The following is a 57,671-nucleotide window of genomic DNA, read 5'->3' on the forward strand; positions in this document are numbered from 1 at the left end:
TCAAGCGAATTGATAGGGTCTTCACGGCAGAAAATCGATGCTTCAAGCATAGGTAACGCAACATAGCCTGTGATCGCAACGTCCCAGTCTGAGAACTCTTCTGCGTAAATTTTCTTTACTTCTGGTAGCGCAGCATTCAGTTCTTCAACAGAACCAATCGTGCCCTGCACCATTACAGTACTCAAGCTTTCCGCATCACGGCCTAAATAGTTAGCCCATGCCAAACTCATATCCACAGCGCCACGCGGCAGAAAACGCAGCACATCGGTATTTTTCAAACCTAAAGAACCACCGCTGAATACTTTTATATCAATTTCACCATTGGTTTTGGCTTTCACATCAGCAGCAAACTGCTCCAGTTCTTTCGTCTCCGGGCGTGTTTCAGGCAGGAAATTATTGAAGCGCCACTGTTGCGCATGAGCAGCAGACATTGACAGCAAGCTAGCGCTTACTCCGCCGAGAATAAGTTTGGTTAGAGATTTCACTTAGAAGAATTCCGTGTTGTTATTTTTTGAAATTCGATTATAAAGCATTCTATCAATTACAAAAACTGCAATTGGTTATATTCTATAACTGCTGTAAATCACAAAGTTTGATCGCGGTGATCAGTTCCACTCCCAAAGTTAGTCATCAATAGTCAAAGCTAACCCGTCCAGTACTTTCAAAAGCCTCTGACGGATTGCTCTTTCTTTGTCCGTACCCACTGTAGAAGTGTGTTGATCAACACAAATCAATTGCTGTTCTCGTTCAAGATGAGTTCGACCAAACACACAGAAAATCTGGCTAAGTAACAGCATGGATCTTGCCATCAGCGCTTCACTTTCCTCGTTCGAGATTATTGTTTTAACATTAAAACCCAGAGAACTCAGGATGTCATTAAAGTGTCTGCTGTAACCTGAGTCAGTGACATCAAATGTGATCGGAAGACAATCATTTTCATCACTTCGCCAAATATATGGAGGATGCTTCAGCGTCCCGAAACCCAAAACGACAGTGCACTCGGAGTAATGTAACTCTAGCCGTCTGTCCCAGATATCACTGGCTTTGCCTGCATCAATTGATAACTCACATTTACCATCAGTCGTAACAATTTTCCCGCTAGCAAATATATGAGTTTCCGCTCCGGTTGAGCGCTGCAAATCGAGGGTATTCACACATTCCGCTCTGACTTCCGTGAGTTCGATTTGGCTGCTAAGCAAATCCATTTTTTGCAGATATCTGATTAGCCCGGCTATCGCATGAATACCCATATCAAACCCGAATCCTCCCCCGCCACTTACATCTAAGTTCAGCAGCCTTCTTTCATTGAGGTAGTCGATTCGATTTTCAAAACGATATTCATCAAGATCCTGATGAATCGTCATGGGATTATCGGTAGAGATAGCGACGATCTTATCAGGCAGTCCTAGCGATTTATATCTTTCTGTTGAGAAAAAGTAGTCAAAGACGGGAGAAACAATAACTGTATCGATGAAGTAAAACTTTGCTCCTTTGCGCTTTAATTGGGGAACAAGATCATTAAAACCTGCATCGATTTCGTTAAGTGAAAATGACGGCTTTTCAATAACAAAAAGGGCATGGCACTGCTTGATAGCGCAATGAAAATCTTCAAGGATGGATAGGTGAGTTCCCACGGGAGTCAGTATCATCACACATACTACGGAATGATTTTTCGACTGGGACAAGTAATCACTAAAAGAGGCGTATTGCTTTGAGTACGGAAAATTGTAATAAGAACTGGATTCTGCGGTAGATACAGCAACACGTGGGTCAATCGCGACGATAGCAAACTGCTCTTTCAACTGCTTGAGTAACCCTTCATACAAGCGTGCAACCGAGGAGGCAGGGTTCCCTAACCCACCAAATACCAACACATCTTGTTGATTCATCCCCCACTCCCAATAGGCGACTGCTATACTCCTCATTAATTTAGACGGGAGGAGAGTAACGTTCAACTGTTCTGAAGCTGCTCCATCTATTCTAAACAAGTTAGAGCGATGGTGCAGAACCCTGAGCTTACACAACGGCAACCAAGGGCTACTGCTTGTTTACATCGCTTCTTTTACATCCATTTACACTGACACTCATAGGCAAAGTCACTTAGTGAGTCTTTACGCCGTTTTTAATACACGTTCTTCTTTTTTCTTCACAGCAGGTTCAGCGTCTTTACTTTTCGGGTTGATTGCAACTATCTCTTCCTTCGGGAGCTCTGCCGTTTCACCAAAGAATTTACCACCGGGTTCGATACTCAGGTTCTGACTGAATATTTTGCCTTTGACTTGACCCTTCGACAATATCTGGATGTGTTCCGCGTGGCAGACTCCTTCAATAGTACCATTCACGATCAGTTTCTTAGCAAATGTCTCCCCCTTAACATAACCAGATTCGGATATTACTAAAGCCCCTTCAACATTAAGCTGCCCATCGACTTTCCCATCAACTTGAATGTCGTTTTCTAATTTGAGTTTTCCGCTAACAGCGCAGCCTTTGGCGATGAGAGTTGCAGCTGCTGAGCGACTCTTTGTTCCACGGTTTCGACTAAAGATTCCCATCGTATTCCTCGTTCTTTCTTAAATATTTCTTCAAATTCATTCACTCCCCAATCAACAAACGGCTGGGGATCTAGTGCTCGTCCGACAAAGCGAATTTCATAATGCAAGTGCGGACCAGACGACAAACCACTGTTTCCAGAAACTGCAATCAAGTCACCTTTACGAACAAACTGCCCGCTGCGAACTTCAAATTTTTTCAAGTGTGAGTAAGAGCTGGAAAACCCAAATGAGTGTTGCAGTCTTAAAAAGTTGCCGGAGCCCTGGTTACTTTTCCGGGTTACCTCTACAACACCGTCTGCTGGTGCATATACTTTCGTCCCTGTATTCACGGCAAAATCAAGCCCACGGTGCATCTTATAAGATTTAGTCACCGGATGTTTACGCTTTCCAAATCCCGATGATCTACGCGCTTTACCAACCGGAGAACCACTAGGAATTTGGGTCAGCATCGTCGCACGGACACTGGAGTGAATAGCTGCCGTATCAAGCCTGGAATCTAGATCTTCGCTGGTGCCTAACTCAGCAACTCCTAGCACTTTCTCAAGATCAGCCAACCGGTCTGAGACCGTTGATATACGATCCTCGCGTTCAGAGAGATCTTGTTCGAGGTTTTGTTTCAGCTCTCGCAAACTCGATAACTGACCAACTAAAGATTTTGATTCCGTCGCTAACTCTGCTTGTTTTTCTTTCTCGTAATCCACCACTTTGTAGAGGTAGTTTATTTCCACGATTGTTCCCAATATCACAACCGCGGTGATTAATAATAAGCTTCTCAGACTACGCCTCATCAACTTGCTCACCTGCCAGTGTGATGAGCCGTTAATAGTCGAAATGGATATAGTGAGTTGGTCTTTCATAATTCCTGTGCCTATTCCAATATTTTGGAGCTTGTGTCATGGCATCGTTAATAGGAGAACAATTTACGAAATACGAATGTTAGATACCAGTGAGAAAAAACAACTACGTGATGTGGTGTCAAAAAATCGCGAAGAAACTGTGCATCGTAACGAATACATAAAAACTCGAATAAAAGAGTGTTCGATAAAATTAACAAAGGGATAAAGATTAACGGTTGGCTAGTGGTTACGTAACGAACACTTCGCTGACCTTCATCGCTATCAATACCCTTATTTTTGTCTCGCTCTCTATGAGTAAACTAGCGTCCATTCATAGAGAGGCTCTTAATCGCTAAACGGCTTAGTTAGAGATAAAAATAAAATAGCTTTATTTGAGATCTGATGTTAATCGTAAAACAATACATCAAGGCACAAATAAAGCTAATGACGATTATCTCTCTAGCAAAGTAAATGCTTAAGGTTAAGTCTATCAACTATTCATAACTACAAACCACCAGTTTCCCGGCATCTATATATTCAACCACTTCTGGACGATAAGTTGTGGGTACGTTTACAGCAACCGGTTCTAAAGTGTCAGGGTCGATACCAACTTGACTACCGTATTTTAAATAAAGGCTTTGAAAGTCCATTTGTGCTTCTGATTGATAGGTTTCTAGCATTCCTAAAGTTAACCCTTTATCTGAACAATATTCAGCCGCCTCTGTTGGCGTGAAAGTATGATAGCCTAACTCTAATTGCAGATCAGTGTCGTGACTATATATTCCAGTAGGTGAGAAATACACCAAACGATTACTGTCTGCTTTTAAACCATATTCAGGCGTAATTTGAACTAACTTGTTTGCCTGACGCGACCAAGGTGCTTGTTGTCCTGATGCCAAAAAGGCCATGTCTCCCGCATAATCAGGTCTTTCTATGCGAATGATTAGTTGATCTTTGTCTTCAGATTTTTGTTCACTGAATGGTAAGATTTTAATTGATATATCTTGATCAAAATATAGAGCTTGTCCATCAGCAAAGGTCGAGTTAGCGGTTAAATCTTTAACAATACCAGATTGCTTGACTTGAATATGGCTTATGTTGATGGAATCAGGGAGTACAAGTAAAAATTGATCAATATATTCATCTTCATTTAAAGATTCTGAATCGTTGGTATAAAAACTAAAGTGTAAATCTAAATAATCAATATCTACGTCAATAACATCTAAAGCAACCGTTGCGCTTGTCATAGAATTAATCAACGCCTGATCGTTATAAAAATTTTCTAAAAAACCTTCTTTAGTATACTCAGTTAACAGCTCCGGCAGACCATAAGTCATCCCAGCATAGTGACCGAAACCATGGTTATGCATTTTTTCATGAAATAGGCACTCCCGGGATATTGATCACCTTCTTCATACAAAGCGTAGTCTTGTAACGCTACCCAGCCATCTCCCACTGTTGCGAGCCCAGTTGAGCTTGCATTACTAGTTAACATACGGTGTTTTGAGGTAGGTTTATGTGTCAACATCGACAAGAATTTTGTATTAAGTGGGCTATTATCATCACCGCTTCTAGTATGATCATGTAAAGTACAGTTAACTTCATCATGTGCATATTCAACTAATGAACGAGTTGTACCATAGTTAGTAATAAACTCAGCGAAGCGAACATTAAAACCAAGATCGTTAATGGCATTTTTTAATCCGCGCATCTCTTGTTCGTATCTTTGAGCTTGCGCTTCTGTTGGCATGGAGTAATTTTCATTGGTGCCGTTAGAGTACGAGTTAACGTAGTATTTAAAAAATGGTTGTTGCTCAATATATTGGATACTATCAATTTCAAGTTCTGAACCGGATAGGCTAAATGTATATTCTTGAAAAGGTTCAACTAAAATATCTAAAGAATAAAATTCGTCATTAATTGATAGTGTCGGGTTGTTTAAATATCGTGGAGTATGATTAATTACTTGGATTGAATTAGAATCTTCTAAGTAGTTAGCTGTTATATTATCAAGATCAAACGCGTCACTATATTGGCGTTCGATATCTGATGTTTTTGTAAGCCTGTTAGATGAAAAGATGTAAGAACTTATATCTGTGTTATCTATTAATTCATCATTTTTATCTACGGATGCATTGCTTGAGCTATCATCGTTACATCCAGATAAAATCAATACTGGCAATAATATGTGGTTTGCTTTCATTATGTTGAGTCTTATGTTTATAATTTAAATAAAATTATAATATCGATTAATATGTCCAAATAACCTCACGCCTTGAAGTTCTTTGGGTATATTTTTGTTATTTAATTTTATATCAGTGTCAGTTGTTATAAAACAATCCATCTGTAGGAAAAGTCTCTAAAACCTAGAGATAAATCAAAAGAATCCGCATAATGTGGCTTATACCCAAGTGACCTTAAGAAGCTCGGTTCAGTGAGAATGGTTTGGAAAGATTATGCTATTCCGTTGGTCATCGGTCTTGAACTTGTACTAGGCTCTGTTGACTTTTTACGGTTAAATTTTGTTCGGGTGGGGACGACTATACCCAAATAACTTCTAGATGCTAGGTTCAGCGAGAATGACTTGGTTCACAGACGCGGCAACGATTTGAAGATCTAGTGGTTCTAAATCAAAAATCTTTAACAAAGAGTAAAGGCTTTTAGCAAGGAGGCCTAACTCACCCCCTTCGGGCAGTGTTTGTGGCTCCCTTCTATGTGTTATCAGCCTATCACCTAAAGTAACTACATTTCAAAGCCTCTACCTTATATAAAGAATTCACAAACTGCTGCAAAAATCAGCTCGAAAGGCCAATCGGCCTTAGCAAGTCATCTTAAAATGCTTGTGAAGACTCGAACCGATCATGTCCTGTAAAGCACCTTCACCACATGCCAGCCAAATTTGGTTTTTACCAGATGTGGAGTCAGTACTTCACCGGAAAAACAAACTTTATCGAATTGCGGCACCATCTGACCTCTGCGGAATTCACCCAAATCTCCACCTTTCTTACCAGACGGGCACGTTGAGTATTTTTTTGCGAGCGTCTGGAATTTAGCCCCTTTTTTAAGTTGCTTGATAATGTCTTCTGCCTGCTCTTTGTGTTTCACAAGAATGTGCAATGCGGCTGCTGTATTGGCCATGTGTCTGTCTCTCACTGTAGTGGTCGCGCAATTTTAACGAATACACTCACACACGCCAAACATTTATCTCGTCGCTGCTCCTTTAGGAAGATAAGTGCATAGGAGACTTCACCAGCGTTTAGACTGTTGTGGATTGTATAATGCTTAACCATCACTACCTGCTTAACTCGTTAAATACCCTAAGATTGTCTAAAAATTTCACTTTTGTGCATGGGGTAGTTGAAGCTTAGGGTTTATACGATTAGATTAGACACCAAAGTGTTACTCATAAGGTTATTTCATGGCAAAAGTGGTTAGTAAAGCGAATCAATCTCAGGGCATGTTGGTATTCAAGCTCACCCTGCAACAACACTTCGCAATAGGTACGCTTAAAGTCCGTGAAATTGTGCCTTACATGCCAACGACCAAGATCCCTTACTCGCATCACCACGTTATTGGCACCGTGACAATCCGTGATTTAACCGTTCCTGTGATTGATATGTCTGCAGCGGTAGGATTCCGCCCAATTGCACCTGAAGAATATCAAAGCTGTTACCTGATCGTGACTGACTGTTTGCGAACAGTGGTAGCGTTCATGGTGCGCAGTATTGAAAAGATCATCGACTGTGACTGGAAATCCATAGAATCGCCTCCTGCCAGCTCCGGTAAAAATGTCTTTGTAACAGGTATTACCCGCTATGAAGATAAGATGGTACAGCTGCTGGATGTAGAGTTATTGCTGTCTAAAATTTACCCGCAGTATGAGAACTCAAAAATTCCAATGCTGACCGATCTCGATCGTGAGCGCTTAAAAGCCCTGAGTATTCTGCTTGTCGACGATTCATCCATAGCACGTAAACAGCTCAGTGACGCGTTAGACAGCATTAATATTCCTTACCAGATTTGTAACAATGGTTCTGATGCGTTGCAATTGATGAAAAAGAACGCAGAAGAGCTGCGCCCTATTGATCTTTTGGTTAGTGATATTGAAATGCCGGGATTAGATGGTTACGAGTTAGCCTTTGAAGTACAAAACGACCCGGCGCTAAACCACTCATACCGAATTTTGCATACTTCCCTGTCTAGTGAGATCTGCGTTGATCGCGCGCATCAGGTAGGCGCACACGAGGCTTTGGAAAAATTCAACGCCGGAGAATTAATTGAGGCTATGTTACGTGGTGCAAAAGAGATCGAAGCAAAAGCAATGGCCTCCTAACAGCGACTAATCCTGGCGCAGCATTCTCTGTGCGCGTCTAGTATGATAAGAAAAAAGGGAGTCAGCCTGACTGAACTCCCTAATTTAATACCGTGAACCCACTTAATTAAGCGTTTTCAATTTTTTTGTGACCTTCCTGAAGGTGAACAAAATCAACAAGGTCATCACCAGATACCTGGAACGCCTGACCAAAGCCTTTAACGAACAGACCTTGTTCTGCTTTCAGATTAAACAACACGAAGTCTTCCAGTTTGCTTAATCCATCGATGATCTCACCGAAACGCTCTTTCATCTGATCAACAACCTGAAGCCATAACTCAGAGTCACGCTCAACTACCGTTGCAACCGCATCAAATGTCAGACGCTTGCGTGCAAATAACTGTTTAGATGTATCTTCATCTTCAATCATCATCAGCGATACATTTGGGTTGTCCAAAAGATTACGTGCGTGACGTGCGATCTGCGAAATCAGGACAAAGTAACCTTCCTGGTTTTGCACAAATGGAGCGTAACTTACGTTAGGACGACCCTCTGCATCGACAGTCGCAAGTTGAAGCGTTCGACGCTCCTGACGAAACTCTTTGATTTCTGGTCCTAAACGGCCTTGTAGACGCTCTTGTTTAACTTGTTGATCCATTTTAATTCCTGACTTTACTTATCTTATTATCGGTTATGTTTCATTCACCGTCGCTGCTTTTCAAAGAACTATCTTAAAAAACAGCGACGATATTTTAGGGTCTGTTGAACTTTCGAGCTGATTTTTGCAGCAGTTTGTGGGTTCTTTATACAAGGCAGAGGCTTTGAAATGTAGTTGCCCTACCTGATAAGCCGATAACGCAGTAGAAAGGAACCACAAACGCTGCCCGAAGGGTTCAGCTAAAAGCGTTTTACTCTTTGTTGAGAGGTGTTTTGCTTAGAATGACTAGGCTACAAACCTCTCGCCGCGATTAAAACGCTTTTATCTCGAACAAAATTTAACCGCGAAAGGTCAACAGACCCTAGTTGTTCAACTCTGCCTGCATCGCTCTGAATGCGGTGACTTGTTCTTCAATAAGCTCTCGTTGCTTGTTGCGCCCCAGGTACACCTTGAAGATGTTACTACCGCACTCAGAAAAGAAGCCGAAGTAGTGGCTTTCACGCCCCATAAATGGCTTACTTACCAGAGCCACATGTTTGATAGTTTCTAATTTTAAGTGACCGTGTAACTCACCTTCTTTACCCATCAGATTGTAGTATCCGCGAGCAAGTTTGCCTTTTGGAAACGGAGCCTTTACTTCAAAGATAGACCCGAATGACTGAACAATGCTTGTCACCGGACCAAAACCAACCAGGCCTTCCAGTATAGATTGCGCCTGCTCACCAGGGGCGATGGCCACCATGTCTTGCGGAAGAGCGGCGATAACATCAAACTCAGAAACGTCTAATCTTTCCGCCATCGCTGCCGGCAATAATTGAGGTTCCTGCTCTAACAATGATTCGACCTGTTTCTTAATGGATTCCATTATTTTTCCTTTCTATTTTCTAATTGTTGGATACTTTTGGCATTGCTTGCTTCATTTCCGAAGTCAATACCTGAATACATGCCTGAGCCAATGAGACAGCCCAGAAACTGCCCGCCAGAGTGAGTACAAGGCTGCGTTCTTTAAGCTCAATTAAGCCTTTGTCCTGCCATACTTTAAACAGCGGTGTTAAGTAATCGAATGTGTTCTCACCCATAAATGTAGGTAATTTGCTGGATTGGACAATACCACGGTCAAAACCAGACTTAAGCGCTGCAAAGAGAGGCTCTAGTTGGCTCTGCTTCATCATCATAGCGACGGTACTTTGTCCTTCATTTACGGCTTTGATATAAGTATCTAATGTACGGTGTTGCATCATTCCGTAGCCACCAATGTTGCCTCCGGCACCACATCCAACAGGTAAAACCTCAGCGTATGTTTTCGCTAAGCTGTTGTACAAGCTGCGTTCACGGTTATCGATTGCCCAGTGATTGACACTCAGCTGCTTCATGTGATGCTCTGCCATGAAATTCACGCCTAGCTCATACATGCCCGCTTTTTCTGGCGTGGTTGCCGGCGGTGGTATTTTCCCTTTTTCTACCAGGTTCAGCATTGGCGCACTGCCCCCAACGACCAGCTGGTATAGGTCCAGACCATGAGCACCTGTCGACATGAAATCTTTTAAATCTTGTTCCAGTATTTCTGTTGTCTGATAAGGCAGGCCATAAAGTAGATCGATGATGACGGGAATTTTGTCTTCTTTCGCCAGTTCTGAAATACGTTTGAGGACGTCCTCTCTGTCATCCAGACGCTTCGCACTACGACGAACCTGAGTATTAAAGCTCTGTACTCCAAATGAAAAACGGTTAAAGCCGCCATCTAATGCACCTTGGTACAGTTCATCAGAAAATCGGTTAATACGCCCTTCAAGGGTAATTTCACAATCTGCCGCTAATGGGAAATGGTCATGGATTGCCTGCCCCAAGGTGCGGACTTGCGCCGGTGACAGATCGGTTGGCGTCCCGCCACCAATGTACACTGCATGAAAAATACCACTTTGAGTCCAGGGAAGAGCCGCTTTTTCACGTAGTTCTGTCATCAGGGCATCGAAGTATTCATCAACCAGTTTACGACTTGCCGCGTTTTGAAAGAAATTACAAAAGGTACAACGAACACGGCAAAACGGTACGTGAATGTACAAGCAACGCTTTCCACCTTCTCTTCCGGTATCAGAAGTTATATTGGAGAGAATCGCTCCCTGTTGGGGAGGAGGCACCGGAACACTCATACCTCCAGCGTGTGCTGATTGCTTTTTCGCAAAAGCAAACCGTAAAGGATCAGGGTTATTACCCCCCAAAACCAATTCATCATAACTATGAATATTAACGCTCATATAAACTCGCTTAATCCCCGAGCCCCAAGGGACAGAGGTAAATTTCAAAAGTACTGACAGGATCATAATTTGACGTTAATGATAATGCAATTGATAATTGATCTTATTAGCAATATAAGTGATAATAAATCCAGTTTGATAATGATTACCAATTGCGAGATTGAACCGTGAACTTACAAAGATATGTCATTGCCGGAGGTGCTTCTTTAGCGTTACATGCCGCGCTTTTGTTTGTCTCTAATGAGACAAAAGTCTTTGCTATGCCAGCGGGGAATCCTGCCAGCTCGGTTAGTCTGAATCTGGTTGCAGCTCCGAAACTTGCTCAGCCTGTTGCTAAAGAAGAAGTCGCAGAGCTAAAAGAGCCTGAAACTCAAAAAAAAACCTGAGCCCAAACAAGTACCTCAGCCCGTTAAAAAACCGGTCGAGAAACCGGTAGTCAAAAAAGAAGCGGTTAAGAAAAAGTCTGTAGAAAAGAAGCCTGAACCGGTTCAAAAACTGAAAAAAACTAAGCCTCCTGAGACTGTCGCCAAGAAAGAGCCAAAACCGGAAAAACAGGACGAAAAGAAAGTCGCTAAAGAGCCCGTACCTGAGCAGGCAACTAAACAACCTTCACAATCTAAAGGCGTATCGTCTCAGCCTGTACTGGTAAACGAGCCAACTTTTGTCTCTCAACCGGTCTCACCGCGCTATCCGCGTTCTGCACGTAAAAGAGGTATTGAAGGTGTGGCGCTATACGAAATTTGGCTCGATGAAAATGGTAATCAAATCAAGCAGGTACTTATTGAATCTTCTGGTGCTGAAATGCTTGACAGTTCAGCACTGCGTGCCATCAAACAGTGGCAGTTTTCACCACATATTACTGGCGGGCAACAAGTTGCTCACCGAGTTCAAATCCCAGTTCGTTTTAAGTTGGATGGATAATGGAACAGCTACAACAATTACAAACACAATTCGGTCTGATGACATGGCCTTTGATCATTTGCTCTGCACTTACGGCAATGATCATCGCTGAAAGACTATTCCAGGTATTCATTAGTATCGGTGTCGGAAAACGTGCCATTCGCCAGAAATTGACCGGCGTCGATCCAACGCAAAGCAAAGATATAGAAGCTCTGGCAGAAGAGCTGTCTGGTAAGCGCCCACTATTATATCGCGGTGTCGCGATGTTACTGGCTCATCACTCTTTCTCTAAGTCTTTGCGCGAAGATGCTGCAGGTATCTGGTTACAGGATAAACGTCATCAGCTGCATTCTGGTCTGCGTCTGCTTACTTTAATTGGTGTGATAAGCCCTCTAATTGGCCTTTTAGGCACAGTATTGGGTCTCATCGAGATGTTTAAAGGCATCGCGGTATCTAGCGGCAATATCACCCCGAATGATTTGGCTGATGGCCTCGGTTTAGCAATGCGCACAACGGCCGCGGGTTTGATCATCGCACTACCAGCGATTTCAGGTGCTCAGCTTATTGGTTTGTGGGCAGATCGGGTTATTGCAAAACTTGAACACACACTGAACTACGTAAACCTGTGGCTGGAAGGGATCTCCCTGCAACACGTTTCTCCGGAAAGCAAGAAAGTTAAACCTTCAGCTTCTCGTGCAGCTGAGGCGGCCGCTCCATGATTAAGACTCCACAAAACAATAGTCGCCACGGCCTAACACCAGACCTGACGCCATTGTTAGATATCATTTTCATCGTGATGGTATTTCTGATGCTGACAACCGCGGTCAAGCTCGACTCTCTGGACGTCAACTTACCCAGCTCAGATTCTCAAGCAGTCGCTAGTGTCGAGAAAAAATCCATAACGGTGAATATCCTCAAAGAAGAGCCGCACTGGGCTATTAACGGTAAAGCTTATATCGACTGGGAAAACTTCAAAATTGCCTTACTCGAAGAGAGTAAATCAACAGACAAACCGATTGTGATTGGCGCTGAGAAAATGGCGAACATTCAATCACTGGTTCAGCTTCTTGGCTTTTTACAAGAAAACGGAATTCAGGCCACTCAACTTCTCACTGAAGAGTCGCAATAACAAGAACATAATATAGAGACCATTTTAATGAAGAAATCACTTTCACCAGCTCGCGCAGTTCTCACTACCGCAGTCACATTGCTGGCAAGCGCGAACCTTTTCGCCAATGAGGCTCTTTCCTCAGAGCGCGTTGTCAGTGCCGGCGGTGCAGTCACGGAATTACTACTTGCTCTCGATGCTAAAGACAACCTTATCGCTGTAGACGTAACAAGTGAGCTACCACAAGATTTAGAATTGCCAAAAGTAGGATATCACCGTCGTCTGTCTGCTGAAGGTTTACTGGCTTTAAGCCCGACTAAACTGATTGGCTCGGATGAAATGGGCCCGAATACTACATTAGATCAACTCAAATCGGCGGGTGTTAAAATTGAAGTCGTAAACACAGAAGCAACGGTTACAGGCCTTCTAGACCGCATCGAACAGATTGCAAATATTATGGACCGCAAAACACAAGCGGCATCCCTAAAGCAAACTGTAACCGAACAGATCGAATCACTAGAAAGTAACCAGCCTGCAACTAAAGATAAGAAAAAGGTACTGTTCCTACTTATCCATGAAGGCCGACCAGCGAATGTCGCCGGCTTAGATACAACACCGGATGCAATCATCAAACTGGCGGGGGCAGAAAATCCGGCAGCGGACAAGTTATCTTCATACAAACCACTTTCAACAGAAGCGATGGTTGAAATGCAGCCAGACGTAATTTTAGTAAGTGGTCGCAGTTTTGCTAAGTTAGGCGGTGCAGACGCACTGTTAAAAGCAATGCCACTACTCGCAGCAACACCTGCGGGGATCAATAAAAACTTCGTGACTATAGACGGACATGCACTTGTTGGTGGTCTTGGCCTGAAAAGCCTTTCAGAAGCTAAGCGCCTGAACGGCCTGCTTTACCCATAGAGATTTACCATGCTGTTAAGACGTATCCCTTTATCATCAATTCTGCTGGCTCTTTCCGCCTTTTTAGGGCTTGTTGCAGTCTCTTCGATTACCGTTGGACCGATGAATATAGGCTTCTCAGATAGTCTGAGAAGCTTGGTCGGAGCGGGCTCCGATCTGGCTCCACACATCCAACTTGTAATCAATGAGATTCGCCTTCCTCGTACCATTCTTTGTATGTTTATCGGCGCAATACTGGCAATCTGTGGGGTTGTAATGCAGGGGTTATTCCGTAACCCTCTTGCTGAACCGGGCATTATCGGTGTATCGGCTGGTGCCGCTCTCGGCGGTGCTTTTGCCATTGTGATGTTTGCGGATTTCAGCCAAAACTACCCGCAGCTAATGAACCTTGCAGCGCTGCCGCTGTTTGCTTTTTTGGGCGGCTCTCTCACGACTATTTTGGTTTATAAATTAGGCACTAATAAATTTGGTACCTCTGTCACCATTATGCTGCTGGCTGGCGTAGCAATCAGTGCTCTATCCGGTGCGGCTATCGGTTACATGAACTTTGTCGCAGATGACCAAATGCTCAGAGATCTATCACTCTGGTCTATGGGCTCACTTGCTGGCGCGAAATGGTCTGGCATTGGACTTGCCGCGGTTACCTTAGTTGCACTTTTATTCTGGTTCCAGAAAAAAGCCATGGCATTGAATGCTTTTCTGTTAGGCGAATCAGAAGCTCGACATCTGGGGATTCCGGTACAAAGACTAAAGCGTCAGCTTATTATCCTTTCCGCTGTCGGCGTTGGTGTTACTGTCAGTATTTGTGGTGCGATTGGTTTTATCGGTCTAGTCATTCCACATTTGGGTCGTATGCTTGCCGGCCCTGATCATCGAACGCTACTGCCTATTTCCGCTCTGTTAGGCGCTTTACTGCTTACTGCCGCAGATATGTTTGCTCGCGTAGCGGTTGCTCCGGCAGAGTTACCGGTTGGGATCGTAACAGCACTTATCGGTGCGCCATTCTTCATCTACTTACTGTTCCAACAAAAAGGAAAGATACTGTAATGAACCCAAACGTTTTGTCAGGCAGGAATATTTCGATGAAGTACGGAAGCCGGGTTGTATTAGATGACATCAGTATCGATATTCGTGCTGGTGAAGTAACCGCACTGCTAGGTCCAAATGGTGCCGGTAAAAGTACCTTGCTGAAACTGCTTTGCGGTGAAATACCTTCGCATAACGATATCGAATATTTCGGTCAGGCTAAAGATTGCTGGCAGCCAGAAGATATCGCGAAGCACTTAGCAATGTTACCTCAACACAGTACACTAACTTTTCCTTTCCTGGCTCGCGAAGTCGTTGAACTAGGCGCAATTCCGCTTGCTGTGTCTAATAAAGAGACCAGTGCGCTTGCGTTACACTACATGGAAAAAACCGATGTTTTGCACCTCGCGGACAGGCTATACCCTGCTCTTTCTGGTGGTGAAAAACAACGTTTACATCTGGCACGGGTATTGACGCAGCTGCATCAGTCCGGAGAAAAAAAAAATATTAATGCTGGATGAGCCTACATCTGCATTAGATCTTGCCCATCAGCACAATACATTAAAGATCGCCCGCGAGGCAGCTAAAGCTGAAGGAGCTGCGGTTGTGGTCGTACTGCACGACCTGAACTTAGCCGCTCAGTATGCCGACAGATTGGTTTTGCTTCATAACGGAAAACTGGTCTGTGATGCCAGCCCCTGGGAAGCCCTCACGCCAGAACGTATTGAGCGAGTCTATGGTTACCAGTCAATCGTAACCAAACACCCGAGTCTGGACTTTCCCCAAGTTCACTCTGCAGCATAAAAGAGACTAGGTACATCTCACCTGATTGCCTGTCGCTCCCCCAATAAAAGAAAGCCCTAAGAAAGAAAGCCCCGCTTATTGTTAGCGGGGCTTTCTGTATATTCTTTCGGTTACTTACTCATATGAATTAGCGAGCGACCAATTAACCACTCGAGCTCTTTGTCACCACCTTCGCCAAACTGGCTGTCGACCATCTTATAAAGACGTTCAATACCATTCGAAGCAAATTCCTGAGCATTTTCAGAAGTGACGATATGATGGAACAAAAGCTTCAAAATAGCCTGGAATTCAGTATCTTCTAAAGCCTTCATCCAGCTGCTGGAAAACGCATCCAAACCTTTGTCAAATTCAAGGTGTTCGACAAAGAGTTTAAACATACGCGCATCAAGTGCAGCAGTAAAATCCGTTTTTTTAGGGAAGTGATGACTAATACCGGTACGTGATACACCAGTCTGCTGACTCAACGTCGTGTACGACATTTTATCGTAACCAAGTCGAAGTAGTTGATCGACCACTGCGTCCATAATCTTCTGAATAGTTATTTCAGTATCTTCTTTACTTCGCTTTGGCATTTTTTAATTTCTTCCCTTTTAAATCCGTCTGAATCACAACCCAACGTGGCCGAAAAGACGTTATCCTTAGTTATATTCTGTTCTCCGAACCCAAACCCTGCGCTTCAGTCAGTGCAGTATCGCATTTAGTAATAACCGATTTTTTGGTATTTTTTTTTGCCGCAGCATTCCATGCTAAGCCAGACAAAAACTAACTATCATCAGAAAGTTGTAATAACCCATCAATCGAAGCGATAAAAAAAGTTTGGAACGATGATCAAATTAATACATTAGTTCAATTAATACTCTTATAAATTTCTTGACAGTTCAACTAAGCAAATACGAAACCCGTTGTTAATAAGGGATATTCCTCTTAAATATTGATACATATCACATTAAACACTCATGCCTGTCTCGATTAATCAATAAGATAGCGTCCACATTCCTCAGGTTTTTATGCAGAATCATTCATTTTGCTAGATAGAGATCAAATACCTGCTAAAATACCCTTAGTTTTTTAAGAGGATTCGTTATGAGTATCGATTTAGAAGGTAACCAAGTCTGTGAAGCGTGTGGCTGTGCAGGTGAGATGGGCTTTATCATCAAAGAAGGCGATGAAGTGGCGGACGTAACGGTTTTCGCAGATTCTAAAGCTGCTCTAGAGTCTGAAATAGCGGCATACGTTGAGTTGGCAAAATCAGTCAGCGCTAATGTTGAATATAATGTCTCTGATATCTCTGAAGAGTCTAAAGAAGCGTCTGCTCGCTTTAAGTTTGAAGTGAGTGCAGAAAAGCTGATTTTTGAATTAAAAACGCGCACTCTGGCGCGTTAATTTGAATTAGATTTAAAAGCGAGCAATCAGCTCGCTTTTTTGTTTTTCTTTACCGTTACCCATTTAAGTGAGCCGTTCGTCTCAAAGTCGTTTTCATTCGCACAAACTATGACCACGTCATCGACTTTGATCACCGCCCCTACGGTATAAGCCTTGTCATCGTAGTAACAAATCCTTTGCCCTAACTTTCCATCAGCCACGACCAAAGCTTTACTGTCCGTAGTACCATACGTTTTTGCGAAAAGAGAGCCTGACAGCAAAGTCATAGCAGCGCACGCAATCATCGCAACGCGTTTAGTCTTCATATATATCTCCTTCAATTTAGTACGATATTAACAAGAGCTCTGAGTAAGATCTTGGCAGAATCTCAAATTATGGCGACCCAACCTGACCCCTTAGCATGTGAGTTAATAAGGAAATTGCTAAGGTATAGCCGATACTCAAACTTTAGGATATGCTTTGGAACGCTATCTCTAACAAAGTAATCGGCTATGCGTTTCATTTTACTACTTATTTCACTAGTAGCGTTCAGTACTCCCTCGCTCGCTTACGAGCTGAATTACTACTCTAAACTTGGCCATATCGACAACTACGGCAACCTGGATCTTCGTAACAAGCCTTATACCCGTTTACCATCGGGCTTAGCAGTTAAAGGGAATCTGAACATTTCCCAGACACCAATTACCACATTGCCCAAAGGGCTGGATGTTGGCGGCAGCTTAGATGCCACAAACAGCGCACTTAAAACCATCAGGCCCGGAATCAAGATAAAAGGATACGCGAATTTATTAGGCAGCCAGATCGAAAACTGGCCGAGAGGAGTTACGCTGGGTGGTTATTTAAACCTTACTGATAACCCGCTGAAAGCGTTACCAGCGAGGTTGCGTGTCCGTGGTGACTTAAGCGTCATACGAACACCATTGACGGCGCTTCCTGAGGGATTAATAGTGGATGGAAATCTTTATATAGGTGGCTCTGCGCTTACAGAATTTCCCGATACCATGACAGTGAAAGGAAATATCTTTCTAGGTGGGAACCGGATAACTAAATGGCCGGGTAATCTAACTTTGGGTGGCGCTGTCGCACCTTAGAAACAAAAAAACCTCAGGACAGAGCCCGAGGTTTTTGAATCACTATATACCCAAGTGACTTCAAGATGCAGGATTCAGAGCATTGTCACTGATTCAAGTTCAAGGAAAGCAACGCGGCGGAATAGCGAGCTATTTCCAAGTTGTTTGACGAGGAAATTGTGTCAGTGACATGCTCCCAAAGGGCGAGTTGTCTTGGCTTGCATACTTTGTTACCGATTTTTGATTTAGAACCACTAGATCATCAAATCGTTGCCTCGTCTGCAACCCAAGTCACTCTCGCTGAACCGAGCATCTCGAAGTTACTTGGGTATACCTGTTAAAAATAGCAACTAAGCCAGTAAAGACATTACTCTATATTATTTACTGGGTTCGCGTAACTCGCGACAAGGTAAGGGCGAGCACCTTCAGGCAGTTGCTCAAGCTTCTCAGCCAGTTGGCGTTTCACCTTTTCCTCAATATCAGCTTCATCACGACCTGCTGCGAGTAAGTTCATAGGATACAGGCGATAATTGTTATGAATTTGGCGGTCGATCTCTCCGGCCAAAGATTCTGGCGTTTCGAATTCTTGCTCAATCACATCACCGAAAGCAACATGGATTCGGCCTTTGTAACCGATGATACCTTGAATGATACTTTCAATATCTTCAAATTCGCCTTTCTCGTAACGGCCGCTTTCTGCTTTCGCAAACAGCTCTTTCGCTTTCGCAATATCGCAAGGATCGTTTTCATAAGATATTGAAACAGGAACGATTTTTAATGAGTGAGTGTACTCGCCAAAGCTGATCTTTTGCTTACGCCCTTCAACATGAAACATCTTCAGAATCGCAGGATCCGTAAAGTCATTGCCATCTTTTGCCCGGCCCTCTTTTTGCGCGATCCAGATAGAGTTGCCTGTATCGAGAGAGTGTTTAATGTAGCTAGACAGCTGCCCCAGCGTTTTCATCATCTCACGCGGAGCTTTTGCTGAACGCTTCACGATAAAGCTCTTGTTCAGTCGCATTAGTTCTGTCGTACACGGCTTCTTAAGAAGATTATCGCCAATGGCAATACGCACCGTACGATGGTGACTTTGGTGTAAACCATAGTTAACCAATGCCGGGTCCATCGCTATATCACGGTGGTTAGAGACAAATAAGTAAGAGGTATTTTTATCCAGCTTATCCAGACCAGAAAACGTAACACCGTCTGTTGTCTTGCTTAGCATATCTTCAAGGTATTTTTTAACTTCAACCTGAATTGCTTCTACTGAGGTCAGTTTGCTCCACTTCGCTTTAAGGTACATTCGAACGATTGGGCTCATCAGCGTCTTAAACCATCCGGCTTTGTTAGCAAAACGGTGATCAAGAATCGCAGTGATAAATTCGTCATCTTTAATCAGACGATCCAGCGCAGCTGGAATTTCTTCGTCATTATATGGACGAATTTCAATATAAGGGTCGGTATTGGCAGTCATTGTTAATTACACATCTAAAAAAGCTGGCATATTTTACGCATAGTTTTGCTGTGTCGCAGCATTTCAGCCCATATTTTTAACATGGTCATACCAGCAAAGCTACACTTGAATAAGCTAAAAAATTCATTCAACCGGTTGGAATCCTATAGGTTTAGCGTTACGCTTAGCGCCTTAAAAACTTTGGTAATCATAATGAACTACGCAATTGAATTTCACGACGCTAATTACCCTTTTCTTGATGTTACTGCGCGAAAAAAAGCGCTAAAACACAGCCTAATTTCTGTGGTTGAAGGGTTAGTGATCATAAAATTGGGTAAGCATGAGTATGCCATTGAACCTGGACAATATTTCTGGATTCCTCAGGGATGTTTGAGCTCCCTCACCTTTTTACCCAATTCGCGTGTACATCGATGTGATTTTTCAGTGCGTTTGAGTGATAATTTTCCCCAGCAAGCTGGTTTTATAAAACCATCAATGCTTCTGAGAGCTTTGGTAGAGAAGCTGCCGACGGCCGAATCGCGTTCGGATATTCAGCTAGACCTGCTGGTTGTTGTAAAGCACGAAGTAGTGACACTTTCTCCCGCACTTGCTAGTTCAGCATTAAGCAAAAGTATCAACCAATGGAAGCCTGGATGTGAAGCGCGTATTTCTCGGGAGCTATGCTTAGTATTAACCCTACGAGAAGCTCGTAAGATGAAGCTGTCCGGGAAAAAAGAAGCCGTAATAGTTGACGAACTCTTCGCAGGTAATAATGAAGAGTACGAACAACTTTGTTTCTTAGTTTTTGGCGAGACTTTGTAACCAATCCTCTATCAACAGTGGCTGACAGGTATCTTATCTGTCTACTAAAACAAAAAAGCGTACATATCTAGGGTCTAGAGGTACGCTTTTTTGGTTTCTAAAACGGCAATTCTATCTGCATCATCCAGTCGGCGTCGTAGTATTCATGCCAACGGTAGTCCAGACGCATTCTTGGTTCGCCATCACCTTTGTTACCGAATCCAACGCTGAACATCAAACCATGACTCAGAAGCCACTCTTCAGTGTTCATCTTACTTTCTTCTTCCTCGAGTTCTTCTGGCATCCAAATGCCTAACCCGAAATGATTTTTTTGCAGGTTTCTGGTGAGAAGCGGCATTTCATTCTGCTTAAACGCCCACTCTTCCCAATATTTATTTGTAGACCTATCCAGTTTGGTTTTAGAAGTAGCCCAATTCAGTGTGCCGGTAGTAAGCACTCCGACACTGTCAAAAATCTCTTCACATACAGGCATAGTATTGTCAGCAAAAACGACAGATCGATCAGAAACATAGTTACACGCCGTACTAGCTTGCGATACCACAAGCAATGCGCATGCACTAAATACGGCTACTCTGACCATGGAATTTAACCTCTTAATTACCAGATAAAGTTTCTCGATATAAGCCTTCGTTACGCAATAACTCACTAACTGTCGTTGTTGTAAAAGAGCTGATGTCTTTTCCAACCATCAACGCATTACGAATATCTGTACTTCTAATTTTTATTTTTTCCGGACAAGCCATAACTGTCCAACGTTCTGTAATTTCCTGCGCTTTATAAAACTTAGCAAACTTGAAGAAATTATCAGGACCAATGACAAAAGTTATATCGGCCGCCGTATGAACTTCTTGAGCTTTTTTTAGTAACGCATAAGTCGTCACACTCTGCCCAGGTTGGTATAAAGATTGCTCTAAATTCGAACGCTGAACATTAGAAAGCCCCATATCTTTGATGAACGCATCCACCAACTTGCACCGGGTCGGGTAATCCAACATTTCCTTGCCCCATGCATGTGCAATGCTGGGTTCAAGAAGCACAAGATCAAAGTGGCTCAGAGACTCAATAACACTTTTGTGACCTAAACTCGGTGGATTAAATGCACTACCAAAAATGGCGATTTTTTTCATATCCGCTGATTACCTCGGCTAAGAGAGTTTTCTAATCTGATGATTTCGGTATGATACTACTAATCTTTAAAGCTTTTTGACACTAAAGCGTTGCTTGTGAGCCGCAGTTGAGTAGATTACTACCTTTTGTCTACGGTGACTGGGGTGCGCTTAACAATTTAACGCTCTTGGTGTCTGATATATATGTAGGAAAAGGAACCCTAAATGGAACAATCCATCCGTGATGAAATGCGCGTTCTCCCTTCTATCGATCCGCATTTCGAAATTGAACGCCGTGTGGCTTTTATCAAGCAAAAACTGAAAGAAGCAGGTTGTAAGTCACTTGTGCTGGGCATCAGTGGCGGTGTTGACTCAACTACGTGCGGCCGCCTTGCTCAACTAGCGGTCGACCAGCTTAATGAAGAAAGCGCTACAAATGACTACCAGTTCATCGCAGTACGTCTTCCGTACGGTGAGCAAAAAGATGAAGATGAAGCACAGCTTGCGTTATCTTTTATCAAACCAACACATTCTGTTTCTGTAAACATCAAACAAGGTGTAGACGGATTGCATGCGGCTTCTAACTTTGCACTTGAGGGCACTGGCCTTCTTCCGAGTGACGCTGCAAAAGTAGACTTCGTCAAAGGTAACGTAAAAGCACGTGCTCGCATGGTCGCTCAATACGAAATCGCAGGTTACGTTGGTGGTTTAGTACTAGGAACGGATCACTCAGCTGAGAACATTACCGGTTTCTACACTAAGTTTGGTGATGGTGCATGTGACATGGCACCGTTGTTCGGTCTGAGCAAACGTCAGGTACGTGAAGTCGCAGCAACTCTGGGAGCGCCGGAGCTACTCGTTAAGAAAACACCAACTGCCGATTTGGAAGAACTTGCGCCGCAGAAAGCAGACGAAGATGCATTGAATCTGACTTACGATCAAATTGATGATTTCCTGGAAGGCAAACCTGTTTCACAGCAAGCGAGTGATCGCTTAGTTGCGATTTATAAAGCAACACAGCACAAACGCCAGCCAATCCCGACAATTTATGATTAAATAATAAGTTCCTAGGCCCTAGGATTATAGGGCCTAGGAACTTGATGAACATCACCGTTGGCTGGGGTTTACAAACAAGTTTACGATTTGGCTAGTCTGTAATTTCGACGTCGGTTTCCGGGACTGCACAGCACGCTAAAACCGCCCCCATTGCACGCTCCTCTGCACTTAATGCCGGTACGTCAGGATGATCAACTTGCCCTGATTTTAATTGAACCTTACAGGCACCACATAATCCTGCACGACAGCTGTTGCTGATTGGCTTCCCTGCATCTTCCAGTTGTTCCAGAAGTGTTTTCTGATTATTCCCCGTAATTTTTGAACCGTTGAACTCGATTTCGACACTTTTCTCTGGTTTTTCAGTTACAGGAGAGACACCAAATGCTTCTTGGTGGTAGCTCTCTTCAGGTAGCCCCTTCTTCAGCAACAAGTTCTTCGCTTTTTGCATAAAACCATCCGGACCACAAACAAACACCTGACGATGTTCAGCGTCTTTAATGGTCTTGATGTGTGAAAGACTTAAACGCCCTTTCAATCCAAACCAGTCTATCGCAGGTTGAGTCAGGCAGAACTTAACTTCCAGTCCCGGATTCTCTCGCTTTAGTTGCTCCAGTTCTGCTCTGCAAGGAATGTCTTTTTCGATGCGACATTGATGGTAAAACACAACATCATCTAATTGATTGTGATCGGCTAAGTAACGCACCATCGATAGCATTGGTGTGACACCACTACCTGCGGATAACAATAAAAGACGCTGAGTTTGATGAGGCTTAAGATGGAACTCTCCGTCTGGTTTTTCCGCTTCTAATACGTCTCCGACTTGAAGATTATCCAGCAGCGTATTAGACACTCGACCACCAGACATTCGTTTTACGGATATCGCGTAACGCCCAAGTCTAGAAGGACTTGAAGAGAGCGTATAACGTCTGCCAATCTTTTTGCCATCCACTTCAATATCAATCGGCAGGTGTTGTCCCGGTAAATACTCAGGTAGCTGACCTTTACTTGGCTCCAGCCAAAATGTCACAAAGTCTTGCGCAATTTCTTCGCGTTCGACGCAAGTTAGCGCTAAACACTCTGGAGAATTGTCCGGGTAGAACTCTGGCTCTTTGTATTCAAGTACTTCGACTTTGTCACCTTGACGAATAATCCCTTCATTAAGCGCAACAAGATTTTGTCCGAAGAAAACGCCACCTCGCTCATTGGATCGGAACTTTTGCAGTGTTTTTAACGGTTCTTTACTCTCACGGAAGGTACCTCTTTGCGTATTTACCGTGGTAAGAATGCAACGCTCACAGGGCTTTAGCGACTCAAACTCCACTTCACCAATGCGAATACGTTTCCATGAGTCTTCTTCAAATGGTTTCGTGCCCGCGACTACCAAGTTGGTACGAAACTGATCCATCGAGTGCTGCTCAGAACTTCTCTTGTTCAGTTCATCAAGCGAAGCCTGACTAATCACCAACACCGGATAACCATCAGCAAAACTGACATTGTGACCGAACTTATCTCGCACGCGGTTTGACTGCTCACCACAAAACAGCAGTTCGACTCGTAGCCCTAATACACTGGTAAACCAGTCATCGGCTTCATCGGTCGTAGTATAGGCAGAAAATGTGTCATTCCATACGGTTGCAGGTGTTTCCTGCATTTTGAAATCTTGGTAACGAATCTTAAGCGGTTCCATACCTAAGGCGCTGAATACGACGCCATCCGAAAGCAAGGCTGATTTAACAGTGACCATCTGCGGATATTTACGCGCCGTAACCATAGAACCATCCGCTTTAGCAATCATAAAACGACGGTCAAAGCTCAGGCCCTGTTTTTCTACCCAGGCAGACGAGAGTGATACTCCGCCAATAGATTTAACCGGAAACACGTTTATTTGTGATAAGTTGGGTTGCGACATGACCTTCTTCCTACGGAGCATTTTATTTATAACATCATTGTAAGGAGAAGTCTTAACTAATGTAAGGGCCCTCTAGCTAAATCTTCTACTAGCGATAAAGTCACCCTATTTTCCGGCTCCTGAAGAGAAAAATGAAAAATGGGATGAAATGTGGAGTCAATTCCTCTATCATCCTGTCGCCTAAGCGCAAGCGTTTGCGAACTTTGTAAATTCTGCATTTAGGCTCCAATCAGACAACTTTTTAATGGTGGGAGCAATTAATGACAACACTGAGAATCACTCGTCCTGACGACTGGCACGTTCACTTACGCGATGGCGAAGTTCTAAAAGATACCGTCCGCGATATCAGCCGCTACAATGGCCGAGCGCTGATCATGCCAAATACCGTCCCACCTGTTACCAATACTGAAATGGCTCTCGCCTACCGTGATAGAATCCTTAAAGAACAACACGGCGAACAATTTGAGCCACTAATGGCGCTATACCTTACTGACAACACCACACCAGATGAAATCCGTGCCGCGAAAGCAACAGGTAAAATTGTAGCTGCGAAGCTTTACCCAGCAGGTGCAACAACTAACTCTGACTCCGGCGTGACCAATGCTAAGAACATCTACCACGTGTTAGAAGCAATGGAAGAAGTCGGCATGTTGCTTTTGGTTCATGGTGAAGTAACGCATCACGATGTCGACATATTTGACCGTGAGAAAGAATTCCTGGATACCGTTCTTGCGCCAATTGTTAATGATTTCCCGAACCTGAAAATCGTTCTGGAACACATCACTACTGCTGACGCTGCCAACTTTGTTAAAAACGCCTCTGATAACGTTGCAGCAACCATTACTGCTCACCACCTTCTTTTCAACCGTAACCACATGCTGGTAGGTGGCATTAAGCCACACTTCTACTGTTTGCCAATTCTTAAGCGCAACACCCACCAGCTCGCGCTGATTGAAGCAGCAACTAGCGGTAGTAAAAAGTTCTTCCTGGGTACAGACTCCGCGCCACACGCTAAAGGGGCAAAAGAATCTGCTTGCGGTTGTGCGGGTTCATATACTGCCCACGCAGCACTTGAGCTGTATGCAGAAGTATTCGATAAAGAAGGTAAACTGGAAAATCTTGAAGCCTTTGCAAGTTTTAATGGCCCGGACTTCTACGGTATTGCACGCAATACCGACACGGTAACACTGGAAAAGGCATCTTGGGATGTGCCTGAAACAATGCCGTTTGGTAACGACATCGTTGTGCCAATCCGTGCAAACGAACAAATAGAGTGGAAAGTAAAGTAACCTTCTCACTTAAACAGTACCGATAGAAAAGGGTCATGCTCACCGAGCTATGACCCTTTTGTTTTTACTATGATGAAATTACTTTCCGCGAATTTTTTCAATCACAGTCCACACGCCGACTACGATTAAACCCGCAACAAAACCAATAAGACCGTTAAGAACCACTGGCAACACCGCCGATACGATAGAGTAACCACTAAAGTCCATGATAATAGGCTCTACGATATGGTGTATGGCCGGAATATTGTGAACAATGATCCCACCCCCAACCAAAAACATCGCCAAGGTGCCCACAATCGTTAATAGCCTCATTAGTTTTGGCGCAAAGGTAACCAGCGCACTCCCTACTTTCGCCATGAAACCTTTACCTTGAGAACGAGCCTCAAGATACAGCCCCAAATCATCCAATTTAACGATGCCCGCCACTAGGCCATAAACACCAAGAGTAATTACAAACGCAATCAGGCTGACAACAGCAATTTGAGTGACAATATTAGCGCCGGATACCGTGCCTAAAGCAATCACAATAATTTCGGCAGAGAGAATAAAATCAGTGCGAATTGCGCCGTTAATTTTCCGCTTTTCGAACTCTTCAACTGACTCTCCGGCATTCAGCACCTCTTCTTTATCTTCGTGTGCGTGAGCGTGTGGAAAGAGCTTTTCTAACACTTTCTCTGCACCTTCAAAGCAGAGGAAAAGTCCACCAATAAGAAGCATCGGCATGATCAACCAGGGAGCAAAAGCACTGATCAGAAGTGCAGCAGGCACCAAAATCAGTTTATTCTTAAACGACCCCTTAGTGACGGCCCACACAACAGGTATCTCACGTTCCGAGGCAATGCCTTGCACTTGCTGTGCATTCAGCGCCAAATCATCGCCCAACACACCTGCGGTCTTTTTCGCCGCCACTTTGGACATTACAGCGATGTCATCTAATACCGTAGCGATGTCATCCAGCAATGTGAGTAAACTTGCTCCAGCCATTATTTATCTCTTCATGCAAACGAGTTGCTTAACTCTTATTAAAATTAAACTGTAGACCATAAAACCACACCGCAACGTCATGATCTGGCATAGATTATGGTGTCGGACGGGATTTAGTATTGCTGTTGGTACAAGACAAAGCTAGTCTTGTCTTACATTTAAGGAAGTAATAGAAAAAGTATAGATGAAAAGCGGATACACTTACCCAATCGGAACCCCAGGCCAGCCTTGGGGCGAAGCAGAACGCAAAGCCTGGTTAGCGAAGCAAGAAATAAAGCGCAGCTATCAAGAAGAGGTTGTCAGTAAAATAGACGCACTGCGTAACCGTTTTGATGTTGAGCAACACGGCGCTCTCTCCTACGACGAAAATCGTTTTCCACTGTTTTGCATTAAAACACGCAAATGGGATTCAGCAAAACCTGTTGTTCTTATCACCGGCGGTGTGCATGGCTACGAAACCAGTGGTGTACATGGTGCATTAAAATTCGTTGATACCGAGGCAGAGCGCTACGCTGAGCACTTTAATATCGTCGTTGCTCCTTGTGTCAGCCCATGGGGTTATGAAGTCATTAACCGCTGGAATCCAAACGCGATTGACCCAAACCGCTCTTTCTATGCAGACAGCCCTGCTGAAGAGTCAGCAAACCTCATTAGCCTAGTTGCGACACTCGGTGATGTGTTAATGCACATTGACCTTCATGAAACGACAGATTCAGACGAAACAGAGTTCCGCCCTGCTCTGGCTGCCCGCGATGGTATTGAATACAGCGAAGGCCTGATCCCAGATGGTTTCTACACAGTAGGTGATTCTGAGAATCCCCAACCTGAGTTTCAAAAAGCAGTAATTGAGTCTGTAGCGAAAGTGACGCATATCGCTCCTGCGGATGATAACGGCGAAATCATTGGTTCACCCGTTGTGCAATTTGGCGTTATCAATTATCCGATGGTAAAACTGGGCCTATGTGGCGGGGTAACTAACTGCACGTACGGCACGACAACAGAAGTCTACCCAGACAGCCCGAAAGTGACTGATGAAGAGTGTAATGACGCTCAGGTAGCAGCAATTGTCGGCGGCCTCGATTACGTGCTATCACAGTTATAACCAAATAACCTCTAGCCACTCACATCGCGATGAAAATAGGCCGGATAAACCGGCCTATTTTCATATCGGCTCTCCCCGTTCATAACCGATATAGCTATTTACCAGAACCCACCACTTCTCACTTCTATTACTTTTACATCATAAAAATAATGTTAATTATCATTAGCATACTTACAATAATGTAACAATTATCACAGTCCCATTACTTAGTTTGTTTTTATATTCTTACATTCTGTTATTTTAATCTGCGTAAATATTGGTCAGGGAACGATGTTATGTCGATAAAAATGAGATTGTACTGTTTATCAGTTATCCCTCTGCTTCTGATGGCGAGTGGCATGCTCAGTATGGGATATTGGGGGGGCAATAAAATCACCCAAAGTGAAGGTGAAATTGCGAAAGAAGCGCTTATCGAGCAAAAAAAGGCAGAGCTTAAGAATAATGTTGATCTTGCTCGCTCTATTGTTGATGCAGCAATAAGGCAAAGCGGCTCTATTAAGGAAGCTCTACCAATATTAAAAAGCCTTGAGTTTGGGCAATCTGGTTACATTTTTATTTATGACGGGCAAGGTGTAAGGATTGCTAACGGTCAGCGTACTGATGGTGTCGGGGAAAACTTTTGGAACCTTCAAGACAAGAAAGGGAATTTCCTTATCCAAGACCTTATTCGTAATGGTAAAAAAGGCGAATACACGACTTATTACTTTCCAAAACCCGGAGAAACGGAAGCTTTACCTAAGCTCAGTTATTCTACGTTTATTCCTGAAGCAAATTTGATGTTGGGTACGGGTTTTTATATCGATGATATAGACCTAATCATCAGTAATATGGAAGAAGCGGGACATCAACTATCCCAAGAAGCGTTGATGGATTCTTCCATAGTTTCCTTAGCCTTGATTGTTTTCTCTTTAATTCTAGTTACGTTGTCAGCCCGAACGGTTTTAAATCCTTTGGGTATGTTGAATGGTTCAATGAAAACCTTTGCTGATGGTGAGGGGGATTTATCGCAGCGAATGCAAAGTTTTAACGCACCTGAATTAACGGCTGTCAGTAAGAGCTTTAATGCGTTTATTGTTTTCCTGCAAGATATTGTTGGACGAGTTAAGAATTCAAGTGACAGTGTAGATAAAGTGTCTAACGACATTGCAACCCTATCCCATCAATTAACCTCCATTGCTTCTGAACAACGTTCTGGAGCAGAGCAAGTCGCAACGGCTATCGTTGAGATGACCACAACTGCTACGGAAATATCAAAGAATGCTTCTCAAGCTTCAGAGGCAGCTCAGTTGGCAAATAACAGTGCTGTAGGTGCTACAGACACAGTGAATTCAGCTGTAAAGTCAGTGGAGTCATTAGTGGGTGAAGTTTTATATGCCAATGACGTCATTCAGAAGCTAGGAGGTAATGTAGAGCGTATCTCTTCTGCTCTAAATGTGATTCAGGAAATAGCAGAACAAACGAATCTATTAGCGTTGAATGCAGCCATCGAAGCGGCAAGGGCTGGAGAGCAAGGCCGTGGTTTTGCGGTTGTTGCAGATGAAGTCCGTAAGCTAGCAAGTCGCACCCAAAGCAGCACTGCCGAGATTAACACGATGATTGAAGAATTAAAGTCATCGTCTAGTGACGCACTTGCTGCTATGAGTTCTAGCCAACAGTTAAGTTCTAGTGCTGTTGATGAAACGCAGGCGATAATTCATGCCCTTTCCGAAATACAAACTAATGTTGCACAAATTCTAGATGCAAGTACGTTAATTGCAGCAGCAACTGAAGAGCAAAGTATCGTAGGGCAAGATATTTCTGAGCAAATATTGTCGGTATCAAACTCAACCGCAGAAGCTGAATCAGTGGTTAATGATGTGTACGCTAAAACGAAAGACTTAAGCGGTAGGTCTGATGAGCTGAAAGGTGTTGTTGGGTTGTTTAAGGTTTAGTTAATCCTGAGAAGTTACCATAATTGCTGAACAGATACCCTGCTTTACTTCTTCTAGGTTAACCAATCCTGGTTCATCGTTCCAACCTGACAAGTTTGCCAGCTTCGCTGGGAAAACAAAAATACCGACCTTGTAAGAAGTCGGTATTTTTTTAAGTGCAAGAAATACGTATTCCGAGTTGTATTAGATTGCTTCACCATTGACAGCCAGTTGTACGTCGATGTTGCCACGAACTGCGTTTGAGTAAGGGCATACCTGATGTGCCACCCGAACTAACTCAAGCGCTTGCTCTTGTGGCAACTCTAGTGAAACAGAAATACTTACCGTTAAAGCAAAACCACCTTGTTCATTTGGAACAATACCCACTTCCGCCGTAACAGGCGCTTGTTTAATGGCGACCTTAGCTTCGCGCGCGACATGGAATATTGCATTTGAAAAACAAGCAGAGTATCCAGCAGCAAACAGTTGCTCAGGGTTTGTTGCAGTACCTGAGCCTCCCATCTCTTTCGGGTAAGAAAGATCAAGATCTAACAGGCCGTCATTGGTTTTTACTTGACCATTGCGGCCAGCTGATGCGGTAGCTTGAGTTTTGTATAACGTAGTCATTGGTTACTCCACCATTTTAAGTTGTGTGCAATTTAATTGTTTACAATGTTAAATCGAAATAAAGGTAGAATACAAGTATATTGTGCACAATTTATTTTTTGAGGGTAATACGATGAGTAATTGTAAAGAGGACACACCACTATCGGCTGATGAGAGTCTATTGCTCGATAATCAGGTCTGTTTTCCACTTTACAGCGCTTCAAACGCGATCATCCGTACTTATCGTCCCTTGCTTGATAAGCTCGATCTTACTTACTCACAGTACTTAGTCATGATGGTGCTTTGGGAAAGTGATGGTATCAGCGTGAAAGACATCGGCGCGAGGCTGCACCTCGACTCTGGTACGCTGACCCCTTTATTAAAAAGGTTGGAATTGAAAGGCTATATCGTTCGTGCCCGAAGTGAAAGCGATGAGCGAGTAAGAGTATTAAAGCTGAGCAACGAAGGCGTGCTCTTGAAACAAAAAGCGCTCTCAGTACCTACTCAAATGAAATGCAAGATTCCCCTTGAGCTCAATGAACTGATCCTATTAAAACAGTTATGTGAAAAGGTAATTCACACACTCGATGACTAACGTGGTTCACCTAAACTGACGGTAAGAAACTTTTTAGTTCGAGCACCAACTCATAGACACTTTATCCAGACACCCCAAACGTGCATCTTGGGTTTTCTGTTGATGGACGGTTCCGGTGTTTACCCGAATATGGTGTCACGCTTCTCAACCTAACGCACTCGTTCCCAGTTAGAAGCGCCCCTCAAACAGAATGATCATACAAGAAAAGCGATGTTTGTCATTACTGATGTCTTTACTGATGTCTTTACTGATGGAACTCGTTTCTGGACAAAAATGTGTCAGTGATTTTTCTAATTTAGAAAATTATGAATTATCTCAGGTATGGCAAAAAGAGCTCAATAAGCACTGGAAAGTGATTTAGAAGTTGGTGTTAAAAAGTTGAATGAAGTTTTCCACTCATAATCGATTGATCCCCAATTCAAACCTTGAAGGTACGAGTCACCGTAGACAAGTACCAGAAATTCATCTGACTTCGAGTCGATTGAAAGAAGTTAGTGCGAATATAGCTGAGTTATCACTTGAGATGAGATAGTAGATGTATTAGAACCAGTTAGTAAATGTCTGACTGGTTCAATTCGTAAATCTAAAGTTGGATTCTATCAGGTCAGAAAATTAATAAGTTGTTCTTGGAATTTAGAAACCCCTTCTGGATTTGTTTTTTGAAGGAGAGCGTAAATATCTGGCTCTGACATCAAAGGGGATGAACTATGCTTAAATTTAGTTAGCTGACTATATAAATTTTTTGCTCTGTCGGTTTCTTTTTTATTTTTTATCTCCCTTAAGCCATCAATGACAATTTTTCCTTCCATATATTGATTATAAACTTCCATTTCAATATTGGTAAAGGGCAAAAAAACTATATTTTCCATCTCTTTTAGATAGCCTTTACCCTTTTGATCACCATCTAATACTGCTATTATGTTTTCTTCAGTTGAGAAAAATTTAGATTCAGAATTTCTTTTTATTAAGTCTACTACTTGAGTGGCTCCGCCTATGTATATAATCTCATACTTAAAATAAGTGTTAATCCCTGAATTCCTTATCAAATATTGCATATAATTCTTGAGGCACTCATCTTCGGTTAATATGTATTTATCGAATCCAGCAAATCCATACATTACACTTTTTATGTAATTATATGATTTGGGGTGAATGATTATTTCATGACCATCTGTTGAAATCTCCATATAGAATATTTCATCTTTTTTTAACGTTTTCATTAATGCCAATGAATGCGTAGTAAAAATGATATTTGTATTGTGTTCTCTACATAGTTTTCTCAAGGAATTAACGAGATTAACTTGTGCCATTGCATCTAATGAAATATCTATTTCATCGATAACAATGAGCTTTTTCCCTTGCTTGATCTGTTTATAGAGATTGACAACAAAGTATTCACCAGAACTAAAATAGTCTTCTCTAATGTAAAACCGCTCGTCGTCATCTCTTAGTATGACATAGTATGTAGACTTATTTAGGTTTATTTCTTTTAAAGATCGAAACCGATCTTCTCCATAAATATCATTAAGCAACCTAATGAGTTCATAGGGAGTGCTGTAGTTAGTATTTGCAATATGAGCCCTAATCTCTTCATCCTTATCAGATAAACTTTTAAAATGCTTAAATCTCTCTCCATGAGGTATAGGCAACTCAACATTGATTATTCCTTTTATATCCTCTGGTATAGATTGCCTAGTATCAATTGCTTTTATAAAGCGATTGTAATTAAAAACTATCTCTTCCATACCCTCTATAACATAAGATATTGAGCTACTTTGACTAAAAATATAAGGAGCAGCAGTCTCTTGAAATGTACTATTTATAGGTAAATTTCTGATTGCTCGGATTAAGGTTGTTTTTCCCACCCCGTTTTTACCAGCAATACAAGTAATTCCATTCTTAGATAAATCAAACGTCACTTCTTGCTTTTTTATATGTTGAACATTTTTAACTGTGATTTTGATTTTCAATTTTACTTAACCGCTTTTCTAATAAACATATCAATTATGGTGTTACCATATTTTTTTCTTAGCTTCGAAATATAATCTTTATCCATAGCATTAAAAGAAATCAACTTCCCAGATAATGATGATATAGCTAATTCTCGTATAGGCTTTCCTTCAGAATTCTCTATCTTATTATTTGATGATATATTCTTGAATAGGTCTTCAAACTTTTCATTATCGGTTAAATAGAAATAAATTAGAGATTCAACTTCCTTTTTATCCGAACTTGGTATCGTAACAATCCCATTTGGCAGAATTGAAAAACCAAGTAGTTTAAAGCTATGTCCTTTCTTATGAAACTTTGTTTTTGCACGATTTATTTTTATTTTTTCATTAACAAAATGATTTAGGTAATTAGATACTACATTTTCGATTTCGACTTCAAATCCATCATCAGAACCAGATATTATTATATCATCTGAGTATCTCGTATAAATCAAGAAGTTATCTTTACAGTATTTCAAAAGAGCGTTATCAAAATCAAACAAGCAAATATTACTGAGCAAAGGAGATGTCCCAAAACCTGTCGGTAATTGATCATCAACAACAACAAGATTAACGATATTATCGATATAATTTTCAATATCTAAAACAGGGGTATTATTTAGCTGACATCTTAGAGATTTATAGATATTTTCCAATCTGACATTATTGTAGAAATTTGAAATATCAGTTTGAAAGAAGTAGTTGCTAGCAGAGTGCTTCTCAATAGCATCTCGTGTGCTAACACCTTTTCGGTATGAATAAACAACGTCACGGTTATAATCTGCATACTCAAAAATAGTTTTATTGATAAAACGGTGGATTGCTTTCAGTTTTGATGAAGGTGCATACACTTCCCGCTTATTCAGTTGGATACGCTTGAATTCATCGCTAACATTAAGTGTCAGAAACTCATTAAACGACATTTTATCGTGAAACGTCGATATAAAAATGTCATTCAATGGTCGTTTTTGATTAGCTTCCAATTGATTTGCGCTCACGTAATGAAAATTATTTCAATAGTTTACCGAGATAAATCCGATTTCGCTAGCGATTAGTAATTATAGGGAGGTAATGTATAACACACTATGGTTGTGAAAAGACTTTCCCAAAACAGAAGTAGTGGAGCGTACGTTGATCGTAGGTACGCAGGTTAGATAGAGGTTAGAGGTTACATTCTTACGTCATTCACTAGCTAAACAATGACAGTAAATGACGTAAGGGCAACATTAATTATAGCCTGTAGGGACCTAGCATAATGACTGGAGATACTCCTAGTCACTAGGTATGTCTATAAGATACACATAAATCGGCGGCATTTCAACTAGATCCCCCATGTCCAAATCCTAAACCCTAGGAGGTCATATTAGACTGCTCTAGCTATCACCTATCAGACCTGACGTCCCCAACATAGCTTTCCCGTCTGGGCGTCCCCCGTTCTCTGAGCTGATTTTAGTGCTTCCTGATGATGCTGAAGGCATTTGCTCTGATAGTGATTGAGAGATCAATATGATATTAGAAAATGTAAGTCAAGAGATTGAGCTGAGAGACAACTATTTAGTGGGTTTAACTAACCTTGGGGCACTTTTGAGTTACCAAGTGCCAACTGTGAAGATTCTGTACGGAAACCTGTTTGAAGATGGCCTAGTGAATGTCAGAAAATGGCATAGAATTACCGACTTTAGCAGGCGGTGTTGATCAAATCAGGTGAAGGATAGATCTTGCCTACGCTCTATCACCATTAGTTTCGAACGGGCATACCTAGCCCTATGACTTTGTTCATGGCTTTGACATTAGCAAGCGCTTCACCTACTTGAGCATTGTAGTTTCTTAAGCTCAACTGACCACTGGTTAGCCCTTTGTATCGTGACATTGCCGTTTCAGATAAAGACCGATCGTGATAACCAGAGTTAATTTTCCATTGAGCTAACGTATCACTTTTTAAGGCTTTCACTGCTTCGTTTCTTGGGTGTCCATCAACCCAGAAGCCAGCATTTTTACGCGGTGGTATTAACGGAATAATGCCTTTCCGTTGCAACACTTTATGACATTCCTTCGTATCGTATGCACCATCGCCAGAGACTGAACCAATTTTTCTTCGTAATGGATTAAGCAGCGTCGGAAGCACTTCACTATCACCGACATTAACCAAGCTCACTTCAGCACTGATGACTTCATGTGTATCAACATCGACAGCAAGATGTAGTTTGCGCCATGTTCTGCGCTTTTCATTGCCATGCTTTTTAACTTTCCATTCTCCCTCTCCAAATACTTTAAGACCTTTAGAGTCAATGGCGATATGACGGATGCTGCCTTTAGATTTATTACGATACCGTACTTGCACCGTCTTTGCCCGTTTACTAATACAAGTGTAATCAGGTGAAATTAACGGCACGTTCATCAGCTTAAAAATGGAGTCGATGAAGCCTTGAAGCGCACGAAGCGGAAGAGAGAAAATACCTTTATCATAAGGGCAGTCTCGATTGCCGTATCTGAGTATTGAAAACCTCTGCCTCGCTTCCCGTGATGCTTCGTACATTTCCACGCTTTAACGGCTGAGTCATCAATCCAAAAAGTCACGCTGCCACGTTGACATAATGCACGGTTGTACTCGCTCCAGTTTGTGATTTTAGCTTTTGACTTACCCATTTCTTTGCTCGTTCAATCATAGATATGAGATCAGATCGCGACGAGCTCAAAAGGTTCAATTCGATTTAGGCAACAACGCCACTTTAGCAACTAAATTTCTACTACGCTCTGCACCTGATAGTGATAGAATCTCCGCATCAAAATTATCGAGCAACTCTATGTTTATCCATCATGTTAACGGCATCGACTGGCTGGTGATTACAGCTTTTGAAGAACTGAAACCTATATTCATCGAAGACGCTGGTGCGATCCCCTCTTGCTTCTCTATCGCCAGCGAATTGAACCTGATTGTTCAAGCCAAGCGTGTTTATGGATATTTACCTACACTCAGCGGCGTGATCACAGATACCGGCACGTTTCAAAGCCAAGATAACGAGGAAGATTTGAATCCACAGCTAGCATGCCTAGTCGAGGGGCGTGGTCGCGTGTTTATCTATCACGGCGGTTTTGTAGCTTTTGTGGATGATGATCAAACCTTTATTACCCGAATGGACTGAAACTTATTCAATACGTTGAAATCGACGAATTGGAATACCTAGCCGTTTATCCGCAGCGTTTCATTTATTAACAGGATGCGAATTGAATGAAGTCTGCTCCTACCTTCAATAAGAAAGGCAATGTTGCGATTAACATGCGAGGTGCATCACTAGCAAATGGGGCACAAAATTTTAAAGTGCTCACACCGGCTATGTGGTCACCAAGCGATTTGCTAGCTGACTGAACCATGGACACTGGACATTTTACAGCACCTAAAGCTAACCTTAATTCTGTTATTTAGTGTCGCTAAAACATAGCAGGAGAACAACCCTATCCGCCTGCTTATTCATAAACTTCGCACTACCTATTCGGTAGGGTCTTATCTGTTAATAGTAAAACTATGACAAGCGATTCTTGTACTGCTCCGGTGTCATACCGGAATATTTCTTAAACATTGAAATAAAAGGACTTGCCTGATTGTAACCTAACGTCAGTGCGACTTCTTTTACCGTTTGTCCCTTACGAAGCAGCTCCATAGAATAAAGATACCTCACCCGTAATCTCCATTCGGTAAAACTCATCCCTAACTCACTCTGACAGTGACGCGCTAATGTTCGCTCCGTGGTATGCACCTTTGTCGCCCACTCTGCCAGACTGATTTCATCAGTCGGCGATTTTCCACCGCCTTAAGAATCGGTTCCAGATATTTATTGTCTGTCGTCGGCAGGAAATGATGTTCCACTTCTTGTTTTGCCAGCTGGTCAAGAAGCACCTGAACTAAACGCTTGTCCTCGTCACTTTGTGCGACATTAATATCACGCTGACGAAAGTCTTCAATAATCGCAGCAATAATCGGGGTGACCTTAATTAAGCTGGTTTTGGTCGGGAAATGCGCCGTTAACTCTGGAGAGATATTCAAAGAACAGTATTCAATAGGCTTGCGGTTATAGCTGGTATGTCGAATACCGGCTGGCACCCAGATTGCCAAATGTGGCGGCGCCAGGAAGCGAGTATCTTCTGCATCCATTTCCAAAATACCGCCGCTAATCAGCTGCACCTGCCCCCAAGGATGACTGTGAATTCGGGTCTCCGTGTTTGAAAGGAAAGCTTCGAAATTCATAAATACATCGGATGGTGCGCGGTCAATAGATAATGACGGATGCAGGTTGCGCGAACTCTTTTTCAAACTGGTCTTCCTATCGCTCAATACGTCTTTTCAGAGATATTTTTCATTATAAAGACCAGCCAGACTTCCGTCATCCATTATTACGTTATACACTGTTTGGCCTTGAAGTCATTTGGGGATAGCGATGAGTTTTGTTAAAGTAATGAAAACTCAAATGATTAATTAAATATGTCTATTAGTTGGATAGCGTTTACTCTTCTCGCTGCATTTAGTCAGTCTTGGCGAAACGCATTTACCAGTAAGCTAAGTAATACAATGAGTGTGGCAGGTGTCACCCTTTCTCGTTTTATTCTGGCTGGACCTATCGCATTACTTTACCTCTTCGCCCTTTATCAATGGCAACCGCAGCCTATACCAAACTTCTCTACTCACTTTATTTTTTACACGATAGCGGCTGCAATAGCGCAAATACTTGCAACAGGTCTATTGGTTCTTTTATTTAGGCTAAAAAACTATGCCATTGGTGCTGGACTTGCAAAGTGTGAGGCGCCTGTTTCTGCAATTATTGGCGTGCTATTTTTTGGTACTATATTGTCTACTACCGGTTGGCTTGGTGTAGTGATTGGTACTTTGGGTATACTCTTAATGAGCAGTTCTTCGAGTTGGCGAAACTTCTCATTTGAGACATTATTCTTAGGTATTGCTTGCAGTATCGCTTTCGCTTTGGCCTCTCTTTGGGTACGCGAAGCAAGTCTGAGTATCGGACTCCCTTTCCCTCATAGTGCTGCTTGGGTGTTATTTCTAATCATTACACTTCAAACTTTGGTTATTGGTACTTATCTTCTATTGCGCGAGCCTCAAACTTTTCTTAAGATGGTAAAAAACGCCAAACTCGTTGCGATGACGAGCCTATCAAGTGTGATCGGCTCAATTGGTTGGTTTAGCGCAATGTCACTCCAAGCTGTGCCATACGTAAAGACACTAGGGCAGATTGAGATCGTATTCATGGTTTTAATATCTTATTTTTGGTTTGGGCAGAGAATTGCTCTCAAAGACATTACCGCGCTGATCCTGATCTCAATCGCAAGTGCCTTAGTTATGTGGCAATAGATTTCGCAAACTCTTTTTCAAAATTGTCTTCCTATCGCTCATCATGTCGCTTGGGAGATACTTTCCTTTATAAAGACCTGCCAGACTATCGTCATCCATTATTGTGCGATAGGGTTCTCATGATTTACTTACTTCCGTTCTTCACCGTCCTGATTTGGGGCGGAAATGCTATCGTCAACAAAATGGCTTCTAGTGCCATAGAACCAAGTGCGATGAGTTTCTATCGCTGGTTTGTCGCGATGCTGATCCTGACACCATTTTGTCTGCCTGCTGTTATTAAGCAACGCCATGTGATTCGTCCTTTTCTGCCAAAACTGGCTTGTCTTGCTCTGCTTGGCATGGTGTTAAACCAGTCTCTCGGTTACTACGCAGGTTTAACCACTACCGCTTCTAACATGGCACTGATTACTTCTTTAGTCCCTCTGATTAGCGTGTTCCTGAGTGTTCCGTTGCTGGGTAAATCCATTTCCAAACTGAGTATCGTAGGCGGTTTGATTTCATTGTTCGGGCTAGCCTTTATGCTGGGGCAAGGAAATATCACCTATTTCTTGCACCAAGACATGACCCAAGGTGACAGCTTAATGCTGCTCGCAGCGTTAGTGTACGCCGCTTACTGCGTGCTGTTAAAACGTTGGAAGATGCCGTTTAACAACCTAATTCTGGTTTACATGCAAAGCTTCTTTTCTGTGACTATGCTGGCACCATTATGGCTGACGAGCGAGCACCTTCTGCCTAGCAAAGAAGCGCTACCATTGATCGCTTACGCTGGTATTGCAGCGTCTGTCTTTGCTCCGCTTATGTGGGTTAAGGCGATTGACGCCATCGGTGCCGATTCCAGCGCCATGTTTATGAACCTGATGCCCGTTGTTTCTGTCGTATTAGCATCAACCCTGCTAGGCGAAGAGATCCACCTCTACCACATCATCGGTGGCATGTTTGTCGTCTCAGGCGTTCTTCTCTCCCAAATCAAAGTACGCCGGAAAAAGCTCAAGCCTATTCAAGAGCTGCCTTCCGTATCCGTTTAATGACTCACAATTGCGGAGTTAACCTGCTGAGTTTATGAAACTTTTTGATAGATTAACGGTTTCAAAATAGGTGATGGGAATCACAGTTATCAGCATTACCTCGTACTACTTAAGCAATTGGTATTTAAGGTTTTTAATATGATTCAATCATGTATTGGCCAGAAAAGTGCTATTGGCTGACAAGAACATCCAATATGCATATTTGTGATTATAAAATATGATCTTTATTCTAAATTTTGGCGAAAATAAGTCTCGGTCGACAAGTTTAGTGGGACCGTGGTTTACATAACCATCCCAGGGAAGAAAGAAGCAGTGAACACTGTCTTTCAGCTTAGGTTGCTATTTAGAATGGATTTGAACGTATGACCAAAATTAAAAATATCATACTAATTAATATGTTACTCGGAGCAACGTCGGTAGCGCATGCAGCAAACGACAAACTACCCAACGGAAAACCGTTCGTTCTTTTAAGTGAACAAGTCTCAGAAGTGGAAAATACACTTCAAGCGTTAGAAGACAAATATGATGCGATTATTGCAGAGATAAACACTTCAATCGAAGGTTTAGAAGGTAAGATTTCTGTAATCAACCTGAAAATCACAGATTTGGAAGAAAAAGATGCTCAGTTAGAAGAAGAAATCGCGCAAACCATTTCTGATTTAGAAAGCCAAGGCACTGATATAGCAACTCTTGTTGAAGAGTACAAAGCACTGAAAGCTCAGCTTGAAGCTCTCGAAGCATCGGCTGTAACAAGCTCAGAGTTAGTGGCGCTTGAGGCCGAAATTGAAACCGTTAAAGGTAGTATCACGGCCGTAAGCACTGAAGTCGCTGGTTTACTTTTAGATATCGAAGACAACGCTGCATTGATTGCACTGCTGAAACGAGACATGAAAAACCTAACAGTGGCTATGGAAAACGCTATCCCGCAAGGTGAATGCCCTCAAGGGCAGTTCCTCAATGCTATCAATGAAGATGGCAGTATTGTTTGTTCAGGCAGTGATAACTCTGGTGCGAATTCAACAATTACAACATTAATCAGCTCCCCGGTAGAGGTAAGTAAAAACACTGTCGTGCCGGTTGATTTAGCTTGCGGCACCAACCAGCAAGTAATTAGTGGTGGATTTAGTATAAAAGATTCACAAGAAGGATTTAACGTCGTTCAGTCTCTACCTTGGAATAACGGTTGGCGAGTAATGATAAAAACCGATGGTAACTGGAAAGGCGGCTCACTTTCTGTTCACGCCATATGCATGAGTAACTGAGCCGAATAAATCAGTGATCCCTCTGATCCTGAGATTTCCCAAATACACTTTCCGCGAGTTATAGGTTTGGGAACTCAGGGTCACTTTTTCATACCTTCCAATCTAGCCTACAAACCTATAGTTAACCAAATGTAATCTTATTAACATTCAAATAACAACTGGTGTGTTTTTATTATTCCTGAATCCACAAGTAGGACGAAAGAATGAAGAAACATGATGCATCGTTAGCGAGTTTCACTCATATGGAAGATGGAACCGCACAAGACTGGCAAATCATTGCTGAGAACTTCATAGGTTATGCCGCTGAGTTACCGGATCGAATTATCAAGCACCTACAATTACTTGATGGCGATTTTGGTGGCTTCCCTGTCGATCGACTCACACACAGCTTACAGTGTGCGACGCTAGCGTTTCGAGATGGCAAAGATAACGAATACGTTGTTTGTGCTCTGTTGCATGACATTGGTGACACGCTGGGATCATACAATCACCCAGACATTGCGGCGACGATTCTTGAACCATTTGTAAGCGAAGAAAACCACTGGATGATCAAACATCACGGTATATTCCAGGGTTACTATTTCTTTCATCATCTGAACATGGATCGAGATATGCACAAAGCATACATTGATCATCCTTGTTACGAGCGCACTGTCGAGTTTGTCAGCAAATACGATGCCCCAGCGTTCGATCCCCAACTAGATACCCTACCGTTAGAGTTCTTTGAACCGATGATCCGCAAGGTATTCAAACAACCAGTGCGCTCTATCTACAAACAAGCGCAAGACAGCCTAACCACCGAATAACAGAGAAGTATTATGAACTCATCAATTAGAAATCAGGTTTCAGAACAAGAGTGGCAGTTACGTGTTGAGTTGGCGGCATGCTACAGGTTAGTGGCTGAGTTTGGTTGGGATGATTTAATCTTCACGCACATCAGTGTCAGAGTTCCCGGCCCAGACAACCACTTTCTTATCAACCCTTATGGCATGATGTTTGATGAAATCACCGCTTCTGATCTCATCAAAATCGACCAGAATGGCAATAAATTACAAGAGACGCCTCATTCGGTGAATCACGCTGGATTTATCATCCACAGCTGTATCCACGAAGCACGCCACGATGTCGGATGTGTCATCCATACGCACACCCGAGCGGGCGTTGCGGTCAGTGCGCAAAAAAAAGGGCATCTTGCCAATCAGCCAGCAATCGACTTATGTTCTCGCCTCTCTGGCGTATCATGATTACGAAGGTGTTGCCGTACGTGAAGATGAACAACCGCGTTTGCAGCAAGATTTGGGAGACGCCAACTTCCTCGTATTACGCAATCACGGGTTGTTAACCGTTGGCGAAACCGTAGCGGATGCCTTTTTGTCTATGTATGCCTTAGAGACCACCTGCCAGATCCAACTTGCAGCACAATCAGGTGGAAGCGAGCTTATTCACATCGAACCTAAGATCGTTAGCTCGATTACAGAAGCAGTAAAAACACAAGGCGTCAATGGTTCCATCGTGTGGCCGGCGCTACTACGTAAACTCGACCGGATCGACCCACGTTATAAAGACTAGTTAAGCTAAATCGCCCATTTACTGCCTTAATGGGCGCTTTATTTCTCTAAAAAACCAGCCGAGATACAACCCTGACTTGATTTGAAAACAAACAATAGTTCCTCTACTTAACGCCTAAAAAATAACCCTATCAATAATTGATTTTTATCAAACAGAACCGTAATTTTTCCTGACATTTTTCACACCCGAATTACACTTATAGTGATGTTAGGAAGTCGTGAATAGGAGGTACTTATGAACTTGGTTCCTCGAGATAGCTGGACAGATTTCACCCGGTTATTTGACCATTCATTTCCTGCATTGAGGACACGATTCGAAGACGGTTTTTCTCCACGAGTTGATATTGTAGAAAAAGACCAAGCCTTTGAAGTCACTGCCGATTTGCCGGGAGTGAAAAAAGAAGATATCAAACTTAGCTGCCAGCAAGGTGTGTTATCCATTGAGGCAAGTATCGAGAGTAAAAACGAGACAGAAAAAGAAGGTAAAGTAGTCCACAGTGAACGTTACAGTGGCAAGATGTCTCGAAGTTTTACGCTCGGTAACAACATCAATGTCGAAGAAATTAGCGCTGATTTCGCCGATGGTGTCTTGACCGTAGTGGTACCTAAACTAGCCGGTCACAGCGAAGAAGAACACAACATTCCAATTCGCTAGCTAAGAGCAAACAAAATGCCCTCCATTTGGAGGGCATTTTTCATAGGGCTCTAACCATTGCGTCCGTCATGCAGCGATTTCCAATTGCTCATCCAGCCAGTCAAAAATGACAGAGGTAACGCGGGGTAAATTACTTCCCCCTATTGTCCAGTGGCATACATCAGGTAATTCAGCCAACTTGGCTTGCTGCCCATACTTTTTCGCGATAGCACGTTGGATCTTTATCGGCGTAATACGGTCTGCTGAACCTCCGATCACAAGTATTGGACACGTCACCTGCTTTGCATCGACTCGTGAAAAGCCACTTTTGGAAAAGCCGCCAACCCCAATCTGGAACGTTGCCATACCCGATTCGAAGGTCATATTATCTAGAACCTGTTTTTGAACAGATGCACTTTGTGAGTTGGCAATACCATATCGGACATTGCTCTCACCCATTTCAGTGACCTTTCGCCAAAGTGGAAACAGCAGTAAGTTACGGCCAAGTGTACGTATAACCGACCAACTCCAACCGTTAATCCCCCCCGGTGCGGCAGATGAAAGCAGAACCAGTTTATTCACTGGCACTCTCGCCGCGACCAGTTGTGCTAACAGACCGCCCATCGAGTGTCCGACTAATATTGGAGGAACCTTATACGTCCTTACTTTTGCAACAATAAAATCTGCATACTGTTGTAAGGAGGTTTGCGCCAATCGGGCTTTATCAGCCTTACTATATTCTGCTTTCTTTTTATGCTCAGGAAGGCAAAGAGAATCTACTTCATATCCTTGAGCTTCAAAAGCACGTCGTAGTTCAGATAACGTTTCTCCTGTGCTCCACATACCGGGAATAAGCACCACTGACGGTTTGGCAATATCAGTCGTTCTCATATTCATATCCTTAACTTGTGCAAGGCAGCGCTACGCCACGGCTTTAACGTCATGAACCTCGGTATTATCTTGGCTCACTGCATGAGAGAACTGCAAAACACCATCTTCAATTGGCTCTTCTGTCAGTGCTTTTTTATCTTTACCATAGTGCATCGTGACAACCCAAGGACCCTCTTTACCCTGTCTCGGCATTCTCTCTTTTGCCCGCTCCATATAACCCGGAGCAAAGCCATCAAGCATGCTGACACCTGTGTTTGCGCCGCTATTATCTACTGCTCGAACAACCCCAAAACCATGCTTATCCATATGCGTGAACAAGTTACACAAGTAACGACCACCAATATCCGCTTTTAGCGTCCAAGGCGCATTGGTATAACCGAAAATCCAGCCGTAGTTCGGCACACCCTCAATCATAATGCCTTTATAAATCATTTTATCTGGCACATTGATTGACTCACCATTTATCAGAAACTCCATACCACCCATTAGCTGGACGTCTAACCCCGTTGCTGTCACAACCACGTCTGCATCAAGGTGCTGCCCCGATTTCAGCTTAATGCCGTTTTCAGTAAAGTGATCAATATGATCAGTGACAATATTCGCTTTACCGGAACGCAAGGTTTTGAAAAAGTCGCCGTCTGGCGCTGCGCACAAGCGCTGCTCCCAAGGATTGTAATTTGGTGTGAAGTGACTCATATCAAAATCAGATCCAAGCTGTTTGCGAACATGTGATAACAAAATTTTTCGCATCCTTGCAGGCCATTTTCTACACGCAAGATACATGCCTCGCTGCATAAGAATGTTGCGTTTTCTTGTCAGGTTAAACACCCATTTTTTCGGCAAGATACGATTAAGGAACATGGATATTTTATCCGTATTAGGCACCGCCATAATATAGCTTGGTGAACGCTGAAGCATTGTCAGGCCACCAGCCTTGTCCGCCATACTAGGAAGTAAAGTAATCGCAGTCGCCCCACTGCCAATCACCACCACCTTCTTGCCCGAGTAGTCTAAGTCTTCTGGCCAAAATTGAGGGTGAACAATATCGCCTTTAAACGACTCCTCGCCTTCGAAACGAGGTCGATACCCCTTATCAAAACTGTAGTAACCCGCACAGTTGATTAAAAACGAACAGGTAAATGTTTTTTCTTCACCTGTCGATTCATGAGTCGCTGTCACCGTCCATCGCTGTTTAGCATCAGACCAGTCTGCACTGGTGATCGCTAAACCGTACTGTACCTTTTTATCAAACCCAAACTCTTTAGCCGTTTCAGCAACGTAATCCCTGATGCTATGACCGTCAGCCAAAACCTTATCGGAGTACCACGGTTTGAAGTCAAAGCCAAAACTCGCCATATCGGAATCAGAACGTATCCCCGGGTAACGGAATAAGTCCCAGGTTCCTCCCATTCGCTCCCTGCGTTCAAGTATCGCAAGTGTTTTTTCCGGATGCTCTGACGTCAGATGACAGGCGGTTCCGATCCCTGAGAGTCCTGCGCCAATGATGATGGTGTCGTAGTGTGTAGCGGTCATAACGTTTTCCTTTTTGTCGTTATTATTGACTAAACCTTGTTCAATATTTCAACAAGGGCGTTGGATAATATTGATGGATGACGACAAATTTTTGATAAAACGCGACAATGTTATTAAAATGTTAACTAGCCATCTTTTATTAATCAGACGAATGAATAACTATGGAGAGGTTCATCTTTACAACGGAGAAGTCATGCACATATTAATCAGGGCAACCAACCTTCGCGGCTATGACAACCTCGTGCAATCTCTGGGCGGCGCTCCTCAAAGCCTATTGTCGAAATATCACATACCAAGCACAGACAAACGAGATGAAGACTCCTTTCTTAACTTTCGTAATATGATTGCTTTACTGGAAGATACCGCCGCTGCACTCGATTGCCCTGATTTCGGACTAAAACTAGCGGAGTTTCAGGGCATGGGAATTCTTGGGCCTATTTCTGTCATTGCGCGAAGTTCAGCGACTGTCGGTGAGGCACTGGAAAACATTTCAAACTATCTGCATTTACATTGTTCTGCTTTAACCACCAAACACATCATTCAAACGAAGGGAACAGAAAGAACCGTAAGGTTAGAATACAATGTCCAAGGCAATGGAATCGACTACTCGGTGCAGTGTTTTGAACTGGGCTTAGCCAATGCAATGCAGGTCATAAAATTGCTTTGTGGTAGAGAATTTAACCCCATATCCGCTCACTTTATGCATTCTAGACTGGGAGAAGAAGCCGCCTATAAAAATGTATTTGGCTGCCCGGTTAAATTTAATCAGGACTGGTGTGGGTTTGTCCTGCCCGAGTCCGTTTTTTCCACACCACTATCAAGTGAAGATGAGCAAACCTGTAAACTGGCGAGACATTATTTAGATTCGCAACCAAGCCCTTTTTCCGACTCTGTATCTGATGAGGTCAGAAAGCTGATTCGTGGCCTTCTTCCTACAGGCCAATGCAGCAGTGAAGCCATTGCTTCCCACCTTTCTATGCATAAAAGAACCCTGCAGCGAAAACTCGCTCAGGAGAACACGAACTACGAGCAAATCTTAGTGGATGAGCGACAAGTTATCGCCCGTAAGTACCTGAAAGATCCAAATCTAAAACTAAGCCAGATTAGCGGACTACTCGGGTATTCTGAACAAGCGACATTTAACCGCGCTTGTCGGTCTTGGTTCAATGTTACGCCACGGACTTACCGCAAACAGCTGCTGGAAGAACTGCGTAACAACTTTAAGGTGTAAGATCCTCAGCTTTTATTCAATTCCATACTGACCTTCCTGTAGTTTCACTAGCATACTCCCGCGATAAGTCCCGCATTGTTAACCCTATTTATCATGATCTTACTTAGCAGTTTCACCACTGAAAGTAGGAATTTATCTCAGGTATCTATTAAGCTAATACTGTTTAAGAATGAAATTTGTTGCTTATTGGAATTTCTAGCAAGGTCATGATAACGCTTCGTCATAGCTTTTTGCTGCAACATCAAAGGACCATACATCCCCGCTTTAGCCGGGTATTTAGAGAAAGGAGACTCTATATGAAATATCAGTCAGCCTTAATTTTGGCGATGGGAGCACTAGCAACGAATGCAAGTGCGAATGAATGTGGCGATGTGACGATTGCGGACATGAACTGGAGCTCCGCAACCCTCATGGCTAACGTGGATAAATTTATCCTCGAGCACGGTTATGGCTGCGACGCCGAATTAATTCCCGGTGATACCATGCCTACCGGCACATCAATGATAGAGAAAGGACAACCCGACGTTGCACCAGAGCTATGGAGTAACTCCTTAAAAGAGGCATTAGACAAAGGTGTAGAGGAAAAGCGCCTTCGTTATGCTGGCAAGTCGCTGGTTGACGGTGGTGAAGAAGGGTTTTGGGTACCCGCTTACCTCGTTCAACAATACCCTGAACTAAAAACAATTGATGGCATTAAAAAACATGCCAAGCTGTTCACCCACCCTGAAGATGAAGACAAGTCGGCTTTTTACAGCTGTCCCGCAGGTTGGAACTGCCAAATCAGTGCTGGCAATCTATTTAAAGCGATGGATCTCTCTAAAGCAGGTTTTGAGATCGTTGATCCAGGTTCGAGTGCTGGCCTATCTGGCTCTATTGCCAAAGCCTATGAACGAGAGGAGCCATGGTTCGGCTATTACTGGGCTCCTACCTCAGTACTGGGCAAGTATGAAATGGTCAAAGTTGATTTTGGTAGTGGTGTCAGCGTAGACGAATATGTTAACTGCACAACTCAAGCCGACTGTGCAGAGCCCAAAGTAACCATGTATCCACCGTCACCGGTACACACCATTACCACAGAGGAATTTGCTTCTCGTTCACCAGAAGCATATCAGTACTTCACCAAACGTGGCTTCACAAACGCAGACATGAACAGTCTCCTTGCTTGGATGGAAGACAACCAGGCTGATGGCGAAGAGACGATGTACTATTTCCTGGAAAACTATCCGAAAATTTGGAAAGCATGGGTTCCTCAAGAGGTCGCTGAAAAAGTGCAGCAGGCATTATAACTTACCATGCACTTAGCAAATAAGGACATCAATAAGGAAGTATACCGAGGCCAATCGAGCCTCGGTATTAAAAGGAAATAAACATGTCTGATACGACCTGGCTGAGCGAATTCCCCGAGATGGACCGCTCCACGTTACGCGCCATCAGAAAATCCTTAGATGGTGCTTACCGAGATTTTTCTCGTGAGTATGGGGATGTCATTGAATCGTTCTTTGATCCCCTTCTCTCCTTTTTGGTTTGGTTTGAAAAATTGCTGATATCCACACCGTGGGTGATTATCATCGCAATCTGCACCGCAATGGCATATATGGCAAGTCGCTCATGGAAACTGGGACTTGCCTGCTGCACATCGTTGCTCCTTATTGGTTATTTCGGTATGTGGGAAGATACAATGCGCACGCTAAGTATCATTACCGTTTGTACCATGCTGGCGATATTGCTTGGTATACCGATTGGCATCGCGATGGCACGCTCGGATCGAGTGCAATCAATCATTACCCCATTACTTGATGTCATGCAAACCATGCCAGCATTCGTCTACCTCATACCCGTAGTGATGCTACTCGGGATAGGTAAAATACCGGGTCTCATTGCAGTGGTGATCTACGCGATTCCGCCAGTAATACGTTTGACTAACCTGGGGATACGTTTGGTCGATAAGGAAGTCCTCGAAGCGTCTACCGCATTCGGCGCTAGCAGAAAGCAACGCTTAGTCGGCGTGCAACTGCCATTAGCCATGCCTACGATTATGGCTGGGATCAACCAAACGATTATGATGGCATTATCCATGGTGGTCATTGCCTCAATGATTGGCGTGAAAGGCCTGGGGCAACCTGTACTCAAATCGATTACCAATCAATATTTTACGCTTGGCCTCCTTAACGGCTTAGCGATTGTAGCGTTGGCCATCTTATTTGACCGTACCTCCCAGGCTTATGCCAAGCGTACTCAAGCGTATTTAGGAGCCCTGAAGCATGACTAAGCCACTTATTGAAATCAGCGGCCTTTATAAAATTTTCGGTTCAGATCCTGACTCCATGATTGATCGTGTTAAACAAGGGCAAAGTAAAGATCAGATTCTTTCCGAAACCGGGCACACCGTTGGACTAAAAGACATTAACCTACAAATTAATAAAGGTGAAATTTTCGTCGTCATGGGCTTATCTGGCTCCGGGAAGTCAACTATGATCCGTCACTTCAATCGTTTGATCGACCCGACCATGGGTCAGATATTGGTGGATGGCGTGGATGTGATGAAACTTTCCATAAAAGAACTGGAGCAATTTCGTCGTCACAAAATGTCGATGGTCTTTCAACGCTTTGGCCTTCTTCCTCACCGTACAGTCATAGATAACATTGCATACGGGTTAGAGATTCAAGGGATAAAAAAAGATCAAAGACAAGCGAGGGCTAACAATTGGCTGGAAGCCGTGGGCTTAAAAGGGTATGAAAACCAATATCCTGCACAGTTGTCCGGGGGACAGCAACAGCGTGTCGGCTTAGCAAGAGCCCTAGCCACCGATGCAGAAATTCTTTTGATGGATGAAGCGTTCTCTGCACTCGATCCTTTAATTCGTAGCGAAATGCAAGATCAACTCATTGAACTGCAAAATAAGCTCCATAAAACGATCATCTTTATAACCCACGATCTTGACGAAGCACTACGCCTGGGCGATCGAATCGCAATTCTAAAAGATGGTGAATTAGTGCAGCAAGGCTCTCCGGATGAGATCTTGCTCAATCCAGTGGACGAATACGTAGAAGCCTTTGTTAAGGACGTTAACCGTGCTCGCGCACTAACAGTGGAAACCGTCATGCAACCTCCGGCTCATCGTATTACCGCGACGACCATCGCTGAAGCACTTACCCAGATGAAAGGCGTCAAACAAAGTTATGCTTATCACGTCACCGAAGATGGGTATCAAGGTGTGATTACCCAAGAGAGTTTGCACGATGCGGCTAAAACTCATGCACCTCAAGAAATCCTGCATAGGGATATTTATGAAACCGTCCCAACCGTATCCCCAGATTCGGTCATAGAGCAAGTATTACCAGAGACCATGTCCTGCGAATATTCTTTACCGGTGGTCGATGCTGAGGGTAATCTGCAAGGAGAACTAGAGCGACGTGCTATCGCTGATATTTTCTCTGATGGCTCAGAACCAATCCCATCAGAAAATAAAGCCAGTCAAAAAACCTCGGCTCAAGTCAAAAAAGTGATCTAATCTCATCAAGGCTAAACAATCGCAAAGCCTCTATCAGCAAAATAAGTACAACTATGAAGGCACTCATTACTGCTGACAAAGGCGGGAAATTGAAACGCCTCAATACAAGAGAGAACAAATTAACGCAACGAACAGAACAAGAGACACTCGCTGCCAAAACAGGATTGGATTGCGCTCTGCGATTGGAACCCAATTTTTTCTCTCAGCTTGTGGATTAGGTTCTGTAAGATCAAACACAAATTCTGACACTTCTTCATAACGTTTATGTGGATCGATTTTAAGTGCTCTTTTAAGCGCAAAATCAATCCAATTAGGAATTGCAGGATTTAGCATAGGTGCAGAAACATACTCTAGTTTCTGTTGGGATTTTGCGTTGCGCGAGCGTGATACTTGAGTGCCGTATGGCAGCTTCCCAGTTAGCATCTGGTAAGTAATGACACCAAGAGAAAAGATATCTGAACGATTAGAGCCAGCTTGGCCAATAAAGTACTCAGGTGCGGTGTACTGCGCGGTTCCCATGATTGCCGGTGGCTCCATCACGATGTCTGATAATCCCGCGACTTTTGTAGCACCGTAGTCAATAATCTTAACCGTGCCTGACTGATCGATCATGATGTTTTCCGGACGTAGGTCTTGATGAACCATTTCCTGACGGTGCATAGCCTGAAGGCCTCTTGCCACCTGAACAATGATTTCGCGTACGGTATTGATGTCGGGAGTCGGGTTATCTTTTATCCACTGAGACAATGTGAGCCCCTCAATATACTCAGATACGGTATAGATGCTACTTGGTTTCTGGGCAGGCTTGTACATTCGGAGCAAATGCGGATTACTCAGTTTCTTAGCAATCCAATCTTCCATTAGAAAGCTCTCGAGGTGTGACTCATCCTGACGACTTTCCGCTGAAGGCGTTTTTAGTACAACGAGTGTCTTCGTTTCTCGATCTTTAGCAAGAAAAACATGACTCCGCTCACTGATATGTAGCTCGCGCAAGATCTCAAAGTCATCAATCTGGTCATTAGGAGTTAAGATCGGCGCTGGTGAAAGATGAATTGATGAACTCATCAGCTCATTAAGATTAGCTTCCGGAAGTGATTCAATCTCTAGGATTTGTATTGATAAATTGTCATCGCTGCCGGCCTCTAAAGCCTTGCGTATTAGATTATTCGCGCGCTCTTGTGGGCTCAATAATAACGCACTCACCTCACGTGCTATTTCTTTATCGGACAAAAAATCAAAAATACCATCGGTAGCCAATACCAAGACATCTCCGACACTGACAGAAAAAGTACGATAGTCGACACTAAGTTCAGGCTTCAACCCTAGAGCTTGTTCTAGGTAGCTGCTCTCATCGTCGATCTTGTGACGATGATCTTGCGTTAACTGTTCAAGTGACTTCCCGCACAGCCTGTATATTCTAGAATCACCACAGTGAAATAAATGCGCAGTCTGTGATTTAAACACCACCGCGCTAAATGTGCAGACATAGCCTTTATTAAAATCGAAACGATGCTCACTGTTTTTAGTTTGCGAGTAAAGCCAGTAGTTGATCGCTTCCAGAATTTTCACACCCGACTTTTTCACCGACCAAGCTTCAGATGTCGAGTAATAATCAGCAATAAAACTCTTAATGGCTGTTTCGCTGGCTATCTGGCTTACCGAACTGGAACTGATGCCATCACAAATTGCCGCCACCACTCCTTTTGTCGTGATAGAAGGTGGCTCTGGAATATAAGCACCGATGCAGTCCTGATTAACAGGCTTCCTTCCCGAAACCGAAGCCTGTCCAATTTTGATGTTAAGCACCGGATTACAAATTTGCCGCTTTCTTAGAAAGATTCATCTTGCGCGCCGGAGTTGTGCGAACATGGGTAAAGTAAAGAGGTAATCCCACCAGCAGAAATCCGCCGAACAAGTTACCTAATGCGGTCGGGATCTCGTTCCAGATAAAGTAATCGCTGACGGTAAAGTCGCCGCCCATGATCATTGAAAACGGAAATAAGAACATGTTTACGATAGAGTGCTCAAAGCCCATAAAGAAGAACAACATGATTGGCATCCACATCGCCATCATTTTTCCGCTCGCAGAGGTCGAAATCATTGCTCCAACAACCCCCATCGACACCATCCAGTTACATAACATCCCGCGAATAAATATCGTAAACCAACCTGCTAATCCGTGCTCCTGATAACCGAGTGTTCTTGATTCACCAATAGAACTCACTTTCGTAGCAAGCGCTCCGCCATCTGTGTTGTAACCGTATGTCAAAATGTAAGAAGCAAAGAATGCAACGGTTAGTGCGCCAGCAAAATTACCTGAAAAGACCAGTCCCCAGTTTCGAAAAAGCTGACTCGGCGTACATCCAGGGCGTTTATCAATTACCGCAAGCGGCACCAAGGTAAATACGCCCGTTAGTAGGTCAAACTTCATCAGATAGAGCATGATAAACCCAACAGGAAACAGAATAGCTCCGATCAAAGGGCTGCCAGTTTTAACAATGACTGTGATAGCAAAAAACGCTGCCAGTGCCAGAATGGCACCAGCCATAAATGCTCTCACTAGTGTGTCTTTGGTGGACATAAATATTTTCTGTTCACCAGCATCGACCATTTTGGTTACAAACTCTCTAGGTTCTACATAAGACATTTTGACTCTCCTCAATTTGGTTGTCGAATCGTTGATAGCGACTTTCGTGCCAAGCATTAAAGTGATTAAAAACCAACGAATTAGATAACAGTTAGAGAAGAAAACGGTGAAGACTCATACGCACAAGGTGCATATTGCACTGCTGGTGAGCAATCACTCTAACCCTAAAGTATTACTTGTGAGGCTTTATAAATCAGCATTAGAAAAATCAGATAAAACAGCAGTAATACTTACAAATGGTAAGAGAACCAAGCCTCTTACCATTTATTTGTATTGCAGGAAGGTTATTTAACCCCAGTTCGGGATGAGAAAGTCGAAATAATCCAATTTTTAACGCAGTTAGGCGCTAAAAGGACTGCGCTGACTGGCTTAAATTATCCCGAGTTGAGGTTATTTAGCAAACGCTGAGTTAATGTCATTCCAGTCAGCCATCTTGAAGTTCTGATTTTGATATTCATAACCTGAATCAACATTGAAGCCATCCTGAGCAATGAAGAAGCCGTTAGGGAAGATGTCACTAACCGACGCTGATACCGCATGAATCCCGTCGGTTTCGCTTGCGCCGTCTAGACCATTTTCGTCATCGGCTACCAGTGCGAAACTTCCAACATATTGATAAGATTCATCAATGTTGTACACAGCGTAAGTATGATTACCTTGGCTTGAAACGATCAGATAGTTAACTGTACCGTTGTTGTATAAGGTAATGCCTTCCGCGTCTGCAACAAGCTGCTTGCCATCGACTGCAATGATCATCTCACCATCGGTTGCCGCTGATTCATCTGCTGAGAACTTCCACACACCGACGTCTTCTTCGCCGACATACAGCGTTGCTGTCGTATCATCAACAACACACCCTTCTGGTTGGGTCTCCACTTTTAGTCGACGAACAATACTGCCTTCAATACCTGATTCCTGAACAACTAAACGCCACTGTTCGATATCGCCACTCTTACCGTTAATAAAGACATATGGCGTACCATCAGAAGATTGATAAGTACACAATCCATACACTTCATTGAGTTCAGATTTTAGCTGAGCAACGTCTTCGTGCACATTCTCGCCAATCGCTGCCATTTCAACAATCGGGTTTTGACTTTCCGTTGCGTGCTGAATTTTATACAAAGTGATGGTGTTAAATTCGCGATTACTCGCCGCCGCCAGGGAGAAACTGTCACCGTTGGTATCCATCACGGACTGAATAATATCGACATTATTTGGCTCACCTTCATTAAGGTATTGAAGCTCTGCGCCGTTCAAGTCATAAGCCATTAACCCACCTTGCTTATTAGTAGCAATAATCAGGCTATTTTCCGGTGAGCTTTCATTAAGCCAAAACGCTGGATCATCCGCTGCATCACCGTCATCGTCTACAGGATCAGTTTCACCAATCACTTTAACTAGGGCAATACCCGTCGAACTTAGGTTTGCAGGGCTTAACACCTGAGAAATCGCTTTGTCACTCAGGGAGCTGGCTCCATTGAGTGTGTCATAACTGAGTTTCTCATACACAGGCTCGTCTGCTTCTGAGTTCGCTATCCAGATGCCATCATCGGCAATTGTCAGCGATTTAACCTCTCCCACGCCATCAAGATGTATATTTGCGGTGAATTGCCAGTCATCGCGGTCATAAATCATCATGCCTTTGCCTTCGTCACCCACGACTAAATAACCGTTACCGTCTGACATGTATAGAAGATCGATGGCTTCAACTTCTTGTAGGTTACCGAGAGGTTCAATACTATCCACCATACGACGAGAGTTAATATCCTCTGGATCTGCGCCATAAGCCCAGATACCCACATCCTGTTCGGCAATATATAGCGTGGCGCTTTCATCATCCACAATACATGCACTTAACTCTCCACCGACTTCAAGTTTACGAACGGCAATCGGCAGCCCGGCATCATCTGTCAGGACACTTTTAATCTCACCACTTTCGTACTTCAATTTGTACTGCAATGCGACGCCATCCTCAGTAACGCCCGTTAGTAGCAGTTCACCATTGGTCGTGTTCTTGTGTAGACAAACCCCCTCCGCTGCGTAGCTTGTCGGAAGAGTTCCAATCTCTTCAAGCACAACTCCATCATCATAACCAATTGAATAGAAGGCAAAACTGTTGTTTTCCGGTAGCGCCAGAGCCAACAAGTCAACCGCTTCACCGCTGCTTGCGCTGATGGCATAACGAATATCTGCCCCTGTAGTTACGAGCCCGTTTAATTTTTCAATTTGCTTACCTAACGGGTTATATACCGCAAGTCCATCACCTTCCAGCGTTACGAATAACAGGCTGTTATCGCTGTCGTCACCGTTCATCCAATAGGCTGAATCACCGATGTCATCGTAGCTCGTGTCCGCCTTGGCCGTGGTTGTTAATAGCTCAGCTTCTATTCCACTGTCATTTTGGGCTTCAACATAAACCGTTTTGGTATCGTCCGAATCACAACCACTTAATAGTGAAACCATAATGATTGAACTAAGTAATGAATTACGCATTTTTCTCTCCATGTATTTTTTCCTGTCCATGTATTTAAGTAAGGGGGTACTTTAGGAGGGATTTATGAAATAAATATGAAGATAAAAATAAATTGTTAATAAATATCAATACCTTAAAGATTACACTCCATGTATTTTTGAGCGAAGTATGCAGATAAAAATATACCCAAGCATCTCAAGATGACTTGGGCATATAGAAAGACTTAAATGTTTAAGTAAAACTTAGTGCTCAATTAAACAGCAGCAAATGCTTTGGCAACTCGCTCAACATTCTGCTCGTTCAGACCGGCAAGACACATGCGACCGCTGTTGATTAGGTAGATGCCGTGATCTTCTCGAAGTTTTTCAACAGTCTCTTGAGAGAAACCCGTGTAGCTGAACATGCCTTTTTGCTTAACCAGGAAGCTAAAGTCTTTTTCCGGACAAAGGTTTTTAAGTTGCTCGTGCAGTGTTTCACGCATAGTCAGGATGCGGCTTCGCATGCCTTCAACTTCACCAAACCACTGAGTTTTTAGCTGTTCAGTATTTAGCACGTTAGAAACCACCACCGCGCCGTGTTTCGCGGGACTTGAGTAGTTGCGACGCACGGTAGCTTTTAACTGGCCTAGAACACGAGACGCTTCTTCATCGTTGCAACATACGACAGATAGACCACCAACACGTTCACCGTAAAGTGAGAAAGTTTTAGAGAATGAGTTGCTGACAAAGCTCACTACGTCTTTTTCTAGTGCGATTTTACGGATAACGTAGGCATCAGCCTCAATACCCTCACCGTAGCCTTGGTAAGCCATGTCAAAGAACGGGATCAGTTTCTGCGCTTTAACCACTTCAATGACTTTGTCCCACTGGTCGGTGGTAAGGTCAACACCGGTCGGGTTATGACAACATGGGTGAAGCAGAACGATACTCTCTTCTGGTAGCTCTTGTAACGCTGAGACCATGCCATCAAAATCTAACATTTGGGTTTCAGGGTTGAAGTAAGGGTAAGCGCCTACTTCAAATCCAGCACCAGCAAAAATAGCATTGTGGTTTTCCCACGTTGGGTTACTTACCCATACTTTCGAATTAGGGAAATAGTGATTAAGGAAATCTGCACCGATCATCAGCGCACCAGAGCCACCTAGTGACTGAATCGTTGCTACGCGCTTTTCTTCCAATGCAGGATGTTTTTCACCAAACACGAGAGCCTGGACTGCAGCACGATAAGGCGCTAAGCCTTCCATCGGCAGGTAAATACAAGGTTGGTTTTCTTGTTTTGCTAGCTGTTGCTGAGATTGTGCAACAGAAGGAAGCGTTGGAATTTTTCCATCTTCATCGTAATACAGGCCGATACTTAGATTCACTTTTTCAGAACGTTCATCTGCCATAAATTGTTCCATAAGAGACAGAATTGGGTCTCCGGCATAGGCTGCAACATGATTAAGCACTGAAATCTCCTTGTTCATTAATAACTGGATAACGGTCGGGACGATGTCTTAAAAGTTAAATATGACACCACAGAATAGTAATAACGTCCGTTTGACGATAGACACTAACATAATTGATACAAATGCGCCCAGTAAGATTTCACCAATAAAACGTTTAATTATGCTTGTGAAAAAATATTCTGGACGCTGCTCGAACACTTGTCTCAGAGTTGTTTTTGTCACGTACTGCAACGGCATGTACAATTAGTCCGATAACAAAATACTAACCTTATACCAATCTGAATAAGTAAATGGTCAGTCTATTGCGAAGGGAAAATCACTTAGAGCAAAACATAGATTTAAGTCACTAGTCATTCTAATTACAAAATCTATAATGCGGCTATCAGTGATTTTAACCAGAAATAATGATCAGATACTTGTGTAGATTGGTATTGTAACCTATTGAGCTTTTATGTCTTCAACTTCGAACACACCCCAGCCAACACTCGCCAGACAATTGTTCTCGATGACATGGCCCATGCTCTTTGGTGTACTGTCACTCATGAGCTTTCAGCTTGTCGACAGTGCCTTTATCGGCCAACTTGGCGTTTTGCCGTTAGCCGTACAAGGCTTTACACTTCCGCTGCAAATGGTCGTGATTGGTATTCAAGTAGGTTTGGGCATCGCAACCACCGCCGTAATTTCTAAAGCACTTGGTGCCAATGACACGCGCTATGCCAAACAACTGGGTGGCCTAGTGCTGATGATCGGATCTATCGGTGTCGCACTCATAGCGCTGATCATCTGGTCATTACGTTACCCAATCTTATCGTTATTAAGTGCACCTGATACTGTCATGCCTATCATCGACAGCTACTGGCCATGGTGGTTACTCAGCTCCTGGACAGGCGCGCTGCTCTATTTTTACTACAGTATCTGCAGAGCAAATGGTAACACTATGCTGCCAGGTACCATGATGATGATCACCAGCGTGATCAACCTAGTGCTTGATCCTATTTTTATTTTTACTTTGGATCTCGGTATCAATGGCGCGGCAATGGCAACCATTGCTGCATTTGGTTTCGGTATTTTCGTCGTTGCACCGCGAGTAAAAAAGAATCATTGGGCAACAGCTCAATGGCACGATTTGAACGTAATGAAAAGTGTTAAATCAATTGGCAATATCATGGGCCCTGCAATGATCAGTCAGCTATTGCCACCATTGTCATCCATGCTCGCAACCAAACTATTGGCCGGGTTTGGTACCGCGGCGGTAGCAGCATGGGCTTTGGGATCACGTTACGAGTTTTTTGCTATCGTATCGGTGCTTGCATTAACGATGTCTCTGCCCCCGATGGTTGGCCGCTTGCTTGGCGCAAAAAATTATGAAGACATTGAGTCACTGGTGCGTATCGCAGTTAAGTTTATTCTTAGCTTCCAACTGCTAATTGCCGTGATTACC

Annotated in this window: 53 protein-coding genes and 4 pseudogenes (2 of these 57 cut by a window edge); 29 read left to right on the forward strand and 28 right to left on the reverse strand. The window is 43.2% G+C overall.

Features of this window, described 5'->3' with window-relative positions; genetic code table 11:
- From dctP to ppiC, 7 genes are all read right to left on the reverse strand, one after another.
- A protein-coding gene (dctP, locus tag KHN79_RS19870; RefSeq protein ID WP_211907283.1) for a TRAP transporter substrate-binding protein DctP crosses the window boundary here: on the reverse strand, positions 1-485 show its 5' end (the start). 526 nt of this gene lie to the left of the window's left edge; the window shows 485 of its 1,011 coding nt (coding positions 1-485); the start codon lies at positions 483-485; its stop codon lies beyond the left edge, outside the window.
- A gap of 138 nt (positions 486-623) precedes the next feature.
- Complete coding sequence (locus KHN79_RS19875) at positions 624-1,889, reverse strand: hypothetical protein (protein ID WP_182008981.1); 1,266 nt, start codon at positions 1,887-1,889, stop codon at positions 624-626.
- A 222-nt stretch (positions 1,890-2,111) separates the two neighbouring features.
- The gene (locus tag KHN79_RS19880; protein WP_182008980.1) at positions 2,112-2,552 is read right to left on the reverse strand and encodes a polymer-forming cytoskeletal protein; all 441 of its coding nucleotides are present in this window, start codon (positions 2,550-2,552) and stop codon (positions 2,112-2,114) included.
- Positions 2,456-3,409 (reverse strand): peptidoglycan DD-metalloendopeptidase family protein, encoded by a 954-nt coding sequence (locus KHN79_RS19885; protein ID WP_182008979.1) that lies wholly within the window; start codon positions 3,407-3,409, stop codon positions 2,456-2,458. The genes KHN79_RS19880 and KHN79_RS19885 overlap by 97 nt, the downstream gene beginning before the upstream one ends.
- Positions 3,410-3,882: 473 nt before the next feature.
- Positions 3,883-4,758: a hypothetical protein gene (locus KHN79_RS19890; protein ID WP_211907284.1), complete on the reverse strand. Its 876-nt coding sequence runs from the start codon at positions 4,756-4,758 to the stop codon at positions 3,883-3,885.
- Positions 4,722-5,591, reverse strand: coding sequence for a hypothetical protein (locus tag KHN79_RS19895; protein ID WP_211907285.1), 870 nt, complete (start codon positions 5,589-5,591; stop codon positions 4,722-4,724). The genes KHN79_RS19890 and KHN79_RS19895 overlap by 37 nt, the downstream gene beginning before the upstream one ends.
- 656 nt (positions 5,592-6,247) lie before the next feature.
- On the reverse strand, positions 6,248-6,526 hold the full coding sequence (gene ppiC, locus KHN79_RS19900; RefSeq protein WP_182008977.1) for a peptidylprolyl isomerase PpiC: 279 nt from the start codon (positions 6,524-6,526) through the stop codon (positions 6,248-6,250).
- Positions 6,527-6,806: 280 nt separating this feature from the next.
- Between ppiC and KHN79_RS19905 the strand changes: the two genes are divergently transcribed.
- Positions 6,807-7,721, forward strand: a complete 915-nt coding sequence (locus KHN79_RS19905; RefSeq protein ID WP_182008976.1) for a chemotaxis protein — start codon at positions 6,807-6,809, stop codon at positions 7,719-7,721.
- Between the two features lie 106 nt (positions 7,722-7,827).
- On the opposite strand, the gene hutZ is transcribed toward KHN79_RS19905, so the two are convergent.
- The 3 genes from hutZ to hutW all read right to left on the reverse strand — a co-directional run bounded on the left by hutZ (position 7,828) and on the right by hutW (position 10,613).
- Positions 7,828-8,358: a heme utilization protein HutZ gene (gene hutZ / locus KHN79_RS19910; protein WP_182008975.1), complete on the reverse strand. Its 531-nt coding sequence runs from the start codon at positions 8,356-8,358 to the stop codon at positions 7,828-7,830.
- A 361-nt stretch (positions 8,359-8,719) separates the two neighbouring features.
- A complete protein-coding gene (gene hutX, locus KHN79_RS19915; protein WP_182008974.1) occupies positions 8,720-9,223 on the reverse strand; it encodes a heme utilization cystosolic carrier protein HutX in 504 nt (167 codons plus the stop codon).
- A gap of 19 nt (positions 9,224-9,242) precedes the next feature.
- A complete protein-coding gene (hutW, locus tag KHN79_RS19920) occupies positions 9,243-10,613 on the reverse strand; it encodes a heme anaerobic degradation radical SAM methyltransferase ChuW/HutW (RefSeq protein ID WP_182008973.1) in 1,371 nt (456 codons plus the stop codon).
- Between the two features lie 167 nt (positions 10,614-10,780).
- Here hutW and KHN79_RS19925 point away from each other — a divergent pair.
- The 6 genes and pseudogenes from KHN79_RS19925 (at position 10,781) to KHN79_RS19950 (ending at position 15,369) form a co-directional block, all read left to right on the forward strand.
- Positions 10,781-11,534: pseudogene (locus tag KHN79_RS19925) on the forward strand (energy transducer TonB).
- Positions 11,534-12,232: a MotA/TolQ/ExbB proton channel family protein gene (locus KHN79_RS19930; protein ID WP_182008971.1), complete on the forward strand. Its 699-nt coding sequence runs from the start codon at positions 11,534-11,536 to the stop codon at positions 12,230-12,232. Before KHN79_RS19925 ends, KHN79_RS19930 begins: the two are co-directional and overlap by 1 nt.
- The gene (locus KHN79_RS19935; protein WP_182008970.1) at positions 12,229-12,642 is read left to right on the forward strand and encodes a biopolymer transporter ExbD; all 414 of its coding nucleotides are present in this window, start codon (positions 12,229-12,231) and stop codon (positions 12,640-12,642) included. The genes KHN79_RS19930 and KHN79_RS19935 overlap by 4 nt, the downstream gene beginning before the upstream one ends.
- A 27-nt stretch (positions 12,643-12,669) precedes the next feature.
- Positions 12,670-13,539, forward strand: a complete 870-nt coding sequence (locus KHN79_RS19940) for an ABC transporter substrate-binding protein (RefSeq protein ID WP_182008969.1) — start codon at positions 12,670-12,672, stop codon at positions 13,537-13,539.
- Between the two features lie 9 nt (positions 13,540-13,548).
- Positions 13,549-14,586: an iron ABC transporter permease gene (locus KHN79_RS19945; RefSeq protein WP_182008968.1), complete on the forward strand. Its 1,038-nt coding sequence runs from the start codon at positions 13,549-13,551 to the stop codon at positions 14,584-14,586.
- Positions 14,586-15,369 (forward strand): annotated as a pseudogene (locus KHN79_RS19950) (heme ABC transporter ATP-binding protein). The gene KHN79_RS19945 and the pseudogene KHN79_RS19950 overlap by 1 nt, the downstream one beginning before the upstream one ends.
- 110 nt (positions 15,370-15,479) lie before the next feature.
- Here the strand turns inward: KHN79_RS19950 and KHN79_RS19955 are convergent.
- Positions 15,480-15,941: a TetR/AcrR family transcriptional regulator gene (locus tag KHN79_RS19955; RefSeq protein WP_182008966.1), complete on the reverse strand. Its 462-nt coding sequence runs from the start codon at positions 15,939-15,941 to the stop codon at positions 15,480-15,482.
- A gap of 511 nt (positions 15,942-16,452) precedes the next feature.
- Between KHN79_RS19955 and KHN79_RS19960 the strand changes: the two genes are divergently transcribed.
- Complete coding sequence (locus KHN79_RS19960) at positions 16,453-16,752, forward strand: DUF406 family protein (RefSeq protein ID WP_182008965.1); 300 nt, start codon at positions 16,453-16,455, stop codon at positions 16,750-16,752.
- A gap of 26 nt (positions 16,753-16,778) precedes the next feature.
- Here the strand turns inward: KHN79_RS19960 and KHN79_RS19965 are convergent, their stop codons facing one another.
- Positions 16,779-17,057, reverse strand: a complete 279-nt coding sequence (locus KHN79_RS19965) for a DUF1496 domain-containing protein (protein ID WP_182008964.1) — start codon at positions 17,055-17,057, stop codon at positions 16,779-16,781.
- Positions 17,058-17,243: 186 nt separating this feature from the next.
- On the opposite strand from KHN79_RS19965, the gene KHN79_RS19970 reads away from it, so the two are divergent.
- Positions 17,244-17,843 carry a hypothetical protein gene (locus KHN79_RS19970; RefSeq protein WP_182008963.1) on the forward strand — a complete coding sequence of 200 codons (600 nt, stop codon included), beginning with the start codon at positions 17,244-17,246 and terminating at the stop codon, positions 17,841-17,843.
- A gap of 346 nt (positions 17,844-18,189) precedes the next feature.
- Here the strand turns inward: KHN79_RS19970 and KHN79_RS19975 are convergent, their stop codons facing one another.
- Entirely contained in the window at positions 18,190-19,296 is a 1,107-nt protein-coding gene (locus KHN79_RS19975; protein ID WP_182008962.1) for a 1-acyl-sn-glycerol-3-phosphate acyltransferase, read from the reverse strand.
- Between the two features lie 192 nt (positions 19,297-19,488).
- Here KHN79_RS19975 and KHN79_RS19980 point away from each other — a divergent pair, with 192 nt between their 5' ends.
- Positions 19,489-20,097 carry an AraC family transcriptional regulator gene (locus KHN79_RS19980; RefSeq protein WP_182008961.1) on the forward strand — a complete coding sequence of 203 codons (609 nt, stop codon included), beginning with the start codon at positions 19,489-19,491 and terminating at the stop codon, positions 20,095-20,097.
- Between the two features lie 97 nt (positions 20,098-20,194).
- On the opposite strand, the gene KHN79_RS19985 is transcribed toward KHN79_RS19980, so the two are convergent.
- Both KHN79_RS19985 and KHN79_RS19990 read right to left on the reverse strand, forming a co-directional pair.
- Complete coding sequence (locus tag KHN79_RS19985) at positions 20,195-20,677, reverse strand: hypothetical protein (protein ID WP_182008960.1); 483 nt, start codon at positions 20,675-20,677, stop codon at positions 20,195-20,197.
- Positions 20,678-20,690: 13 nt separating this feature from the next.
- Complete coding sequence (locus KHN79_RS19990; RefSeq protein WP_182008959.1) at positions 20,691-21,224, reverse strand: nicotinate-nicotinamide nucleotide adenylyltransferase; 534 nt, start codon at positions 21,222-21,224, stop codon at positions 20,691-20,693.
- A 204-nt stretch (positions 21,225-21,428) separates the two neighbouring features.
- Here KHN79_RS19990 and nadE point away from each other — a divergent pair, with 204 nt between their 5' ends.
- Complete coding sequence (nadE, locus tag KHN79_RS19995; protein ID WP_182008958.1) at positions 21,429-22,259, forward strand: ammonia-dependent NAD(+) synthetase; 831 nt, start codon at positions 21,429-21,431, stop codon at positions 22,257-22,259.
- A gap of 91 nt (positions 22,260-22,350) precedes the next feature.
- Here the strand turns inward: nadE and KHN79_RS20000 are convergent, their stop codons facing one another.
- The gene (locus KHN79_RS20000; RefSeq protein ID WP_182008957.1) at positions 22,351-24,168 is read right to left on the reverse strand and encodes a hybrid-cluster NAD(P)-dependent oxidoreductase; all 1,818 of its coding nucleotides are present in this window, start codon (positions 24,166-24,168) and stop codon (positions 22,351-22,353) included.
- Between the two features lie 260 nt (positions 24,169-24,428).
- On the opposite strand from KHN79_RS20000, the gene pyrC reads away from it, so the two are divergent.
- Entirely contained in the window at positions 24,429-25,457 is a 1,029-nt protein-coding gene (gene pyrC / locus KHN79_RS20005; RefSeq protein ID WP_182008956.1) for a dihydroorotase, read from the forward strand.
- A 78-nt stretch (positions 25,458-25,535) separates the two neighbouring features.
- On the opposite strand, the gene KHN79_RS20010 is transcribed toward pyrC, so the two are convergent.
- Entirely contained in the window at positions 25,536-26,441 is a 906-nt protein-coding gene (locus tag KHN79_RS20010) for a DUF808 domain-containing protein (protein WP_182008955.1), read from the reverse strand.
- Positions 26,442-26,625: 184 nt separating this feature from the next.
- Here KHN79_RS20010 and KHN79_RS20015 point away from each other — a divergent pair, with 184 nt between their 5' ends.
- The gene (locus KHN79_RS20015) at positions 26,626-27,543 is read left to right on the forward strand and encodes a M14 family metallocarboxypeptidase (RefSeq protein ID WP_182008954.1); all 918 of its coding nucleotides are present in this window, start codon (positions 26,626-26,628) and stop codon (positions 27,541-27,543) included.
- 338 nt (positions 27,544-27,881) lie between these two features.
- Positions 27,882-29,474, forward strand: a complete 1,593-nt coding sequence (locus KHN79_RS20020) for a methyl-accepting chemotaxis protein (RefSeq protein ID WP_244812710.1) — start codon at positions 27,882-27,884, stop codon at positions 29,472-29,474.
- Between the two features lie 183 nt (positions 29,475-29,657).
- On the opposite strand, the gene KHN79_RS20025 is transcribed toward KHN79_RS20020, so the two are convergent.
- Positions 29,658-30,080: an organic hydroperoxide resistance protein gene (locus KHN79_RS20025; protein WP_182008952.1), complete on the reverse strand. Its 423-nt coding sequence runs from the start codon at positions 30,078-30,080 to the stop codon at positions 29,658-29,660.
- Positions 30,081-30,192: 112 nt separating this feature from the next.
- Between KHN79_RS20025 and KHN79_RS20030 the strand changes: the two genes are divergently transcribed.
- Positions 30,193-30,654, forward strand: a complete 462-nt coding sequence (locus KHN79_RS20030) for a MarR family transcriptional regulator (protein WP_182008951.1) — start codon at positions 30,193-30,195, stop codon at positions 30,652-30,654.
- Between the two features lie 599 nt (positions 30,655-31,253).
- On the opposite strand, the gene KHN79_RS20035 is transcribed toward KHN79_RS20030, so the two are convergent.
- The 3 genes and pseudogenes from KHN79_RS20035 to KHN79_RS20045 all read right to left on the reverse strand — a co-directional run bounded on the left by KHN79_RS20035 (position 31,254) and on the right by KHN79_RS20045 (position 35,291).
- Complete coding sequence (locus tag KHN79_RS20035) at positions 31,254-32,624, reverse strand: AAA family ATPase (RefSeq protein WP_182008950.1); 1,371 nt, start codon at positions 32,622-32,624, stop codon at positions 31,254-31,256.
- Positions 32,625-32,626: 2 nt separating this feature from the next.
- On the reverse strand, positions 32,627-33,568 hold the full coding sequence (locus KHN79_RS20040; RefSeq protein ID WP_211907286.1) for a reverse transcriptase family protein: 942 nt from the start codon (positions 33,566-33,568) through the stop codon (positions 32,627-32,629).
- Between the two features lie 815 nt (positions 33,569-34,383).
- Positions 34,384-35,291, reverse strand: a pseudogene (locus tag KHN79_RS20045) (IS5 family transposase).
- Positions 35,292-35,449: 158 nt separating this feature from the next.
- On the opposite strand from KHN79_RS20045, the gene KHN79_RS20050 reads away from it, so the two are divergent.
- Positions 35,450-35,788 carry a cytosolic protein gene (locus KHN79_RS20050; RefSeq protein WP_182008948.1) on the forward strand — a complete coding sequence of 113 codons (339 nt, stop codon included), beginning with the start codon at positions 35,450-35,452 and terminating at the stop codon, positions 35,786-35,788.
- A gap of 86 nt (positions 35,789-35,874) precedes the next feature.
- Complete coding sequence (locus KHN79_RS20055) at positions 35,875-36,012, forward strand: hypothetical protein (protein WP_182008947.1); 138 nt, start codon at positions 35,875-35,877, stop codon at positions 36,010-36,012.
- Positions 36,013-36,166: 154 nt separating this feature from the next.
- On the opposite strand, the pseudogene KHN79_RS20060 reads toward KHN79_RS20055, so the two are convergent.
- A pseudogene (locus KHN79_RS20060) lies at positions 36,167-36,954 on the reverse strand (helix-turn-helix transcriptional regulator).
- A 168-nt stretch (positions 36,955-37,122) separates the two neighbouring features.
- Here KHN79_RS20060 and KHN79_RS20065 point away from each other — a divergent pair.
- From KHN79_RS20065 to KHN79_RS20090, 7 genes are all read left to right on the forward strand, one after another.
- The gene (locus tag KHN79_RS20065) at positions 37,123-38,004 is read left to right on the forward strand and encodes a DMT family transporter (RefSeq protein WP_182008945.1); all 882 of its coding nucleotides are present in this window, start codon (positions 37,123-37,125) and stop codon (positions 38,002-38,004) included.
- A gap of 119 nt (positions 38,005-38,123) precedes the next feature.
- Positions 38,124-39,029: a DMT family transporter gene (locus tag KHN79_RS20070; RefSeq protein ID WP_182008944.1), complete on the forward strand. Its 906-nt coding sequence runs from the start codon at positions 38,124-38,126 to the stop codon at positions 39,027-39,029.
- A 362-nt stretch (positions 39,030-39,391) separates the two neighbouring features.
- A complete protein-coding gene (locus KHN79_RS20075) occupies positions 39,392-40,291 on the forward strand; it encodes a hypothetical protein (protein ID WP_182008943.1) in 900 nt (299 codons plus the stop codon).
- A 203-nt stretch (positions 40,292-40,494) separates the two neighbouring features.
- On the forward strand, positions 40,495-41,097 hold the full coding sequence (locus KHN79_RS20080; RefSeq protein WP_182008942.1) for an HD domain-containing protein: 603 nt from the start codon (positions 40,495-40,497) through the stop codon (positions 41,095-41,097).
- Between the two features lie 12 nt (positions 41,098-41,109).
- Positions 41,110-41,535, forward strand: a complete 426-nt coding sequence (locus tag KHN79_RS21785; protein ID WP_280519664.1) for a class II aldolase/adducin family protein — start codon at positions 41,110-41,112, stop codon at positions 41,533-41,535.
- Positions 41,462-41,860 (forward strand): class II aldolase/adducin family protein, encoded by a 399-nt coding sequence (locus tag KHN79_RS21790; protein WP_280519665.1) that lies wholly within the window; start codon positions 41,462-41,464, stop codon positions 41,858-41,860. The genes KHN79_RS21785 and KHN79_RS21790 overlap by 74 nt, the downstream gene beginning before the upstream one ends.
- A 234-nt stretch (positions 41,861-42,094) precedes the next feature.
- Positions 42,095-42,514, forward strand: a complete 420-nt coding sequence (locus tag KHN79_RS20090; protein ID WP_182008940.1) for an Hsp20/alpha crystallin family protein — start codon at positions 42,095-42,097, stop codon at positions 42,512-42,514.
- Positions 42,515-42,580: 66 nt separating this feature from the next.
- Here KHN79_RS20090 and KHN79_RS20095 read toward each other — a convergent pair whose 3' ends face one another.
- Together KHN79_RS20095 and KHN79_RS20100 are read right to left on the reverse strand one after the other, a co-directional pair.
- The gene (locus KHN79_RS20095) at positions 42,581-43,384 is read right to left on the reverse strand and encodes an alpha/beta hydrolase (RefSeq protein ID WP_182008939.1); all 804 of its coding nucleotides are present in this window, start codon (positions 43,382-43,384) and stop codon (positions 42,581-42,583) included.
- 30 nt (positions 43,385-43,414) lie between these two features.
- Positions 43,415-44,917, reverse strand: coding sequence for an NAD(P)/FAD-dependent oxidoreductase (locus tag KHN79_RS20100; RefSeq protein ID WP_182008938.1), 1,503 nt, complete (start codon positions 44,915-44,917; stop codon positions 43,415-43,417).
- Between the two features lie 193 nt (positions 44,918-45,110).
- On the opposite strand from KHN79_RS20100, the gene KHN79_RS20105 reads away from it, so the two are divergent.
- The 4 genes from KHN79_RS20105 (at position 45,111) to KHN79_RS20120 (ending at position 49,660) form a co-directional block, all read left to right on the forward strand.
- A complete protein-coding gene (locus tag KHN79_RS20105) occupies positions 45,111-46,148 on the forward strand; it encodes an AraC family transcriptional regulator (RefSeq protein WP_182008937.1) in 1,038 nt (345 codons plus the stop codon).
- A 296-nt stretch (positions 46,149-46,444) separates the two neighbouring features.
- A complete protein-coding gene (locus KHN79_RS20110; protein WP_182008936.1) occupies positions 46,445-47,434 on the forward strand; it encodes an ABC transporter substrate-binding protein in 990 nt (329 codons plus the stop codon).
- Between the two features lie 83 nt (positions 47,435-47,517).
- Positions 47,518-48,417 (forward strand): proline/glycine betaine ABC transporter permease, encoded by a 900-nt coding sequence (locus KHN79_RS20115; protein WP_182008935.1) that lies wholly within the window; start codon positions 47,518-47,520, stop codon positions 48,415-48,417.
- Entirely contained in the window at positions 48,410-49,660 is a 1,251-nt protein-coding gene (locus tag KHN79_RS20120) for a glycine betaine/L-proline ABC transporter ATP-binding protein (RefSeq protein ID WP_182008934.1), read from the forward strand. Before KHN79_RS20115 ends, KHN79_RS20120 begins: the two co-directional genes overlap by 8 nt.
- Before the next feature lie 99 nt (positions 49,661-49,759).
- Here the strand turns inward: KHN79_RS20120 and KHN79_RS20125 are convergent, their stop codons facing one another.
- The 4 genes from KHN79_RS20125 to KHN79_RS20140 all read right to left on the reverse strand — a co-directional run bounded on the left by KHN79_RS20125 (position 49,760) and on the right by KHN79_RS20140 (position 56,230).
- Positions 49,760-51,466 carry a bifunctional protein-serine/threonine kinase/phosphatase gene (locus tag KHN79_RS20125; protein WP_211907287.1) on the reverse strand — a complete coding sequence of 569 codons (1,707 nt, stop codon included), beginning with the start codon at positions 51,464-51,466 and terminating at the stop codon, positions 49,760-49,762.
- A gap of 4 nt (positions 51,467-51,470) precedes the next feature.
- Positions 51,471-52,307 carry a formate/nitrite transporter family protein gene (locus KHN79_RS20130; RefSeq protein WP_182008933.1) on the reverse strand — a complete coding sequence of 279 codons (837 nt, stop codon included), beginning with the start codon at positions 52,305-52,307 and terminating at the stop codon, positions 51,471-51,473.
- Positions 52,308-52,697: 390 nt separating this feature from the next.
- On the reverse strand, positions 52,698-54,803 hold the full coding sequence (locus KHN79_RS20135) for a phytase (RefSeq protein WP_182008932.1): 2,106 nt from the start codon (positions 54,801-54,803) through the stop codon (positions 52,698-52,700).
- Between the two features lie 233 nt (positions 54,804-55,036).
- Positions 55,037-56,230 carry an amino acid aminotransferase gene (locus KHN79_RS20140; protein ID WP_182008931.1) on the reverse strand — a complete coding sequence of 398 codons (1,194 nt, stop codon included), beginning with the start codon at positions 56,228-56,230 and terminating at the stop codon, positions 55,037-55,039.
- Positions 56,231-56,735: 505 nt separating this feature from the next.
- Here KHN79_RS20140 and KHN79_RS20145 point away from each other — a divergent pair.
- Positions 56,736-57,671: the 5' portion of an MATE family efflux transporter gene (locus KHN79_RS20145; protein ID WP_244812797.1), read on the forward strand. The gene runs 348 nt beyond the window's last position; only the first 936 of its 1,284 coding nucleotides appear in the window; its start codon is at positions 56,736-56,738; its stop codon lies off the right edge, out of view.

The organism is Vibrio sp. B1FLJ16 (assembly GCF_905175385.1).
GTDB lineage: Bacteria > Pseudomonadota > Gammaproteobacteria > Enterobacterales > Vibrionaceae > Vibrio.

Bases quoted from the DNA above. Each gene is read 5' to 3' on its own strand.
- KHN79_RS19875 (WP_182008981.1), bottom strand. From the start codon at position 1,889: ATGAATCAACAAGATGTGTTGGTATTTGGTGGGTTAGGGAACCCTGCC.
- KHN79_RS19880 (WP_182008980.1), bottom strand. From the start codon at position 2,552: ATGGGAATCTTTAGTCGAAACCGTGGAACAAAGAGTCGCTCAGCAGCT.
- KHN79_RS19885 (WP_182008979.1), bottom strand. From the start codon at position 3,409: ATGAAAGACCAACTCACTATATCCATTTCGACTATTAACGGCTCATCA.
- KHN79_RS19890 (WP_211907284.1), bottom strand. From the start codon at position 4,758: ATGCATAACCATGGTTTCGGTCACTATGCTGGGATGACTTATGGTCTG.
- KHN79_RS19895 (WP_211907285.1), bottom strand. From the start codon at position 5,591: ATGAAAGCAAACCACATATTATTGCCAGTATTGATTTTATCTGGATGT.
- ppiC (WP_182008977.1), bottom strand. From the start codon at position 6,526: ATGGCCAATACAGCAGCCGCATTGCACATTCTTGTGAAACACAAAGAG.
- KHN79_RS19905 (WP_182008976.1), top strand. From the start codon at position 6,807: ATGGCAAAAGTGGTTAGTAAAGCGAATCAATCTCAGGGCATGTTGGTA.
- hutZ (WP_182008975.1), bottom strand. From the start codon at position 8,358: ATGGATCAACAAGTTAAACAAGAGCGTCTACAAGGCCGTTTAGGACCA.
- hutX (WP_182008974.1), bottom strand. From the start codon at position 9,223: ATGGAATCCATTAAGAAACAGGTCGAATCATTGTTAGAGCAGGAACCT.
- hutW (WP_182008973.1), bottom strand. From the start codon at position 10,613: ATGAGCGTTAATATTCATAGTTATGATGAATTGGTTTTGGGGGGTAAT.
- KHN79_RS19930 (WP_182008971.1), top strand. From the start codon at position 11,534: ATGGAACAGCTACAACAATTACAAACACAATTCGGTCTGATGACATGG.
- KHN79_RS19935 (WP_182008970.1), top strand. From the start codon at position 12,229: ATGATTAAGACTCCACAAAACAATAGTCGCCACGGCCTAACACCAGAC.
- KHN79_RS19940 (WP_182008969.1), top strand. From the start codon at position 12,670: ATGAAGAAATCACTTTCACCAGCTCGCGCAGTTCTCACTACCGCAGTC.
- KHN79_RS19945 (WP_182008968.1), top strand. From the start codon at position 13,549: ATGCTGTTAAGACGTATCCCTTTATCATCAATTCTGCTGGCTCTTTCC.
- KHN79_RS19955 (WP_182008966.1), bottom strand. From the start codon at position 15,941: ATGCCAAAGCGAAGTAAAGAAGATACTGAAATAACTATTCAGAAGATT.
- KHN79_RS19960 (WP_182008965.1), top strand. From the start codon at position 16,453: ATGAGTATCGATTTAGAAGGTAACCAAGTCTGTGAAGCGTGTGGCTGT.
- KHN79_RS19965 (WP_182008964.1), bottom strand. From the start codon at position 17,057: ATGAAGACTAAACGCGTTGCGATGATTGCGTGCGCTGCTATGACTTTG.
- KHN79_RS19970 (WP_182008963.1), top strand. From the start codon at position 17,244: ATGCGTTTCATTTTACTACTTATTTCACTAGTAGCGTTCAGTACTCCC.
- KHN79_RS19975 (WP_182008962.1), bottom strand. From the start codon at position 19,296: ATGACTGCCAATACCGACCCTTATATTGAAATTCGTCCATATAATGAC.
- KHN79_RS19980 (WP_182008961.1), top strand. From the start codon at position 19,489: ATGAACTACGCAATTGAATTTCACGACGCTAATTACCCTTTTCTTGAT.
- KHN79_RS19985 (WP_182008960.1), bottom strand. From the start codon at position 20,677: ATGGTCAGAGTAGCCGTATTTAGTGCATGCGCATTGCTTGTGGTATCG.
- KHN79_RS19990 (WP_182008959.1), bottom strand. From the start codon at position 21,224: ATGAAAAAAATCGCCATTTTTGGTAGTGCATTTAATCCACCGAGTTTA.
- nadE (WP_182008958.1), top strand. From the start codon at position 21,429: ATGGAACAATCCATCCGTGATGAAATGCGCGTTCTCCCTTCTATCGAT.
- KHN79_RS20000 (WP_182008957.1), bottom strand. From the start codon at position 24,168: ATGTCGCAACCCAACTTATCACAAATAAACGTGTTTCCGGTTAAATCT.
- pyrC (WP_182008956.1), top strand. From the start codon at position 24,429: ATGACAACACTGAGAATCACTCGTCCTGACGACTGGCACGTTCACTTA.
- KHN79_RS20010 (WP_182008955.1), bottom strand. From the start codon at position 26,441: ATGGCTGGAGCAAGTTTACTCACATTGCTGGATGACATCGCTACGGTA.
- KHN79_RS20015 (WP_182008954.1), top strand. From the start codon at position 26,626: ATGAAAAGCGGATACACTTACCCAATCGGAACCCCAGGCCAGCCTTGG.
- KHN79_RS20020 (WP_244812710.1), top strand. From the start codon at position 27,882: ATGCTCAGTATGGGATATTGGGGGGGCAATAAAATCACCCAAAGTGAA.
- KHN79_RS20025 (WP_182008952.1), bottom strand. From the start codon at position 30,080: ATGACTACGTTATACAAAACTCAAGCTACCGCATCAGCTGGCCGCAAT.
- KHN79_RS20030 (WP_182008951.1), top strand. From the start codon at position 30,193: ATGAGTAATTGTAAAGAGGACACACCACTATCGGCTGATGAGAGTCTA.
- KHN79_RS20040 (WP_211907286.1), bottom strand. From the start codon at position 33,568: ATGTCGTTTAATGAGTTTCTGACACTTAATGTTAGCGATGAATTCAAG.
- KHN79_RS20050 (WP_182008948.1), top strand. From the start codon at position 35,450: ATGTTTATCCATCATGTTAACGGCATCGACTGGCTGGTGATTACAGCT.
- KHN79_RS20055 (WP_182008947.1), top strand. From the start codon at position 35,875: ATGAAGTCTGCTCCTACCTTCAATAAGAAAGGCAATGTTGCGATTAAC.
- KHN79_RS20065 (WP_182008945.1), top strand. From the start codon at position 37,123: ATGTCTATTAGTTGGATAGCGTTTACTCTTCTCGCTGCATTTAGTCAG.
- KHN79_RS20070 (WP_182008944.1), top strand. From the start codon at position 38,124: ATGATTTACTTACTTCCGTTCTTCACCGTCCTGATTTGGGGCGGAAAT.
- KHN79_RS20075 (WP_182008943.1), top strand. From the start codon at position 39,392: ATGACCAAAATTAAAAATATCATACTAATTAATATGTTACTCGGAGCA.
- KHN79_RS20080 (WP_182008942.1), top strand. From the start codon at position 40,495: ATGAAGAAACATGATGCATCGTTAGCGAGTTTCACTCATATGGAAGAT.
- KHN79_RS21785 (WP_280519664.1), top strand. From the start codon at position 41,110: ATGAACTCATCAATTAGAAATCAGGTTTCAGAACAAGAGTGGCAGTTA.
- KHN79_RS20090 (WP_182008940.1), top strand. From the start codon at position 42,095: ATGAACTTGGTTCCTCGAGATAGCTGGACAGATTTCACCCGGTTATTT.
- KHN79_RS20095 (WP_182008939.1), bottom strand. From the start codon at position 43,384: ATGAGAACGACTGATATTGCCAAACCGTCAGTGGTGCTTATTCCCGGT.
- KHN79_RS20100 (WP_182008938.1), bottom strand. From the start codon at position 44,917: ATGACCGCTACACACTACGACACCATCATCATTGGCGCAGGACTCTCA.
- KHN79_RS20105 (WP_182008937.1), top strand. From the start codon at position 45,111: ATGCACATATTAATCAGGGCAACCAACCTTCGCGGCTATGACAACCTC.
- KHN79_RS20110 (WP_182008936.1), top strand. From the start codon at position 46,445: ATGAAATATCAGTCAGCCTTAATTTTGGCGATGGGAGCACTAGCAACG.
- KHN79_RS20115 (WP_182008935.1), top strand. From the start codon at position 47,518: ATGTCTGATACGACCTGGCTGAGCGAATTCCCCGAGATGGACCGCTCC.
- KHN79_RS20120 (WP_182008934.1), top strand. From the start codon at position 48,410: ATGACTAAGCCACTTATTGAAATCAGCGGCCTTTATAAAATTTTCGGT.
- KHN79_RS20130 (WP_182008933.1), bottom strand. From the start codon at position 52,307: ATGTCTTATGTAGAACCTAGAGAGTTTGTAACCAAAATGGTCGATGCT.
- KHN79_RS20135 (WP_182008932.1), bottom strand. From the start codon at position 54,803: ATGCGTAATTCATTACTTAGTTCAATCATTATGGTTTCACTATTAAGT.